A 56472-nucleotide genomic window follows, 5' to 3' on the forward strand; every position below is an offset into this window, starting at 1 on the left:
CCCGCCCGGTGCCGCCCCGCGTCGCACCCGCCGGCGGGCACCGGGCGGCCCCGCACCGTTCGGCACCCGCTGCGGCGCCGAGCCTGGACGCCATGACCCTGGTCAAAGGCGTCATCACCGACCAGCTGAGCGACCCGGTGAAACTTCTGGGACTGCTGGCCACGGTAGCGTTCATCGCATACCAAATCGGTCGGCGCGCGTCCGGCCGCTAGAGCGAAGGGAGACCACGATGCGTGAAGTACTGGATACTCTGTTCAGCGGCTGGGAGAACGGTGCTACCGCCGGTCTGGCCACGGTTGTGCGCACCTTCCAGTCCGCGCCGCGCCCGGCCGGTGCCTCCATGCTGGTCAGCGCGGACGGCACCGTGGCCGGCTCGGTCTCGGGCGGGTGCGTCGAAGGCGCCGTCTACGAACTGGCCACCCAGGTGGCCGAAGACGGCGTGCCGCAGCTCGTGCGCTACGGCATCAGCGACGACGACGCGTACGCGGTGGGGCTCACCTGCGGCGGAATCCTCGATGTCTTCGTTGAACCCGTCTCGCGCGACACCTTCAGCCTGCTCGAAGGGGTGCACGACGACGTGGCTGCCGGGCGTCCGGTCGGCGTCGCGACGGTGATCGAGCATCCGGACGCCGCCTGGATCGGCCGACACCTCGTGGTGCGGCCGGACGGGTTCGAGGGTGACCTCGGCTCTGATCGTGCGAACCACGCGATCGGCGATGACACCCAGGGACTGCTCGCCGCCGGTCGCAACACGACGCTGACCTACGGCCCGGATGGCGAGCGACGCGGCGAGGGCATGCAGGTGTTTTTCGCGAGCTACGCGCCCCGGCCCCGCCTGCTCGTGTTCGGGGCGATCGACTTCGCCACCGCCCTGGCCCGCCTCGGCACCTTTCTCGGCTACCGGGTCACGGTCTGCGACGCCCGCGGGGTCTTTGCCACCCATGCCCGGTTTCCCGGCGTCGACGAAGTCATCGTCAGCTGGCCAGACCGCTACCTGCGGGAGCAGATCGTCGGCGGCCTCATCGACCCCCGCACCGTCATCTGTGTGCTCACCCACGACCCTAAATTCGATGTTCCCCTTCTCGAAGCGGCCCTGCACGGCCCACCGGTGGCGTACATCGGTGCGATGGGATCGCGGCGCACGCACCTCGACCGCCTGGAACGCCTGCGCCAGGTCGGCGTGACCGACACCGAGCTCGCCCGGCTGCGCAGCCCGATCGGGCTCGACCTCGGCTCGCGCACGCCCGAAGAGACGGCCGTCTCGATCGCTGCCGAGATCATCTCGCTGCAGTGGGGCGGAAGCGGCGAGCCTCTGCACACCCTCGTCGACGCCATCCACCACGACGACCTCGTCGATCCGTACCCGCCGTCCGGCCACCGATTGATTGACGTATGAGCATTCTCGACTCCGTCACCTCGGTGCTGTTCGTACACGCGCACCCCGACGACGAGACCATCAGCACCGGCGGGCTGATCGCGTATCTGGCGAGCCGCAGCATCCGTATCAGCCTGGTCACCGCCACGCGCGGTGAGCGCGGTGAAGTCGTTGCCGGGTCGCTCTCGATGCTTGCCGGCACCCCCGCCCTGGCGGAAGAGCGCGAGCGCGAACTCGAACGCGCCGCCTTCACCCTCGGCATCAACGACGGCTTCTGGCTCGGCGACAAACCGGCCCGCGCGCCCGGGCTGCCCGCACGCCGCTACCGTGACTCCGGCATGGAGTGGATACGTCCCGGGCTGGCCGGCCCGGCCGCCGGTTCAGAAGCGGATGCCCTCGCTCGCGCACCGCTCTCCGAGATCACCACTGACCTCGTCGCCATTCTCCGACACGTGCGACCGAGCCTCGTCATCAGCTACGACGCCACGGGCGGCTACGGCCATCCCGATCACGTGCGCGTGCACGACGCCGCCCTCCGCGCCAGCCGCAGCCTCGCGATCCCCTACGCCGAGATCATCGACACCCCCACAGCGGATGCTGAATGGTTCGACCTCGAGACCCAACACGACACCGTCGCGGCGGCTCTGCGCTGCCACGCGAGCCAGCTCACGGTCGACGGCGACTTCATCGTGCACTCCGGGGGTCAGCGCGACCCCATCCGCACCGCGATCGGCCTGCGCCTGCGCTGACCCACCAGGCCCTGAACGCTGCACCTGCGGAGATTTCCGCGAAATCGGCCTGGAAGTGCCGAAATCCACAGCTCTGGACAGAAATTTCCGCAGTTCTGAACGCCACCACCGCTACCAAGACTGTCCCGGCAAGATCAGGGTGCCTAAATAGTGCGCTGAAAATACTGAGGCCGCCCAATTAGGCGGCCTCAGTAGAGCGCGGAAGCTCAACAGCGTGTGACAGAACCTATGGTGGAGATGCGGGGAATTGAACCCCGGTCCACTGCTGTGGTCATATGCCTTCTACGGGTGTATCCAGTGAAATCGCTTTCTCGGCCCCGGAATTTGCCACTGGCATCTACTCCGACAGGCCCAGCCTTCGTTTAAGTCCCTCTACGCCCCGTGGCTCAATGTAGAAGCAAGCTCTCTAAATGGCGTCAGGATCCGGGTAGAGAGCATTCCCGGTCTGGCGGACTTCGTTAGTGCTTTCGCTTAGGCAGCGAGAGCGAAGTCAGTGCGGTTTGATTTGGCACTTATTGTTTTGCAGAGATCGTTTACGAGATAACCCTGCATCCTCGACCCGCTTCTCACAATTGCGCAAACAATGTCGAAACCGATCATCCCCATACACATCGCACGCCTTAAAGCGCAGAGCGACGGGTTCGTGTCACACGCTGTTGAGTTACCAATCTGCACCAGTTTCGGTGCAGCCCCCTATCTTACAACAGAAGGCCTGGGGCGCCTAGTCGCCCAAGTGGCGCTGCGCCGACATGGCGCGATCCGATTCGCGCTTGTCGGTGCGTTCGCGCAACGTCTGGCGCTTGTCGTACTCCTTCTTGCCCTTGGCCACGGCGATCTCCACCTTGGCCCGACCGTCCGCGAAGTAAATTCGCAGCGGAATGAGCGTGTAACCGCCCTCCTTGGTCTTGTGGCTGATCTTCACGATCTCTTTCTTGTGCAGAAGGAGTTTGCGCTTACGACGCGGCGGGTGATTGGTCCACGATCCGCCGGAGTACTCCGGAATGTGCACCGCATCCAGCCAGGCCTCGCCGCCCTCGATGAAGGCGTAGCCGTCGACGAGGGTCGCTCGCCCGGCGCGCAGGGACTTCACCTCGGTGCCGCTCAAGACCATCCCGGCCTCGTAAGTGTCACTGATGAGGTAGTCATGTCGGGCCTTGCGGTTGGTCGCCACGACCTTTTCGCCACGTTCCCTGGGCATGCACCTCACCTCAATTCTTTTCATTCAAACGGATGCCGCCGGCCGATCCGGCAGACAGCCCACCAGTCTAGCGGCATCCGCTTAAACGTTAGACCTTGAGGTAGCGGGTGATCGCGAAGTTCGCCGAGAAGGCGGCCAGCACCGCACCGACCACGAGCAGGATCGGCACCACGACGAGCGCATCATCCATGCCGACCAGGGCGAAGCCGGTGAGCCTCGCGCCGAGATAGCCCTGCACGAAGAAGTATACGAGCGCCACGATCGCACCTCCCGCCAGCAGCGAGCCAAGCAGGGCAGCGAACACGCCCTCCAGAATGAACGGTGTCTGAATGAAGCGGTTGCTGGCACCGACCAGCCGCATGATGCCGAGTTCTCGCCGCCTGGAGAACGCCGACAAACGGATGGTCGTAGCAATCAGCAGCGCCGCCGCAATCAGCATCAAACCGGCGATTCCGATGGCCGTATAGCTGGCCACGTTGAGCACTGAGAAGATCTGGTCAAGGTATTTACGCTGGTCAGCGACATTTTCAACACCAGCGACCCCCGATAGGCTCTCCACCAGCACCGCTGACTGCGACGGATCCTTCAGGTTCACCCAGAAGGTCTGGTTGAGCTGGTCGGCCGTGACATAGTCGGCGACCGGGTTGCCGGCGAACTGCTTCTTGAAGTTCTCGAACGCCTGCTCGTGCGTCTCGAAATAGTAGTTGTCGATGAACGGCGCCAGTGTCGGCGACTTCAGCTGAGCCTCGACCGCGGCGATCTGCTCCGGCGACGCGTCGCCGCCGGTGCAGGTTTCGCCGGGCGAGATGTCGGAGCACATGTAGATGCCGACCTGAGCTTTGTCGTACCAGAAGTTCTTCATCTGGCCGATCTGCATCTGCATGAGAATGGCCGCACCGACGAAAGTGAGCGAGATAAAGGTGACGAGCACGACGGAGACGACCATCGAGGCGTTGCGCCGCAGCCCGTTCGCAGCCTCGGACAGCACCAGACCGAGCCTCATCGGGTCGGCCCCACGTTCTGCTCGCCCGTTTGGTCGGGTTTCTCCCCCGGCGCCCGCAGGCCGAGTTTCTCGGCGAGGGTGAGCTGCTCTGGGGCATCGTTTGGGGCAACCGGAAGCACCGGGCGCGTCATCGGCGGAACCTCGTCGTCAACGGCGGGCACCGGGGCCACGCGGGTCGCGGCGACCGGCTCGGGCTCCGCGGTCGACGCCGCCGCGACGGCAGCTGCCGCAGCCTGGTGGAGCGACACGCTGGTCTCCGGAACCGGGGCAGACGGATGCGTCAACGCTGGTTCGGGTGCAGCAGCCGGCCGGGCGTAGACCGACGCGACGGGCGCGGGGGCGCTGGTGGGGGCATCCGCTATGGCTGCGGGAAGTACGACGGGAATAGAAGCGGTGGCGTAGCCGCCCTGGCGTTCGTCACGCACGATCTCGCCGTTCACGAGTTCGATCACGCGGCGCTGCATCTTGTCGACGATGCCGGCCTCGTGGGTGGCCATGATCACGGTAGTGCCGCCCGCGTTGATGCTCGCGAGCAGCGACATGATCTCGGCGCTCGTGGTGGGGTCGAGGTTTCCGGTGGGCTCGTCGGCCAGCAGAATCTGCGGCTTGTTCACGATGGCGCGGGCGATGGCCACGCGCTGCTGCTCACCACCGGAGAGTTCGTGCGGCAGGCGCTGGGCCTTTTCGGCCAGCCCGACCATTTTGAGGGTGTCGGGCACGGCTTCCTGAATGAAGCCGCGGCTCTTGCCGATCACCTGCAGGCTGAACGCGACGTTGTCGAACACCGTCTTGTTCGGCAGCAGGCGAAAGTCCTGAAAGACCACGCCCATGTTGCGGCGAAAGTAGGGCACCTTGCGGTTCGAGATCGACCGTAGGTCCTGGCCGAGCACGTGAATGCTGCCGCTGGTGGGCTTTTCCTCCTTGAGCACGAGCCGCAGGCAGCTCGATTTGCCCGATCCGGAGGCGCCGACCAGAAAGACGAATTCGCCTCGCAAAATCTCGACGTCGATCGAGTTCAGTGCCGGCCGAGTGGTGCCGGGGTACTTCTTGGTTATGTGATCAAAACGGATCATAGCTCTTAGAGCCTAGGCATCCGTTGGCGTTTTCCCTACAGCGACATACCCGAGGGGCCGAAGCCTCAGCATCCGTTTAGTCTTCGGGAGCTTTCTTGCGCCAGCGGATGCCGGCCGAGATGAATCCGTCGAGGTCACCGTCGAAGACGTTGCTGGGGTTGTTCACCTCGTACTCGGTGCGCAGGTCCTTGACCATTTGGTAGGGCGCGAGCACGTAGCTGCGCATCTGGTCGCCCCAGCTCGCGGTGATGTTGCCGGCCAGCTCTTTCTTGGTCGCTGCCTCTTTCTCGCGCTCGAGCACCAGCAGGCGCGACTGCAGCACGCGCATGGCGGCGGCGCGGTTCTGAATCTGGCTCTTCTCGTTCTGGCAGCTCACCACGGTGCCGGTGGGCAGGTGGGTGATGCGCACGGCAGAGTCCGTCGTGTTGACCGACTGGCCGCCGGGACCGCTCGAGCGGAAGACATCCACGCGAATGTCACCGTCGGGCACCTCGATCGACTCGGTCTGCTCGATCAACGGCACCACCTCGACCGCGGCGAACGAGGTCTGCCGTTTGCCGGCCGAGTTGAACGGGCTCATCCGCACGAGGCGGTGGGTGCCGGCCTCGACGCTGAGCGTGCCGAAGGCATAGGCCGCGTCGACCTCGAAGGTCGCGCTCTTAATGCCGGCCTCTTCGGCGTAACTGATGTCGAGCACAGTGGTGCGGTAGTCATGCTGTTCGGCGTAGCGCAGGTACATACGCAGCAGCATCTCGGCGAAGTCGGCGGCATCCACTCCCCCGGCGCCGGCGCGAATGGTGATGACGGCGTTGCGCTCGTCGAACTCACCGTTGAGCAGGGTCTGCACCTCGAGCTCGCCGAGCAGTTTCTGCAGGCTCGCGAGCTCGACGGTGGCCTCATCGGCCAGTTCCTGATCGCCCTGGCCGTCGTTGGCCATCTCGACGAGAGTCTCGAGGTCGTCGAGCCTGGTCGTGATGCTCTCGATGCGCGCCAGTTGCGCCTGCCGGTGGCTGAGGTCGCTGGTCACCTTCTGGGCGTGGTCGGTGTCGTCCCACAAATCGGGCATGCCAGCCTCGCCGCTGAGGTCGTCGATGTCCGCGCGCAGTCGATCAATGTCGATCACCGAGCGGATGTCGCCGAACGTGGTCCGCAGCGCGGCGATCTGTACTGAGAAATCCAAGTCAATCATGTTCCGTTCAGCCTACCGGGCGAAGTTTGCGGCGGGGCCGGGTCGCCGGGAGTAGCATCGAAACCGATGAGCAACGCCGACCGCCCCTTCAGCCTGCGCTCGGTCGCCCTGGTGGCGTTTCTGCCGACCCTGCTCTTTTCGATCGGTGAGGGCTCGATCATCCCCTTGATTCCGGTGGTGGCGAGCAATCTCGGGGCGTCTCTCGCCATCGCCGGCGTCATCGCGGCGATGGTCATGCTCGGCGAACTCGTCGGTGACATTCCCAGCGGATGGATCGTCTCGCGTATCGGCGAGCGCAACGCGATGATCGGGGCATCCGCTCTGACCATCGGTGCCGTGATCGTCTGCATTGTGGCTCCCAACCCGCTCGTGCTGGGTCTCGGTATTTTTTTGGTTGGACTGGCCACGGCGATCTTCGCCCTGGCCCGGCACGCCTTCATGACCAACTATGTGCCGTTGGTCTATCGAGCGCGGGCGCTCTCGACCCTGGGCGGTGTATTTCGGGCTGGCTGGTTCGTAGGCCCCTTTCTCTCGGCCGGACTCATTCACCTCACCGGTGGCACCCAGGCCGTGTTCTGGGTGTTCATCGTCTGTTGCGTCGGCGCGTCGGTCATGCTGTTGCTGTTGCCGGACCCGTCGAAAACCTTCGCCACTCCGTCCGCTGATGAGACTGTATTCGACGCCACCGACACAAGCACGGGCGCCATCAGCAGCACCGGAACGGCGCGACCGGCCGTGCCGGTGCAGGGATTATTCCAGACCATTTGGAGTCACCGTGAAGTACTGTTGCGGCTCGGCACCGGCGCCGGTCTGATCGGGGCGATGCGAGCCAGCCGCACGGTGATGCTGCCGCTCTGGGCGGTCAGCATCGGCATCAGCGCCCCCGACACCGCGCTGATCATCGGCATCGCCGGCGCAATCGACTTCGCCCTGTTCTATGTCAGCGGCCAGATCATGGACCGGTTCGGCCGCATCTGGAGCGCCCTGCCCTCGATGATCGGGCTCGGCGCGGGCCACCTGGCGCTCGCGTTCACCCACGACCTGCCGAGCAACGTGGAGTGGTTCATCGGCGTGGCCATGTTCCTGTCGCTGGCCAACGGGATCGGCAGCGGCCTGCTCATGACGCTCGGCGCCGACCTGGCGCCGCGCCCGAATCCGGCACCGTTCCTCGGCGCGTGGCGGTTCACCGCCGACTTCGGCAGCGCCGCGGCACCGCTGGCCGTGGCTGGGATCACCGCCCTCGTGTCCCTGTCGGTGGCCAGCGGGGTCATGGGAGCTATCGGCCTCTGTGGCGCCGTTCTGCTGCGCCGCTACATTCCCCGATACGCGCCGCACCGCCCTGGCCGCCTGCTCTAGCCAACCTGCCATACCCCACTCCACCTACTCAGGCAGCATAACTCCTGCAATTTGCGCGCCGGCCAGAAGACTCTCGGGAGATTACAGGCATCCGCAAATCAGGCCCACGATTTGCAGGAGTTATGCTGCCCAGGCCGCGTTACCAGGAGTGTCTCGACTCAAGTACGACTCGCCGTGGCCAGCCGGGCGGAATGTTCCCGGCGGCCGGCGCGTTACGGCAGGCATGCCCCTCATCGGAGAATACGAACCAAGCACCTCCCAGTGGGTGCGCGACCAGGTCGACCAGATAGAGAAGTCCGGCGGCACCGAGGGCACGACCCTGCGCGGCATGCCCGTCATCGTGCTGACGACCGTCGGCGTGAAGAGCGGCAAGCTGCGCAAGGCGCCGCTTATGCGCGTTGAGCACGACGGCCAGTATGCCGCTGTCGCCTCGCTCGGCGGTAGCCCCACGAACCCGGTCTGGTACGCGAACGTTGTGGCGCACCCCGAGGTCGAGCTGCAGGACGGCCCGCAGAAGTGGGACATGCGCGCCCGCGAGGTCACCGGCGACGAGAAGGCCGTCTGGTGGGAGCGCGCCGTGGCGGCATTCCCCGACTACGCGGCTTACCAGGTCAAGACCGACCGCGAGATTCCCGTCTTCGTACTCGAACCCACCGCCTGAGGGTGGCGAAGGCCAGCACCCACAGAGTGCCCAGCACCCGCAAGGCGTCCATCGACCGCATCACCCTGCCTGACCTGACCGACGACGACGGTTCGCAGCTGCGCTCCGGCGACGGTCGGGAGGCCGAACGCTACACGGACGTCGACCTCGATGGCCGCGACCTGACCGGCATCTCCTTCGGGGAGTGCGAATTCGGCAAGGTGCCTTTGCACGAGGCCAAACTGCGCGGGGCATCCTTCGCGGAGTGCCTCATGACCGACCTGCACGCACCGGTGTTCAGCGCGCCGCGCTCCAGTTGGCGGGACGTGCGCATCGAGCACGCCCGGCTTGGCTCGGTCGCGGCCTACGAGGCGACACTCCGGTCGGTGCACATTGACGGCTCGAAGCTCGATTTCGTGAACCTGCGCAACGCCACGCTCACCGATGTACTCCTGAGCAACTGCATCATCGAGGAGTTTGACCTCGGTAGTGCCACCGTGCAGCGCCTGGAACTGCAGAATTGCCGCATCGGCACGCTCGATGTCGGCGGTGCCAAGCTCAAAGATGTCGACCTGCGTTCCAGTGATTTCTCGGCCGTGCACGGCCTCGAAGGACTGTGCGGCGCCACCCTCGATGACGCCCAGCTGAGCCTGTTGGCGCCGCTGCTCGCCGCCCACCTGGGCCTGCGCATCGAATAGCACGGCCGGACACCAGTGCCCGATAGGCCCCCGCAGCTGAGACCGGCTCAGGGAATGGCGGTCGCGGTCAGCTCGAGGTCGGACGTCGGCCGGTCGCGCTGGGTCGCGATGGCCGCGCCGGCCGCCACACACACGACCACGATGGCAATCTGCTGCAGCAGGGTGAAGGTCTCACCGAGCACGAGCGCGCCGAAACCGGCCGCGATGACCGGGCCGAAGCTGGTGATGATCGCGTACAGGCGGGGGCTGATCCGACGCAAAATGTAGGTGTCGAGGGTGTACGGAAAGGCCGAGGAGACTACGCCCACGAGCAGCAGCAGCCCGACGATACCCCAGGTGAAGGCCGACAGATCCAGGGTGAACAGGGCGATGGGCACCACGATCACGAGGCTGACCAGGCTGGCGATCGAGATACCCTCGAGGCCGGCGAATTCGGTCGCCACCTTGCGGGTCAGCAGAATATAGCAGAACCATGAGGCCGCCGCGGTGAGCGCGAGCACGATGCCGAGCGGGTCGAGCGTGCCGTCCGACCAGGTCAAGAGGAACACTCCCCCGGCGGCGGCCGCAGCACACACGAAGTCCAGGATGCGGCGGCTGGTGACCAGGGCCAGGGCGAAGGGTCCAAGAAATTCGATCGTCGCCGCGATGCCGAGTCCCAGCATGTTGACGGCCTGGTAGAAGGTGAGGTTCATCACGGCCAGCACGACGCCGAGGGCCAGCGCTGGCCAGATTCGGGCCCAGGTCAGATTTCTCAGCCGGGGCCGGGCGAGCGGCAGCACGACGATGACCATGACGATCTGGCGGGCCGCGACGACGATGGGCGAACCGACGACCGGAATGAGCAGTCCGGCCAGTGAGGAGCCGAAATTGATGCTGACCTCGGTGGCGAGCTGAGCTCCCGCACCGCTCAGTTTGTCCCGCCTGGTACGCACATTGCTCCTGTCGGCGCCGTCGAGGCACCTCCCGACAGTACCGCTCGCGGCATCCGCTCTGAAATGCGGGCGCAAACTTGGGTCTACAGTTGCAGCGGGATGAACTGGTATTCGCTGGTCAGGTGCTCGTGCTGGCAATCACCGCAGTACAGCACGCCCGACACCCGCATCGCGTCAACGCGCGAGGAACACTGGATCACTTTGGGACCGCAGCACGGTGAAATCACCATGAAACCGCCCGACTCGGCCGGATCATGACCACTCAATCCGCGGTCGTGGTGCACTCCCTCACAGGGGAGAAGGGACTCGAAGTCGAGCTGCTCCACAATCTGAGCGTCCAGTAGTGCATCCATGATTTCACAGCCGATCTTGGTGTTGCTCAGCCGCCATCCTGGGCCACGTCATCCGGCGGCGACCAGCCCGGATGAACGACGACCCGAGATCGCCGGCACTACCAACCGGGACCGGGGTCGGCACGAGTGTCGACTTCCTGCAAAAACGCGAAGCCCCCTACGAGGTAGGAGGCTTCCATTGTCGACTACGTTTCTGTGCATCGTACGCTTCTATTCTGAAATTACCAGTGCGACTTTTCGCGACCTCACGGGCAGAACTAGTGAAAGACCGCTCGGGAGACCACCGTCACCTCCAACGGCACGCCGTCGGGCACGACGAGGGTGAGTACCGGTGGGCGCCACCAGGATCGCAGCGTCACCGACGCGCTCTGCCCGTCAGCGGATACCGCGCTCGTCACGGCCAGCGCCTCGAACGAGTCGTGCGGAACGAGCCGCAGGTACTCATCGACCGCCGCGGAAACGTCGTCCGAGCGCAGCGATGGCCGCGGCCCGAGCACCCCGACCTGAACCGCATCGAGGGTGAACGCCTCGGACCCGGCGAGCGCCGCACCGTCGGCGAGGCCGAGCAGCCGTTTGTGTTCGAGATAGAGCGACGTCGCTGACAGGGCCACGAGTACGAGGCAAAGCGCCAGAAAGCCGTAGAAAATAATGAGCAGCAGGGTGGAGCCGTCCTCGTTCGACGCGGGCGGCAGACGTCTTCTCATCCGAGGCTGCCAAACCGGGACACGAGCTGCGACGACTCCGCAGTCATGGGCACACTCGCACTCTGGTTCAGGGCGAGCAGATCCGGCACAAGCGGCAGCGCGATGCCGATGCGCACGGTGACCGTCACGAGCCCCCGTGGAGTCAGGCAGTGACTCGAACCGCCAGCGCACTCGATCTGCACCTCGGCGTCCCCGACCGAAAGGCCGTAGTCCTCGAGCGCGAACGCGACGGCTCGGCGGGCACGCACCGTGGCCGTGGCCTCGTCCGGGGACTGTACGTAGACCCTGGCTGCCTGCCGGGCGGCGCCCTCCACGGCGAGAGCACCACCCTGCAGGGCTGACAGTGCGAGCACCAGGTAGACCAGGGGAACCAGCAGAATCATCCCGGCCGTGATGAACTCCAGTGAGGCAGAGCCAGCCTCAGAGCGGCTATTCCAACGATTCGACCGCAGCATGAGCGACCACCTCCAATCCGCGCGGAGCACCGAGCAGCCCCATGAGCGGCAGCGGTGCGATCACCCGCACTTCGACACTGGGAAACCCGGCGCTCACTCCGAACTGGGCCACGACATCGGTGGCATAGCTCGCGCCAATGGCCGTCGTGATCAGATCGCGCGTGCGCTCTGCCCCCGCAGACAGACTGCTGTCGGCGAGGGTCGCGTAGCGGGCACCCTCGGCGGCAGCGTCGAGCACGGTGTTGCGAATGTGCAGCGCGAGGGCCAGCTGCATGACCATGAGCGTCAGAAAGGTCAGCAGCGACACCACCATGACAAATTCGGCCACGGCGGAACCAGCCTCGTCCCGCAGCCGCTGAGGGCCGGGCCAGGCGAGGTGTCGCATCCGGTTACCGAGTTTGTCCACGCCGACCGGTCAGAAACTACTGACGCGATCCATGGCCTGCTGGAACACCCCGCTGAGGGCGGGGCCGGCGAGTCCCCAGATTATGAGTACCAATCCGGCCGTCATTAACGTGATCAGCACCCAGCCGGGCACGTCACCCGTTTCATCGCGAAGCAGACCCTGGAGGCGAAGCATGATTCGGTTCATAGCATTCTCTTTTCTGGTGGGAGGGAGGTACGGGCGGTGCGTTCAGAACCCGGCCTGCAGAACAACCAGCCCGGGAAAAACTGCGAACAGAACGGTCATCGGCAAAATCAGAAAGACCAGTGGCACGAGCATCGCGACTTCTTTCTTGCCGGCCAGCTCGAGCAGTGTGCGTTTGGTTTGGTCGCGGGAGTCCTGCGCCTGCGCTCGCAACACCTCGGCCAGCGGCGACCCACGGTCGAGTGCACCGGTGACCTGGTCGACAAACCGGGTCACCTCCGGCAACTGGATGCTGCGCGACAGTGACTGCAGCGCCGCCCCGATCGGCACCCCGATGTGCACGTCGGCGACGACCCCGGCGAATTCTCGCGACAGCTCCCCCGAGCTCGTACGCGACACCCGGCGGATCGAGTCCAGGATGCCTTCCCCTGCCGACAGGGACAGGGTGAGGAATTCCAGAATGGTCGGCAGTTCGCTGCGCATGCGCGCCAAGCGTGCGGTCGCTGCGCGCTGGAGCAGCCAATCCCGCAGCATCGCCCCGCCGATCGCTGCAACGAACGGTACAACCAGACGGGCGGGCAGCAAAAGTTCGGGCAGGGCAACGATGGTGACCACCGTTCCAACAGCGAACGCGAACAACGCCCAGACCAATTGCACGGAGCGAAACTCCAGGACAGTTTTCGCCGAGCCGGACTGGTGCAGACGCCGGGCAACGGTGTCGCTGCCGCCGAGAAGACTCGACAGCCCCCGAGTGAGCGCGCCGAACAGTGGGGCGAACAGGCTGCCGAGCACGGGAAGCGGGTTCACCGTTCGCCGGGCCACAATGTGGCGCGCTTCCGGGGAAATATCGAGGATGTAGGGCACCACGCGGTCAATCAGTCGGGGCCGGGTCAGCCGCGGCGTCAGGCTAACGAGCGACCACAACCCCACACCGAGGCCGGTACCGCACAGTACGGCCCAGCCCAGTGCAGACGAACTCAGGGCAGACGAACTCAGGGCGGCGCTCATCGACGACACCCGCCTACGAAAACCATCGGCGTTCCTCCGGCAGACGGCCGAGGGCGATCATCACTCGGTAGGCGATGACAGACAGGGCCAGGCCGCTCGCGATCACCACAATGCCAGCCGGCGAGTTGTAGGCGATGGCGGCTTCGGGGCGGGAGGCGAGCAGAACCAGAATGATCCACGGAGCTGCGACGCCGAGGCGGGCCGCATTGACCACCCACGACTGGCGGGCTTCCACCTCGAGCCGCACCGCGGCATCCTGCCTGAGCCAGGCGGCAAGGCTGCGCAGCACGAGGGTGAGGTCGCTTCCGCCGACCTCTCGCGCCATCCGCAGGGTTTCCAGAATGCGATCGGCGACCGGGTCGGCGAGGGAACGTTTGAGCTCGTCAACGCAGTACGTGAAATTGCCGGTGGCGCGGTATTCACGCTCGAACTGCGCGAACGCGGTGCGCGTCGCCGGCGGTCCGGCCTGGGCGAGGCTGCTCACGCTGTCGGGCAACGCCAGCCCGGAGCGCAGAGCCGACACCAGATGGTCGACGACGTCGGGCCACACCGTGCGGTTGGCGCGACGCCTGGCCGCCGCCCGCCACGACACGATCAGCCACGGCAGCAGCAGCCCGACCAGCCCGGCGACCGCGCTGAGCGCGAGAACAGCGAAGATTCCGTGCACCAGGGCAGCGGATGCCACCCCCGCGATCGCAGACAGCGCCAGGAACGCCGGCACCGGCACCGACCGCAGGCCGCCCTGAACCAGGCGCACCCGCATCCGCTCCCCCACTCCGGCACGTTTGGGCGTGGATCCGGCCGGCCATAGGAACGGGGCGAGAACGAGCACGAGACCGCTACCCAGCAGGCACCCCAGTACGAGAGTCATGCGGCCCCCTGCCGCAACACCGACGCCGGGTCGACGCCGGCCGCACGAAACTTGGCGAGCTTCGTGGGGTGCGAACCGGTGGGCTCGAGGTGCCCGTGCGGCGAGAGGAACAGCGGGCTCGCCTCGATCGTCGACCCCGCCAGCTGGCCGCTCGGGGCGATGATCTCGGTGACCCGCCTTCGGCCGTGCCGGTCGATTTCGCAGTGCACCACGATATCAATGCAGCCTGCCACGGTCGGGAGCACGAACGAGGAGTCGATGTTGCGGCCGGCCAGCAGCGGCAGGGTCGAGAGCTTCGCGAGCGCATCCCTGGCACTGTTGGCATGAATCGAACACATCCCGGGCAGACCACTGTTGAGGGCGATGAGCAGGTCGAGACTCTCAGCCTCGCGCACCTCGCCGACGACGAGCCGGTCGGGGCGCATCCGCAGCGACTCCTTGATCAGGCGCCGCAGGGTGATCTCCCCGGTGCCCTCCAGGCTCGGCTGGCGGCACTGCATGGCGACGACGTCCCGCGCCGACAGATCGAGTTCGAAGGTTTCCTCGACGGTCACGATGCGTTCGCCTGGCCGGGTCGAGGAGAGCAGAGCGTTCAGCATCGTGGTTTTGCCGGTCTGCGTGGCACCGGACACCAGAATGTTCTGCCCGCCGAGCACGCAGATCCGCAGAAAATCAGCGGCCTGCTGGGTGAGCGCACCCAGCCCGACCAATTGGTTGAGGTCGCGGATGCGCCGGGTGAACTTGCGAATATTCACGGCCCAGTATTTGCGCGTTATGTCGGGGATCACCACGTGAAGACGGGAACCGTCGGGCAGGGAGGCGTCGACGAAGGGCGACGAGAGGTCGACGCGGCGGCCGGAGGCCTGCAGCATCCGCTCGACCAGGTCGCGCGCGTCCTGCTCGGTGAGCAACAAAGTCGTGAGCTCTGGCACGCCGTCGCGCGCCACGAATACTCGGGCAGGACCATTGATCCAAATTTCTTCGATCTCCGGATCGTCGAGAAACGGCTGCAGCACGCCGAAGCCGGTGAGCGCTGCCACAACCTCGCGGGCGGCCTGGTGCTCGTCAGCGATCATTGGGGCGAGCCCGCCTAGCGCCCGCTCACTGTAGCGGCGCAGTTCGTCGCGCACATACTGCTCCACCAGGGTGTTGTTCGCTGCCAGGTCGACGCCTTCACGGCGCACCCGCATTCGCACTTGCTCTGTGATGATACGAACGGCTTCGGTCATCCCCGAATGATGGCCTGTTTTAAGAATTCTCGGGCAAGTTATGCACAGGGCTTGTTTTTCTGTTCCCTGAACAGCAAAAATAATCGCAACGGATGTCGGGCATCCGTTGCGATCATCCGTCAGGGCCAGCCTGGCCGGTGCAGTATGTCGACTCAGCGTCAGCGGGCCGACCAGCCGCCGTCCATCGTGTAGCTCGAACCGGTGACCATGGCGGCGTCGTCGGAGGCGAGCCAGGCCACGAGCGAGCCGACCTCGGCCGGTTCCACCAGCCGCTTGATCGCGCTCTCGGTGAGCATGATCTTGCTGAGCACCTCGGCCTCCGGAATACCGTGCACGAGTGCCTGGTCGGTGATCTGCTTTTCGACCAGGGGCGTGCGTACATAGCCCGGAGCCACACAGTTGCTCGTAACCCCGTGGGCGCCGCCCTCGAGCGCGGTCACCTTGGACAGGCCCTCGAGCCCGTGCTTGGCCGCTACGTAGGCGCTCTTGAACGGCGAGGCGCGAATGCCGTGCACCGACGACACGTTGATGATGCGTCCGAAATTGGCCGCGTACATCTGCGGCAGCACTGCCCGAATCAGCAGGAACGGCGCCTCCAACATGAGGGTCAGAATATTGTGAAAATCGGCCGGCGCAAAAGACTGGATCGGATTGATCCGTTGGATTCCGGCGTTGTTGACCAGAATGTCGACGCCGTTCAGTGCCGTGGCCAGGGCCTCGTCGCTGAGGGCCTCGGTGTCCATCAGGTTGACGGTCCAGATCGACCCGCCCACCTCCTCGGCCAGTGCCGTAGCACTAGCCGTGTCGATGTCGGCGACGACGACGTGCGCGCCGCGGGCGGCGAGCGCCCGCACGACGGCGGCGCCGATGCCGCTCGCACCGCCCGTGACCAGGGCGCGACGCCCCGCGAGGGGCTGTTCGGCGGTGGGAATAGCGCTGACGCTGACGGCGTCGGTGAGATCAGTCATGATGTTCCTTAGATTGCACGATCGCTGCACGGGGCGGGTCGGCGAGAGGCGGGGCACCAACGGCGCCCCGCCTCTCGGACCGGGGTTACACAAGCCGGGTCAGTTGCCGGTACTCACGGGCTCGAGCCCGTGCTTGCGGGCGTCCACGGCGTCGACCTCGCGCAGCGACACTCCCTTGGTCTCCTTGAGAGTGACTACGGCGACCACCGTGATCGCGCAGGCGACCATGATGTAGATGGCAACCGGAACCCAGGTGTTGTACTGCTGCAGAAGGGCGGCCGCGATGATCGGCGCCATGGAGCCGGCCAGAATCGACGTGACCTGGTAGCCGAGCGACACCCCCGAATAACGCATGCGGGTCGGGAACATCTCAGCCATGATGGCGGGCTGGCCCGCGTACATCAGGGCGTGGAAGCACAAGCCCACCGTGACGGCGAGGATGATGAGCACGGGGTTCAGCGTGTCGAACATCGGGAAGGCGAAGAACGCCCAGGTGGCACCGAGCACAGCACCGGCCAGGTAGACGGGCTTGCGGCCGATGCGGTCGGAAAGCCGGCCGACCTGCGGAATCACGATGAAGTGCACGACGTGCGCGATGAGCAGGGCGATCAGCAACTGCCCCGTGTCGTATTCGTGCACGGTCTTCAGGTAGACGATCGTGAAACTCACGATGATGTAATACAGGATATTCTCGGCGAACCGCAGCCCCATGGCTCCGAGGATACCCTTCGGGTACTTGCGCACGACCTCGAGCACGCCGTAGTTGATGGCCTTCTCGGCTTCAACCTGCGCGCGGGCCTCGAGAAAGATCGGGGCTTCGCTGACATGGGTGCGAATGTAGTAACCGATCACGACGATGATCGCAGAGAGCCAGAAGGCCACACGCCAGCCCCAGCTGAGGAACTGCTCGGGCGGAAGGATCCACGTCATAGTGAGCAGCACGAGCGTGGCGAGCAGGTTGCCCAACGGAACGGCGGCCTGCGGCCAGCTCGACCAGAAACCGCGGGACTGGTTCGGGCTGTGCTCGGCGACCAGGAGAACGGCGCCGCCCCACTCACCACCGACGGCGAAGCCCTGGATGAAGCGGAGGGCCACGAGCAGCGCCGGAGCCCAGTAGCCGATGGTGTCGAAGCCGGGCAGACAGCCCATCAGGAAGGTGGCGGCACCGACCATGATGATCGTCACCTGCAGGGTGTGCTTGCGTCCGAGCTTGTCCCCGATCTGACCGAAGACGATGCCACCAAGCGGGCGGGCGATGAATCCGACAGCATAGGTGAGGAACGCGGCGATGATGCCGTCAAGCTCACTGCCGGCGTTAGGAAAAAAGACCGTGCCGAAAACCAGGCTGGCGGCAGTCGCGTAGAGGAAGAACTCGTACCATTCCACGACCGTGCCGACCATGGAAGCGGCGACAATCTTCTTGAGGCCGGATTTCTCGGTTTCGCTGCCAGCGGTGCGCGTGGCCTTGCCGGAACCGGCAGCCCCAACGCGTTGATTGACACTCATTGTCTGTCTCCTTTGTGTCGTCAATGACACGTACTTGGCGTGAGGTGTGCGGGAAGGATTCGGTCGTCTACAACAGAAGCACGACTTGACTGAGTATTCACGCACGACGGCCGGGCAACAAGAGCCAAAACGACAGAACGCGTGTGCATAATTGCAGATATGACCTTTCCAGCGATAGGTACCGCTCCCAATCCCGACGATCTGCTCATCTTTCTGGCCGTCGCCCGCACCGGCCGGTTCACCACCGCGGCGGAGGGCCTGGGTCTGAACCACACCACCGTGTCGCGGCGCATCGCGGCCCTCGAAAAGGCCCTCGACGGTCGTCTGCTGGCGCGCGCCGTCGGCGGCTGGGAGCTGACCGAGCTCGGAGAACGCGCACGCACCGCGGCCGAGGGAGTGGAATCCGCCGTCACCCTGCTGCGTGGCTCCGACAGTGAAGCCCAACAGATCTCCGGCGTGGTGCGCATGTCGGCGACGGACGGCTTCAGCGCTTACATCGCGGCTCCGGCCGTGGCAACCCTGCAGCGACGGCATCCGCTGTTGCGGGTAGAAATCGTCACCGTCACCCGCCGCGCCCTGCAGCACCGTTCGGGGCTGGACATCGAGATCGTCGTCGGTGAACCCCAGGTGCACCGGGCCGAGTCCATTCTGCTCGGCTACTACAACCTCGGAATGTACGCCTCACGCCAGTACCTGAAGACCCACGGCACACCGACCACCATCGCCGAGCTGACCGAGCATCCGCTGGTCTATTTTGTGGATTCGATGCTTCAGGTCGACGACCTCGACGCCCCCCGGCGGCTCGTCCCGCAGATGCGGGAGTCGCTCAGCTCCACCAACGTGTTCGTGCACGTCGAGGGAACCAGGGCCGGCGCCGGAATCGGATTCCTACCCTGCTTCATGGCCGATCAGCACAGTGATCTAGTGCGCCTGCTGCCGGAAGATTTTCAGGAACGACTGCCGTACTGGATGGTCCTCCGCACCGAGTCACTGCGGCTGCCGGCGGTGGCGGCGCTCGTCGCTGCGCTCCGCGCCCAGATGGAGTCCTATGCGGCAGCGCTGCTCGGCAACGACCCCACCATCTAGACTAGGAACACACCCGCGGGAGTGGTGGAATTGGCAGACACGCAGGATTTAGGTTCCTGTGCTTTCGAGCGTGGGGGTTCAAGTCCCCTCTCCCGCACATGGTCCCTATTTCAGCACTCGACAGCACGTTGAACGACGTACTCTCACATACGGGCGCCGTTCTTTTCTACCTGCTCATTTGGGGTCTGGTCTTCGCCGGAACAGCACTTTTTCTGGGCGTGTTCATTCCGTTCATCACCGGTGACTCGCTGTTGTTCGGTTCCGGCCTCGTGGCCGCTTCCACGGGCAACATCAACATCGTGATCCTGGTCATCGGCACCGGCATCGCGGCGTTCCTCGGCGACCAGGTCGGGTTTCTGCTCGGTCGTCACTACGGGCGCGGCTACCTCGAACGTCACGGCGGTCGACGCACCCAGGCCGCGATCATCAAAACCGAATCCTTCTACCGCAAGTTCGGCTGGTGGTCCGTGGTCATCGCCCGATTCATGCCGTGGGCTCGGGTCTTCGTTCCGGTGGTCGCCGGCGTCGGCCGCATGAATTACTACAAATTTCTCACCAGCAATCTGCTCGGAGCGCTATCCTGGGGCGTCGGGCTCACCCTCACCGGCTATTACGCGGCGACGATCCCCGGCGTCAAGAGTGCGGCGTACATTATCGCTGGCGTGCTCATCACGGCGTCGATCGTGGTCGGGTTTCGCACCTGGCGCATCGACCGCGCCCAGCGTAAAGCGGATGCCACGGCCAGAGACCTCGAAAGCAGCCCCCCAGTCGGCTGACCTACCCCCTGTTTCAGGGGGTGGCGGCCCGGCATTTTCTCACCATGAGGCGATACCCTGTGTCTCGGCATCCGCCGTCGTTACCCGAACGTCTGCCCCCCGCCGACTGGAGTTCCCCGCGTGATTCACACCGCACTGATTCCCTGGCTCGACCCGACGCACATCATCGAGTCGGCCGGCCCCTGGGCCCTGCTCGTCGTCTGCGCGATCGTCTTTGCCGAGACCGGCCTCCTGGTCGGGTTTCTGCTGCCGGGCGACACCCTGCTGGTCATCACCGGACTGCTCGCCTTTCCCGCCGCCGGCGTCATCCGGATCGACATCTGGTGGGTGGCGCTGGCAATCGGCTTCGCGGCCTTCCTCGGCGGTGAGGTGGGCTATCTGATCGGGCATAAATTCGGTCCCCGCGTCTTTGAACGCAAGGAATCCGGCCTGTTCAGCATCAAGAACGTAGACCGCACGAACGCATTCTTCGTGCGATTCGGCGGCGTCGCCGTCATCGTCGCCCGGTTCGTTCCGATCGTGCGCACTTTCGCACCGGTCGCCGCCGGCGTCGGCCACATGGACTACCGTAAATACACCCTATACAACTTGATCGGCGCACTGCTCTGGGGGGCCGGCCTCACCTTCGGCGGATACTTCCTGGGCTACATTCCACCGGTGGCCGAATTCGTCACGAAGTACATCGACCTGATCCTGCTCGGCGCAGTGGTCGTCACCCTCATCCCCACGGTGTACCACTACGTGCAGTCCGTCGTGAAGGCCCGCCGGCTGCGCGGCCAGCCCACGAGCGAGACCGGCAGCCACCTGCTCGACCCCGAGACGTTCAAGACCAACCACAACGGGCGCCACGAGGGCTGATCGGCTCAGGGCTCCAGCAAATTCAACGGTGCTGGTGGTCTTCGTGCTCGGCGTGCTCGGTTGGTTCCAGCTGAAACGTCGAGTGTGCGACGTCGAAGTGTGTGCTGAGGCATCCGGACAGCTCATCGAGCAGAGCGTCAGTGCCGCGTGCGAGCACCGTCGCCTCCACGACAATGTGTGCGGTGAACACATGGGCTCCGCTGGTGATGGCCCAGACATGCACATCGTGCACGGCGACCACACCGGCAGTGCCGAGGAGATGGCGTCGAATCTCGCAAATATCGGTGTCGGCCGGCGTCGATTGGCTGAACACGCGCACCACGTCACGAAGCAGCACAAAGGCGCGCGGCACGATCATGGCGGCGATGACCAGCGAGGCGACGGCATCCGCCCCGGTAAAACCGGTCAGGAGGATGACGATGGCCGCGACGATCACGGCGACCGACCCGAGCGCGTCCCCGAGTACCTCGAGGTAGGCGCCGCGCATGTTGATCGACCCAGCGGCCGCCGGGCGCAGCAGTATTATTCCGGCGATGTTCGCCGCCAGCCCGATGATGGCGACGATGAGCATGGGAGTGGGCAGCACCGCGCTCTCGCTCGGACTAATGAGACGCGCGATCGCGGCGACCGAAACGGCGCCGGCCACGCCGAGCAGAATCAGACCGTTGATCAGCGCGCCGAACACCTCGGCCCGTTGAAAGCCAAAGGTGGCCCGGTCGGTCGCCGGACGTGCCGCGACCACGGTAGCGGTCAGAGCGACGATGAGCCCGAACAGGTCGGAGAGCATGTGGCCAGCATCGGCCAGCAGCGCGAGCGATCCGGTCAGAGCGGCACCGATCACTTCGAGCAGCAGCACGGACGCCACGATGCCGATGGCGAGGGTCAGTCGCCGCCTGTTCGAGCCGGTGCCGTGCGCGTGATCGTGGCCCATGGCTCAAGATTAGGGCGGGGAGGGGCCGGTCGCCAGCCGCTGGGCTAGTTGGGAATGAATGCCGTTCTCAGCACGCTAGGCCTGACCGAGCACCTCGCGCAGCACCGGTACGAGACCCTCCAACGCGATCGCCCGATGACTGACCTGGTTCTTCACGTGGGCCGACAACTCGGCGGCCGAAATGGCGTAGCCCTCGGGCAGAAAGATCGGGTCGTAGCCGAACCCGTTGGCGCCGGCCGGTTCGAACAGAAGCTGCCCCGGCCATTCGCCGGTCACGGCCCGCTCGGTACCGTCGGGCAGGGCGAGGGCGGCCACACAGGTGAAGTGGGCGTCGCGGTGTTCCTCGGAAACGTCACTAAGCTGCCAGAGCAGCAGGCGCAGGTTCTCGCCGGCGTCCTTGGCTGGCCCCGACCAACGCGCCGAGAAGATTCCGGGTGCGCCGCCGAGAATGTCGACGCAGATGCCCGAGTCGTCAGCGATCGCCGGCAGTCCGGTGTGCGCTGCGGCGGCACGAGCCTTGATCAGGGCGTTTTCGGTGAAGCTGATGCCGTCCTCGACCGGTTCGGGGCCGTCATAGGCGAGCACCTCCACACCGGGAAGTTGCGGGGCCAGAATGCGCCGAAGTTCCTCGACCTTATGGGCGTTGTGGGTGGCCAGAACGATCTGCACGATCAGCTCGCCAGCGCGCTGGTCTGGAATTCGGTCAAGGTGACGGCGCCCTTCAGTGCGAGGTCGAGCAGAGTGTCGAGCTCGCTGCGGTCGAACGGCGCAGCCTCGGCGGTACCCTGCACCTCGACGAACTTGCCGCGCCCGGTGACGACGACGTTCATGTCGGTGTCGGCGCGCACGTCTTCGGTGTAAGCGAGGTCGAGCATGGGCACCCCGCCGATGATGCCGACGGACACGGCCGAGACACTGTCGATGAGCGGCTGCGCCTTCTGCGAGATGAACTTCTTGGTGCGTCCCCACTCGAGGGCGTCGGCGAGGGCTACGTAGGCGCCGGTAATGGCTGCGGTGCGGGTCCCGCCATCGGCCTGAAGAACGTCGCAGTCGAGCACGAGGGTGTTCTCGCCGAGCGCCTTCATGTCAACGACGGCGCGCAGGCTGCGGCCGATCAGGCGGCTGATCTCGTGGGTGCGACCGCCGATCTTGCCCTTGACCGATTCGCGGTCCATGCGGCTGTTGGTCGAACGCGGCAGCATCGAGTACTCAGCGGTGACCCAGCCCTTGCCCTTGCCGCTCATCCAGCGCGGAACGCCATTGGTGAACGACGCGGTGCAGAGCACCTTGGTGCGGCCGTAGGAGATCAAGGCCGATCCTTCGGCCTGGTCGCTCCAGCCACGCTCGATCGTGATCGGGCGCAGTTCGTCGTTGCTGCGCCCGTCGGCGCGCAGGGTTTCGGTCACGGTGTACTCCTAATGTTTCGGGTGTAGTGGGGACTGTGGGGGCAGGCCACTGGCTGCTGCCAGGTCGGCGAGGTTGAGCGTGCCGGTCTCGATCAGGTCGACCCGGCTGACCTCCGGCCCGATCAGGCGATGGGCGAGGGCCAGAAAGTCCTCGGCGCTGTCGCCGGTGGCCTCGTACCGGTAGCTGGGCGGACTGGTGCGTGAACGTTCCAGGCCTTGGCTCACGAGCACCCGATAGACGTCATTGGCCGTTTCGGTGTCGCTTGAGACGAGGGTGACGCCCTCCCCCATCACGTAGGAGATGGCGCCGCGCAGAAAGGGATAGTGGGTGCAGCCGAGCACGAGGGTGTCGACCTGCGCTGCGCGGAGCGGCGCGAGGTATTCCTCGGCGACGGCGAGTACCTCGTCACCGGTCGTGACTCCGGCCTCGACGAACTCGACGAAGCGCGGGCAGGCCTGGCTAAACAGGGTGATCTGGGGCGCGGCGGCAAAGGCATCGTTGTAGGCGCGCGAGTTGACGGTGCCGAGGGTGCCGATGACCCCCACGCGCTGGTTGCGAGTGGTGGCGACGGCGCGGCGCACAGCGGGCTGAATAACCTCGATCACGGGCACGCTGTAACGTTCGCGGGCATCCCGCAGCATCGCTGCTGACGCGGTGTTGCAGGCGATCACGAGCAGTTTCACGTCGTGCGCCACGAGATCGTCGAGCACATCGAGGGCGAATCCCCGCACGTCGGCGATCTTCTTCGGCCCGTACGGCGAGTGGGCCGTGTCACCGATATACAGAATGGATTCGTTGGGTAACTGGTCCTTGATCGCCCGGGCGACGGTCAGGCCGCCCACTCCGGAATCGAAAATACCAATCGGTGCATCCGTCACGGTGATCAAGCCTAGCCCGACCAAGCGGATAAGCTGTGCCGGGTGACCCCGTCCCCCGCGTTCCTCGCTCCAGCACACCGTGGCCCAGCCGGCCTCACACCAGCACTGCGCACCGATCGGTACGAGCTCACGATGGTGGATGCCGCCATCCAGAGCGGCACCGCCGATCGTGCCTGCATGTTCGAGGCCTTCGCCCGCCGCCTGCCAGCCGGTCGCCGCTACGGCATCGTTGCCGGCACCGGTCGCCTGCTCGAGCTGATTCGTCAGTTTCGCTTCGACACCGACGAGCTGACCTGGCTCGCCGAGAACTCGGTCGTACGCACTCCCACCCTCGACTATCTGGCCGATTATTCCTTCAGCGGTAATGTCTGGGGCTACCAAGAGGGTGAAGCCTATTTTCCCGGATCGCCCCTCCTACTGGTGGAGAGCACCTTCGCCGAGGGCGTCATTCTGGAGACCCTCATTCTCAGTGTGCTCAACTACGACATCTCCGTTGCCAGCGCCGCCGCGCGCATGGTCTCGGTGAGCCTGGGCCGCCCGATCGCCGAGATGGGATCCCGGCGCACCAACGAGCACTCGGCGGTCGCCGCCGCCCGCGCCGCTTTCATCGCCGGCTTCGCATCGACCAGCAATCTGGAGGCCGGCCGCCAGTGGGGTCTGCCGACCATGGGTACCGCGGCCCACTCGTTCATTTTGCTGCACGACAGCGAGGAGGAAGCGTTCCAGGCGCAAGTGGATGCCTTTGGTTCCGCCACGACACTTCTCGTTGACACCTACGATGTACCGGCCGGCATCGCCCTGGCGGTCAAGATCGCGGGGCCGGACCTCGGCTCGATTCGCATCGACTCTGGCGATCTGCCCACCGTCGTTGCCGCAGCACGCGCGCAGCTCGACGCACTCGGCGCGGTCAACACGAAGATCACGGTCACCAGCGACCTCGACGAATTCGCCATCGCGGCCCTGTCCGCCAGTCCGGTGGACGCCTTCGGCGTCGGTACCTCCGTCGTCACCGGGTCGGGCGAACCGGCCGCCGGCCTGGTCTACAAGCTGGTCGCGCACAAGGGCCACGGCGACGACTGGATCTCCGTCGCGAAAACGTCGACCGCGAAGCTCTCCATCGGCGGCCGCAAGAATGCACTCCGCCGAGTGGATGCCGTCGGTACCGCCCAGGAAGAAATCGTGCTGCTCGGCGACGGCCCCGGTAGCCCGTCCGACTCCGGCAGCGGCCTGGAGCGGGCGCTGCTGGTTCCGCTGATCCAGGACGGCCGTGTCGACGAACGGTACCTGGGAGCAGCCGGAACGCTGCGCGCACGCGCACACAACGCATCCGTTATGCAGGAACTGCCAATCGAGGCTTTTCGATTGGGGCGCGGCGAAGCCGTTATTCCCACCTCATACCGCTAGCCGCGGAGCTACTTGGCCTTCATCTTCTCGTAGATGGCCTTGCAGGTCGGGCACACCGGAAACTTCTCCGGGTCACGGCCCGGTAGCCATTTCTTGCCGCACAGGGCTTTGACCGGCTTGCCCGAAATGGCAGATTCGAGAATCTTGTCTTTCGGGACGTAGTGCGAGAACCGTTCGTGATCGCCGGGCTCGATCTGCTCCTGGTTCAGGAGTTCTTCGAGCTCACGGTCGAGCGTGGACGTTCCGCCGCCGGGCTGGCCGGGTTCTGCAATGCTCGCACGAATTTCAGTCATGAGAACAGTCTAAGCAGTCGGCCGGTCAGGCGCGCTGGGCGGAGGCGAGCATCTCCGGACCGCGCCGGTCGAAGGCGCGAGATCCGACCCAGATTCCCACGACCACGGCGAGGAGGCCGAGGCCAAGGCCCGCGCCGAGCGCGCGCAGATGCCAGGCCGGATCCTCGAAGATTCCGAGGTAGGCGAAGATGAGCGCGGGCAGCGCCACCACGATCGATCCGGTGAAGGTCAGCGACTGCACCAGCGCCGAAGCGGTTTCTGAGGCCTGCGGCTGGGCGAACGGGCTGTCACCGGGTTTGGTCACCGGGTACGGAAAGCGGGTGGACGTATAGCTGGAGAAACCCAAACCAGCCAAGAGGATGCACGTGCTCACCCCCAGCATTGACGGCAACACCGACCAGTCTCCGTAGAACGAAATACTGATGGCCGAGCCAATACCGATGAGCAGGATGCCCATGACGAGCGCGGGAACGAGCCGGCCGATACGGTCGGCCAGGCCGCGCGTTCCGGAAGCCACGTGCAGCCAGATGGCCGTGCTGTCGTAGGCAACGTCGTTGTGCATGGTCCAGCCGAGAAAAATGCACATGAGCGGCACTGGCACGAGAGCGAGGTAGTGCAGCGGCACGCCGACGATACTCAGCGGCAGGATCGCGATGATCGGAACGATCGGAATCATGATCAGCGACACCCAATACCGCGAGTCGCGCGCCCAATAGGTGAAGGTGCGTGCGGCGATCGCGCCAACGGAACTGTGCGGCAACCGGTCGAACCAGCCCAGCCCTGAGTACTTTTTCGCCGCGGCCTCACGGCCAGGCGAGACCAGCATGCGGGCGACGACGAGCTGCCAAATGAGCCACAGGGTGTAGGCAGAAACCGCAGCGATGAGCAGCTTGAGAATGGCAGCGCCCCAGGCGCCTGTGGAGGCATCCCCTGGAGCAGCCCACGCTGCGCCGAGCGGCGTCCAGCCCAAAATCGTGGCGAGGGTGGCCAGCAGGCCACGGCCATGGCGACCCCAGTCCGTGCTGAGCAGCACCACAACGAGTGGAGAAATCACGACCAGCAGGACGACACCGATCATGCCGGTAAACTCCCGCGAGCGTCTGGTCGACAGGAGGAAGGCTGCCAGGGATGCGCTCACCCGCGACAGCAGAATGCAGGTCGCGAGGATCAGCGCGGCGGATACCAGAGCGAGCAGGGTCTGTCCGATGCCGCGCGACCAGGTGAAAACGGTGCCGAGCAGCACGATCGAAAGGGTGAGCGCCGGAACGCCGATCAGCGCCGAGCCGGCTAGACCGAGCGACAATGAACGGTTGGAAATTCCGAGGAACGCAAACTTGCGTGGGTCCATGCTGTCGTCGATGCCGACCACGATCGGGATGACCAGAAAGCCCAGCGCCACGGCCGATCCGGCCACAATAAGCGAATCACGAATGAGTGCGGGGTCTCCGACGAACCGCAGGGCGATCAGCGCAACGAAAATTGTGATGGCGACGCCGAGGCCGTAGAGCAGTCCGACGACGAGGCCTACGACCTGCCAAGGACTACGACGGAACAGGTTGGCGAGCAGCCGGAGTTTCAGTCCGAAAAATTGTGCAACCATTCCATGCCCTCCGCGACCTTGCGCCCGCCGGCGAGTTCGACGAACCGATCTTCCAGCGTCTTCTCTCCACGCACCTCGTCGACGGTTCCCGCCGCCAGGACACGGCCCTGCACGATGATGGCAACGTGATCACAGACGCGCTGGATCAGGTCCATGCCATGGCTGGACAGCACGACGGTTCCGCCGGCGGCGACGTACTTCTGCAAAATCTCGGTGACGTTGACCGCGGAAACCGGGTCGACCGACTCGAACGGCTCGTCGAGCACGAGCACACGCGGGGAATGAATCATGGCGCAGGCGAGGGCGATCTTCTTGGTCATTCCGGCGGAGTAGTCGGCGACCAGACGGTTAAGGGCGTCCTCGAGGCCGAACGCTGCTGCCAGGTCGGCCGAGCGGGCGCGCACGGTGTCGTTGTCGAGGCCGCGCAGGGTGCCCGCGTAATAGAGGAGTTGTGCGCCGGTGAGGCGGTCAAAGAGGCGAAGTCGGTCGGGCAGAACGCCCATCACGCGCTTGGCCTCATTGGGCCGGGCCCAGACGTCGATACCGTGGACCAGGACTTTTCCGGCGGTGGGCCGCAGCAGCCCGGTGATCATCGATAGGGTCGTGGTCTTTCCGGCCCCGTTCGGCCCGACGATGCCATAGAACGAACCGGCTCGAACGCTGAGGTCGAGATCGGAGACCGCGACGTTGTGACCGTACCTCTTCACGAGTCCGACGGCTTCAATGACGATCGGGGCTTGCACGATCGAAGTCGCATCGGCGGCCGGCTTCACGGTCGGCTTCACGTCTCGGGGGCTAACGGACTTCACGGCTGGCTGTGCGGCCGTGCTGAGAGTGTCCGTGGTGGGCGTTGTCTGGACGGCCGGATCGCTGGTCGGTTCCGGCAGCGGTGCCACCGGCGTAGCAAGCGACGCTTCCGCTTCGATCGTGACGAGCGCATCGCGGGTCGCGTAGGGCCGCGTGGTTTCGTCGGTGGAATTCTCGGCGAGCGTCTGTTGATTCGGCCTGACCGACCCGGCAACGGCAGGGGATTTCGGCGTCGTCGGTTTCTTCGGCGTCGTCGACGTGCTCACGGTCGGCTTGCGCACCGCTGGTTTACGCACCGCGGGTTTGCGCGCTGCTGGTTGACGCACGCCGGCAGCCGGCCGGACAGTAGCCGCCTTGGTCACCGCAGGCTTGGCAGCAGGCTTCACCGCTGCCGGTTTGTCGGCAGTCGGCTTGGCAACAGCAGGCCTGGCAGCAGCTGGCCTGGTAGTCGCCGTCGTGCGCACGGCTGGCTCACGCACCGCCGGTTTGCGCACGGCTGGTTTGCGCACGGCTGGTTTGCGCACGGCTGGTTTGCGCATGGCTGGCTTGCTGGCCAACGGCTTAGCGGCGAGCGGCGCCGTCGACTCGGCTGCGCGGTTCGCGACAGACTCGTCGTCACGTTCGGGGTGGGGCGGCACAAAAGTCACTCCGCTAACCTACCAAGGACCGCTGCCCCGGGGGCGCGGAAGACGTCGCAGCCACCGTTTCAACCTGTGAGCACGCTCCACGCCGGGTCACGAAATGGACACGTGCTGAGCAGATTCTTCCTATGGAACGACCCAACAGGTTATGGTGAGATTGACATAACGGTGTGTCTTTACGTGAACATGTGGGTGAATCCTAAGCAAACTCTTCGCAACTGAGTGGGTTTTGCGGCGTAGCCCCAACCATTCTTGAGGAGATAATCGTGACGACGCAGGCAAAAGTGCGCGCAGTCAAGACGCAAGTTGTCATTCTGGCGGCCGGCATGGGCAGCCGCCTTGGGCGTTCGCTGCCCAAGCCGCTCACCGAACTGAACGACGGCCGCACGATCATGCAGCAGCAGTTCGACAACATCAACCACGCCTTCGGCAACGCTGCCAAGGTCACGATCGTCGTCGGGTACAAACTCGAGCACATCATCGAAGCATTCCCGCAGGCTTCCTTCGTCTACAACGAAGAGTACGATCAGACCAACACGTCGAAGAGCCTGCTACGCGCCCTGCAAGCGTCGAAGCCCGGCGGAGTGCTCTGGATGAACGGCGACGTCGTCTTTGACCCGGCCATTCTCGACCGCGCGGCCGCCATGATGGCCCGCGACCAGTCTTTCGTCACCGTCAACACCGACAAAGTGTCCGATGAAGAGGTCAAGTACACCACGAGTGCCGAAGGCTACATCAAGGAACTCTCCAAGACCGTCAAGGGCGGCCTCGGCGAAGCCGTCGGCATCAACTACGTGTCGAGCGCCGACAAGGCCACCCTCATCCGCCAGCTAAGCAAGGTGGCCGACCAGGATTACTTCGAACGCGGCATCGAGCTGGCCATCGAGCAGAACCGAATGCTGGTGGAGCCGGTGAACATCTCCGATTTCTACGCCGTCGAGGTGGACTTCGCTGAAGACCTTGAGCGCGCCAACTTGTTCGTCTAACCGGCACACCACACGACAAAACCCTCACGCTTCGGCGTGGGGGTTTTGTCGTTCTGGAAAGGTTTAACCGTTGCCATCGTGCCCACACTTCGCGGGTACAAGACGCCCCGAGTGAAGCCGGTGCTGATCGCGACGGGACCCATGCACGTGCGGTCGTGTTATGCCGACGTCGGCATAAGTCGTGGGACATTGCCGATCTGCGCACTCCGTGGCGGGGGAAGCCTTCAAGGCCCACTCGATCTTCGACATCTGGTCTCGCAAGATCGTCGGCTTCCGGGTCGAGAAGCGCGAGAGCAACCATCTAGCGGTGGACATGTTCGAGACCGCGTGGCGAGAGGCCGACCTCAAGCGTGAGCTCACACTACACGCCCACCACCAGAAGAACCCGGAATGATTCCGCACACAACCGAAAACACCCGCGCGAGCTGGCGTCGTCGGGATCAATTTGCCCGAGAAAATCGCCAGAAATCAACCCAAGTGACTCCAAACAGCTTGACGTTGATACTGGAAACAGCCGTTCGGGGCATGACCCTCAACTTGGCTGTCGGCCCCGCGAAGGGTCTGTCTTTGCTTTCGGCTTGCCCGGCGGATGCCGGATTCGCTCCACGCAAGGCAGAGAATGAAGGTGTCGAAGTGGGTCGACAGAACGATCGAACAAAAATGTGAGCGCGCCGCTGGCGTAGATTTGAACTAGGAGACTTTCAGAGGATGGACCGACGTGGCGAAGGATAGCTTGACCGACGACCGCAACACTCTAGAGGTCGAGACCGTGGTGTTGGTCGCCGAGGACGGAACGCCCATCGGTACGGCCGACAAAGCGCTCGTGCATGACCTCGATACTCCCCTGCACCTTGCTTTTTCCTGCCATGTATTCGATGAGCACGGGCGCATTTTGGTCACCAGACGGGCGCTGATAAAAAAGGCCTGGCCCGGCGTGTGGACAAACTCCTTCTGCGGTCACCCGGCACCCGGTGAAACCCTGGCGGATGCTGCCCTACGCCGGGCGGGCCATGAACTCGGCATCGGGCTGACCGAACTCACCCTGGTCTTGCCCGATTTTCGGTACCGTGCAGTCGACGCGTCGGGAATCGTGGAAAACGAAATATGCCCGGTTTTCACGGCAGTCACGTACTCGACGGTTGAGCCCCGTGCCGACGAGGTCATGGAATGGCGGTGGGTGACTCGCGACGACCTTGTGATGGCGGTGCGCACCACCCCGTGGGCGTTCAGCCCCTGGCTGACCCTGCAACTTCCCCTGCTCTTTCCGCACGACTAGTTCGGCCCGATCGAACTCGGTTGTTTCACCCGCGAGCGTCAGCCCGGGACGAAAATGGCCACGTGAACGCTGCATCGGCATCCGGAGTTGCCCGCAATGTTGTGGTCAGTGCGCCGCTGCACGCTTTGGCTCGAGATCATTTTGGTGACCATCGACATCGGCCTGGCCGCCCACTGTTTTGCGCGAGTCGGGCGCGCCCGACTCTAAGCGGTGTCAACAGCAGCTCGCGGCTACGCCGCCCATCATTCTGCCAGAGCCTGGCCTCGTTTCTCAGGGAGTCCGAAGGTGCCGAGCGCGGCAACCACGAAGAACCCCGCGAAAACTGCAAAAAGCAGCCCCGTCCCGCCGGCCTCGCGCAGTAGGGGCACGGCCAGTGGTGCAAGGATGGCGGCAATGCGGCCATTGCCGGCCGCCCACCCCGCGCCAGTAGCCCGAATGCGAGTGGGATAAACCTCCGGTGTCACCGCGTAAAGTGCTCCCCACGCTCCGAGGTTGAAGAACGAGAGCAACATGCCCGCTGCGATCACTTGGCTGCTATCCGTTGCGATGCCAAACAGGGCAGCCGAACTGGCGGAGCCGATCAGGAAGACAGCGAGGGTGCTACGTCGGCCCCACCGTTCGATCAGATACGCCGATGCGGCATAGCCCGGAAGCTGCGCCACGGTGATGATCAACGTATACGCGAAGGAACGCACCAGCGAGAAGCCGGAGGCGACCAGCACGGTAGGCAACCAGATGAAAGCACCGTAATAGGAGAAGTTCACGCAGAACCAGACCAACCACAGGGCGGCCGTGCGGCCACGCAGGCTCGGCGACCACAGCGCGGCCAAGCCCCCTGTGGAATCTTTTCGTTCGACTCCGCCCTGAACGGCCGGGTCCGATTCTGGGGGTGGAACCGTTACTTTGGCCGAGAGTTCGAATCGGCGAACGGTCGACTCTGCCTTTACAAACCGCCCACGCGACTCGAGAAAACGAACCGACTCCGGAAGTCGCAGGCGCACGAACACGGCGTAGAGTGCCGGGGCCGCACCGACAGCCAAGGCCCAGCGCCATCCGTTCTCTGATGACGGCACCACGAGAAATCCGATCACGGCCGCTATGGTCCAGCCAATCGCCCAGAACGATTCCAGCAGCACGATGATGCGACCGCGAATCCGTGGCGGCGCGAACTCGCTAACGAGGGTCGAGGCGACCGGAAGCTCGGCTCCCAGGCCGAGCCCCACGAGGAATCGCCAGGCGATCAGCACGGCCACCGATCCGGAAAGAGCGGATGCTCCCGTCGCCACGCCGTAAACGAGGAGGGTCAGCGCAAATACCTGGCGGCGTCCGATGCGGTCGGCCAATAGTCCACCGAGAACGGCGCCCACTGCCATGCCGACGAAACCGGCGGACGCGATCCAGGATAATTCCATGCCGGTCGTGTTCCATTGCACCGCTAATTGGGCCAGCACGAAGGAGATGAGCCCCACATCCATGGCATCCAACGCCCAGCCCAGGCCGGAGCCGACCAGAAGACGTCGATGTTCCCGCGTAAACGGCAGGGCATCCAATCGGGCGGTACGCGTCAATCGTGCCGGGACGTTCACGGGCACTGCTCGATTGACATTTGCGGGAACTTCGGCCACACGGTTTCCACTTCACTTGGACCAGAACAATCAACCAATATTTTACGCGCGTGATTACCGTGGCACCGAGCCCCGGCGCGGCAGCCGAGAAACGGTTACTGTGGCTGCGGCGCCCGCGTCTGGCGGGACGATCACGACTTGCCTGGCCGGAATATCGCAGCCGGCCGTTCGCACCAAAAGTTCGGCCGTTGGATCGGTGCCGCGTTTGATGACCGCGAGCGCGACCGTACCTAATTCAAAATGCCGGGCGACCGAAGTCACCCGCCCGACGATCTGGTCCGCACCGTCTTTGTTCGGTGCCACAACTTCGTCGCCGCGCGAGGGCCGCACACTGTGTTTATCAACACTGTGCGCATCTTCCGGGTAGAGCATCACGAGTCGGCGCGGGGGATGCCCGATGTTGTGCACCTTGGCCACCGTCTGCTGGCCGCGATAACCGCCCTTGTTCAGGTGCACGGCTGTGCGCAACCAATCAAGTTCATGGGGAATCGTCTTTTCATCAACCTCCGAGGAAAAATGCGGCCGCCAGGCTGCTATGCGCAAGGCCTCGAGGGCGTCCAGTCCAGCGACAGGAATATCGGAGGCGACGATCCCCGCCAGGGCGCTTCGCGGCACCAATACCTCGCTGTAGGTCCAGCCCGCCGCCGGATGCCTGGTCGCCTTCGCGTACTGAAATCCACCCGGGCCAACGCTCATCCACCGGTCCCGCCAGACCACGGGAAGCCCATGAGGGGCCGTCACCGGAAGCGTCGGCTGGCCGAGGGTGCCGATGGTCGCGAATTCGATGGAACGATCCAGCAGTTCTACCCGCAGCGCGAATTGCATGCTGCCCAACCATGTGAGCAGCCCTGCTACTTCGTTTCGCTCCAGCAGCAGCCACAGATCGGTTCCGTCATCAAACAGGCGCACCGCATAGTCGATCCGCCCGGTCATATTGAGTAGAAGGGTCTCCGAGGATTCGCCCGGCGCCAAACCGGCGACACTCTGGCTGGTCAATGAATTTATCCAGCTGAGGCGATCTGGACCGCTGATGGTAATCACGGCCCGGTGTGAGAGGTCCACGATCGCGGTTCCTGCAGCCAGTGCGCGCTGCTCGGCGAGCGGGTCCCCATAGTGGGCGGCCACTCCGGCATCGACCGCCTGGTCGGCACCGACCGCGCCGGGCCGGTTCAGAAATTCGTTGAACACGACCGGCGCGTTCCCGACGGAGATCTGCGGAGCGAGCATTCCCTGCGTTGAATTCATCTGTCTCCATTGGGCGCCATCAACTGCCCGATATTGTCGTGCCTGGTTAGTACATTCCGAGTTGGAGCCGAGCGGCTTCCGACATCCTGTCCTGGCCCCACGGTGGGTCCCAAACCAGTTCGATATCGATCTCGCCGACGCCCGGAACCGCCTGAATTGCGGTGCGGGCATCCTCTTTGAGCACATCGCCCATGCCGCAGCCCGGAGCGGTCATTGACATGTTGACTTCGACCCGGTGGGTGCCATCGGGCAGCGGCTCCGCCTGGCACAGATAGATCAGACCCAGATCGACAACATTGATCGGAATTTCCGGGTCGAACACGTTCTTGAGCGCATCGAGCACCTGGTCCAGGTCAAACGGACCGTCATTCATATTCACGGTTTCGGCGACCGGTCGGCTCAGACCGAGCGCGGCCGAGTCTTCGGCACTGATCCGAACGAGGTAGCCCATTGCGGTTTGGACGGTGACGCTCGCACCGAGGGTTTGCGTTATGACAACCTGCTCGCCGGCCTGAAGCAGCATCGGCTGCCCGCCCGGAATCACCGTCGCCTGGCAGCTGTGTTCGAGTTCGACGATCTTGTATTGGCCTGAGTCCATCGGCTACTTCTCCGTCCCGACGACACGGCTGCCGTCCGCGCGGTCGTCACCTTCCAGCGCATTGCGCAACGCCTGCCAAGCCAGGGAGGCGCACTTGACCCGGGTCGGGTACTCCCATACGCCAGAGAGCACCGCGAGCTTGCCCACCTCGGCCAATGCCGCTTCCCCCTCGGATTCGCTGGTGAGCATGGTGTGCACGCGAGCGAACAGCGTCAGGGCTTCCTCCTCGGCCAGACCCTTGACGGCCATGGTCATCATGGAAGCGGATGCCTGGGAAATGGTGCATCCGCTCCCCGTGAAGGCAACGTCGGTGATGACGCCGTCGGTGAGTTGAATGGCGAGAGTCAACTGATCGCCGCATAGCGGGTTAACGGCCTCGATCGAGCACGTCGCACGGTCGATTGTGCGAAAATTCCGTGGCCGGCGGCCATGGTCGATGATCATTTCCTGGTAAAGACCCGCGATTCCCGCACTGACCGAAGCGATCCCTGGGCCGGCCGTCATGGAGCGACCACAGTGGCGTCACTCCCGAACCGGGTGGCGACCACGCGTTCCAACTGGGCGCGCAGTGGATCCAACTCGATCCGATCCACCATTTCGTGTACAAACGCGTAGATGAGCAGGCCCCTGGCCGCTTCCAGCGGGATGGCACGCGTCTGAAGGTACAGCAGAGCCTCCTCATCCATTTGGCCCACCGCAGCACCGTGCGTGCACTTCACATCATCGGTATAGATTTCCAGCCGGGGCCTGGTGTCGACTTCGGCGCGGTCGGAGAGCAGTAAGTTCTTGTTCTTCTGGTTCGCATCGGTACCGTCAGCGCCATGACGAACCATAATGTGGCCGTTGAACACACCGTGTGCCCGGCCGTCCAACACTCCCTTATACAGCTGGTGGCTGGTGCAGTCTGTCGCGGCGTGATCGACGAAGATCGTGTTGTCGTGGAGTTGATCGCCCTGGGGCAGGTAGACGCCGTCGAGGCTGACCTCGGCGCCGACGCCATCCAGTTGAACTCGCACCTCGTGCCGGGCGATGCTGGCGCCGAGCATGATGGAACGGGAAGAGAATCGGCTGCCCCGCCCTTGCCGCACGGACAGCAGCGCCACATGGAAAGCACTCGTCGGCTCGTTTTGCACCTTGTAGTGCTCAATGTGGGCGTCTTCGGCGAGGAGGAGTTCGGTGACGGCGTTGGTGCAATACACGTCGGAATCGACCCCGGCGTAGGTCTCGACGATCGTGGCACGAGAGTGCGAATCGGCGATTATCACCGAACGTGGACTGGATATCAGCGGGACTCCACCGGTGTCGGAGAAGTAGACCAGCTGAATCGGCTCGTCCACGATGGTGCCGCTGGGAAGATGAATGAATGCGCCATCCTCGGCCAGAGCGTCATTGAATGCTGCGAAGGCGTGACGCACTCCCGGTGCATGCGCGAAAAAGGGTTCGAGGCGGTCAGGCCCGGCTGCCAGCACCGCGGCCAGGGTCGTGACGACCGCACCGGCCGGCACCCCGGTCACTCGCGAGAATTCGGACGAGAAATGGCCGTTGACGAAGACCAACCGTGGACCACCGAGATCGACCGCAGCCTCGTCGATCATTTCTGCCGTCACCCGGCTGCCAGATGCCACCGTGGCGGCATCGAACGGTACGGCGAGGATCGGGGCCAACCCGGTGTATTTCCAGTCCTCATCCTTGTGGGTCGGGAAGCCGTGCTCACCCACCCACTGGAGGGCGGCTACCCGCGCCTCGGCGAGCCAGGCGGGATCACGCGCGCCGAGCCGAGGTTCGAAGCCAGCGAGCACTCCGCTGGCCGCGCTCAGAACGGTCATCGCGATATCCCGGCCGTGCTCAATCGACCTGCGTCAGCTTCCTGGGTACCGGTGTAGCCGTGCGCTTCGAGCTCGACGGCCAGGTCCTTGCCCCCGGAACGCACGATCCGGCCGGCGGTCATCACGTGCACCTGGTCGGGCACGATGTAGTCCAGAAGGCGCTGGTGGTGCGTGATGACGAGCATGCTGCGGCCTTCGCTCCGGAGGGCGTTCACCCCGCTGGCGACCACCCTTAGAGCGTCGATGTCCAAACCGGAGTCGGTCTCATCCAAAATCGCGAGTTTGGGTTCCAGGATCGCCATTTGCAGGATCTCGTTGCGTTTCTTTTCACCGCCGGAAAATCCCTCGTTGACCGAGCGATTCATGAAGGTCTGGTCCATCTCAACGAGCTTCATCTTCTCCTGAGCCAGCGCCAGAAAGTCCACCGGATCCAGTTCTTCTTCTCCACGCTGGCGGCGCAGGGAGTTCAAGGCGGTGCGCATGAAGTACATGTTTCCGACGCCGGGAATCTCGACCGGATGTTGGAAGGCCAGGAATACACCGGCAGCAGCGCGCTCTTCCGGTGACAAGGTCAGCAGGTCCTGACCCTCATACGTGACGCTGCCAGAGACCTGGTACCCCTCGCGGCCGATCAATACACTGGCCAAGGTGCTTTTTCCCGAACCGTTCGGGCCCATGATCGCGTGCACCTCACCCGGTTTCAGTTGCAGATTCACCCCTCGCAATATTTCTTTGTCCTCGATACTGGCGTGCAGTTCTTCGATTTTCAGCATTAGCCAACGCTTCCTTCCAGGCTTACGGTTAACAGTTTTTGCGCCTCAACGGCGAACTCCATGGGCAGCATCTTGAATACTTCACGGCAGAAACCGTTCACAATCATCGACACCGCCTCTTCTTCCGGGATACCCCTCTGCCGGCAATACAGGAGTTGTTCCTCGCCGATTTTGGAGGTCGATGCCTCGTGCTCAACCTGCCCGGTCTGGTTCTTCACCTCGATGTACGGAAGCGTGTGTGCACCGCTGTCCTTGCCGATCAACAGCGAATCGCACTGGGTGAAGTTGCGGGCTCCGACGGCCGAATGTCGCATGTCCACCAGACCGCGGTAGGTGTTCTGCCCGTGACCGGCTGAAATAGCCTTCGAGATAATGGTGCTCTTGGTGTTCTTGCCGATGTGCACCATCTTGCTGCCGGTATCCGCTTGCTGACGTCTGGCCGTCAATGCCACCGAGTAGAACTCGCCGACCGAGTTGTTACCTTTAAGAACCACGCCGGGGTACTTCCAGGTGATCGAGGAGCCGGTTTCCACCTGGGTCCAGGAAATCTTTGCGTTGTGGCCGGAAGCCATACCCCGTTTGGTGACGAAGTTGTACACGCCGCCGTTGCCGTCGGCATCTCCGGGATACCAGTTCTGCACCGTCGAGTACTTGATCTGGGCATCGTCCAGTGCCACCAGCTCAACCACGGCGGCGTGCAGCTGGTTCGTGTCACGAACGGGTGCCGTGCAGCCCTCGAGGTAGCTGACATAAGCGCCCTCTTCGGCGATGATCAGGGTTCGCTCGAACTGGCCGGTGTCGGCGGCGTTGATGCGGAAGTAGGTGGACAGCTCCATCGGGCAGCGCACGCCCTTAGGGATGTAACAGAACGAACCGTCGGTGAACACCGCAGCGTTCAGGCAGGCGAAGAAGTTGTCGTTGTACGGAACCACGGAGCCGAGGTACTTACGCACCAGATCCGGATGCTCCTGAACGGCTTCCGAGAAGGAGCAGAAGATCACTCCAACCTCGGCCAACTTGTCTTTGAACGTCGTGGCAACCGAGACCGAATCGACGATCGCGTCGACCGCCACGCCGCTGAGACGCTCCTGCTCACCGAGCGAAATGCCGAGCTTGTCGAACATCTCCCGCAGCTCCGGGTCGACCTCGTCCATGCTCTCCACGCGTTTTTTCGGCTTGGGAGCGGCGTAGTAAATGATGTCCTGGTAGTCGACCGGCCCATAGGTGACGTGCTGCCAGGTCGGTGCCGTGAGCGTGGTCCAGTGCCGGTAGGCACGGAGCCGCCATTCCAACAGCCAATCCGGCTCATTTTTCTTGCTCGAAATCAGTCGGATGATGTCTTCGTTCAGCCCGCGGGGTGCGACGTCAGTTTCGAGATCGGTCACAAATCCATACTGGTATTCCTGGTTCGCTAATTCGCGGACCTCGTCAGAGATACCAGTCGAGGTTGTGGGTGCACTCATTTCGTCTCCATGTCAGTTGTTGTTGGCTGCGAGCAGCCCGATCGTTTCGGTCAGCGACGCTGTGAGGGAAGTGCCGCGATCAGCGGGTGATCCTTGGCGTATGGGCCGACCTTGGCCGCTCCACCCGGGGAGCCGATGTCGTCGAAGAACTCAACGTTGGCCTTGTAGTAGTCGGCCCACTGCTCCGGCACGTCATCTTCGTAGAAGATCGCCTCGACCGGGCAGACTGGTTCACAGGCTCCGCAGTCGATGCACTCATCGGGGTGGATGTAGAGCGCCCGGTCACCCTCATAAATGCAATCGACGGGGCATTCATCAATACATGCCCTGTCCTTGACGTCCACGCAGGGCAAGGCGATGACGTAGGTCACAGCACCTCCACCCCGAACACCGCGGGGACCTGGTCGAGAGCGTTGAGCAACACGGTGATCTCGGCGACCGTGTTGTAGGCCGCGAAGGTCACTCGCGTGGTCGCGGCCACGTCCAGACGCTGGTGCAATGGCCAGGCGCAGTGGTGGCCGACTCGCACCGCGACTCCGGCATCGTCGAGGATTTGGCCAACGTCGTGCGCGTGCACGCCGTCGACCACGAAAGACACCACACCGGTACGCTCCGCACCGTCGGCCGGTCCGACGACACGGATCCAGGGGCGTTGGGCCAGGCCGGCCAGCAGGACTTCGGTGAGGGCCTGCTCATGGGCGCTCACCCGCGGCATCCCCAACCGGGTCAGGTAATCACAGGCCGCAGCCAGGCCAACGGCCTGCGCGGCCACCGGGACACCCGCCTCGAAACGTTGCGGCGGCGCGGCGTAGGTTGAGCCTTCCATGTGCACGGTGTGGATCATCGAGCCTCCGGTGAGGAAGGGGGGCATGGCTTCCAGGAGGCGAGAGCGGCCCCAGAGCACACCGACCCCGAGGGGGCCGAACATTTTGTGGCCACTGAAGGCAAGAAAGTCCACGTCAAGATCGACGACGTCGATCCCCAGGTGCGGCACCGACTGGCTGGCGTCGAGCACGGTCAGAGCCCCGACCTTCCGGGCCCGAGCCACAATGGCCGAAACCGGATTGATGGTACCCAAAACATTGGACACGTGCGTGAAGGCGACCACCTTGGTACGGTCGCTGATGGCCGTCTCCAGATCGTTCAGGTTTAAGCGACCGTCATCGGTGACACCGATCCACCGCAGGGTAGCGCCGCTGCGCCGGGCAAGTTCCTGCCAGGGAATGAGATTGGCATGATGCTCCATCTCGGTGATCACGATCTCGTCGCCCACGCCGAGCTTGAACCGCGCCGCGACATCCGCTTCGACGCCGTCCATGGCCCCGGTAGCGGCCGCGTTGCTGAACGAATACGCCACGAGATTCAGGGCTTCGGTAGCGTTCTTGGTGAACACCACCTCGTTAGTTTGTGCGCCGATGAACCGTGCAACGGTCGCGCGCGCCGATTCAAATGCTTCGGTGGCTTCCTCGGCCAGCTGATGAGCACCACGGTGAACCGCGGAGTTGTGTTGCTCATAGAAGGTGCGTTCGGCATCGAGTACCTGGTGCGGTTTGTGTGACGTGGCCCCGGAGTCGAGGTACACCAATGGTTTTCCGCCACGCACGAGACGCGAGAGAATCGGAAAATCGCTACGGATGGCGGCCGACTCCTCGATGCTGAATGCCGCGTTCGCGCCGACGTCAGAATTGATGGCCTCGGGGCGGGTGATCGGATGCACTCCCGTGATTAGTCCTGCACTGGTACTCATGCATTTGTCCCGTCGTTACAATTGTTCGTGTCCGAGCTGGTAGTCGTGGCCAGAGCGTCAAGGGGGATGAACGTCGCGCAGCTGTGTGCGCCCCCAGCCAGAGTCGTGCGTCGTTGAACCGGAACTCCGAGCAGCCGGGAGAATGCCTCGGTCTCAGCGTCGCAGAACTCCGGAAACTCGGCCGCGACATGCAGAACGGGGCAGTGCCCCTGACACAGCTGCACACCATTCGCTGGCAGGTCAGCTCTGACCGGCCGGATCGTCGCCGCGAAACCTTCATCGCTCAGTACCGACGCCAGTGCCTCTGCACGGGCGCGGACATCTCCGCCGGTCGAGGGCAGTTGTGCGGCGTAGCCTCGCTCGAGTTGTGCGCTGCGTTCACGGGCGAACTCGCCAACGGCATCCGCTCCGGCGCGTTCGGCGAGAAAGCGTAACGCCGAGGTCGCCACATCGGCGTAGTCAGCCCCCAGACCGGCATGACCGGACGCGGAGAGGACATAGGCGCGGGCCGGCCGGCCGCGGCCACCTGACGTAGCGGGCACGTGTTCTTCGACGGCCCCTTCCTCGGCGAGCTGGTCGAGGTGGCGGCGAACGGCGGCGGGCGTCAGTCCCAAGCGCGCGGCCAGATCGGCTGCGGTCAGTGGGCCATCCTCGGCGAGCATCTGCCGCACGCGGTCCCAGGTGCGTTCCTCCAGACCATTCGCTCCAGGGTTCGACCCGTCTGTGCCAGCGGTTCCACGGCGGTGAGCTATTAACATGACATAAGCATGTCCTAATTCAGCTCGGCTGGCAAGTCAACGCGCTGGTCCACCGTCTGGCAGCAACTAGAGTCGAGCAGGCGGTGGGGTCGTTACCCTCGAGTCAAAGGAGAACGCGTGCTTTTTCGCCAACTGGAATATTTTGTCGCTGTCGCACGGGAACGACACTTCGCGCACGCGGCTGCGGCCTGTCACGTTTCCCAGCCCGCCCTTTCCGCGGGAATCAGCAAGCTGGAGCAGGAACTCAATGTCTCACTGATCAACCGTGGTCATGCTTTTGAGGGGTTGACGCTGGAGGGCGAACTCGTGGTGATGCGGGCCAAACGGATTGTGGCGGAGCGTGACACGCTCAAGGCGGAGGTTCACGCTCTCAAATCCGGCGTGACCGGCGTACTGCGTCTTGGCGTCGTGCCCAGCGCATCGACAACGGTCGCGCTACCGGTTGCGGCGTTCTGTGCCGCGCATCCGCTGGGTGCGACACCTGCCAAACCGGCGTCACAGAAAGAGGCCACATGGCCAAGATTCTTCTCGTCCTCTACCCAGATTCCGTCACCGGGTACCCGCCGCAGTGCGCACGCGACAGCATCCCTGTACTTGATGACTACCCAGAACGGGAGCTCGCGAGCGCTGACATCGTGATTTCCCAACCATTCTAGCCGGCCTATTTGACCGCAGAAAGGATCGCGAAGGCGCCAAAATTGAAGCTCGCGATCACGGCCGGCATCGGTTCGGATCACGTTGATCTCGACGCAACAATCAGCCACGGCATCACCGTGGTCGAAGAGACCCATAGCAACAGCATCAGTGTCGCCGAGCATGCTGTTATGCAAGTCCTCGCTCTCGTTCGCAACTACCTCCCCTCGCACGAAGGGGGCGTCAATGGTGGCTGGAACATAGCCGACAGCGTCGAGCGCCTATGACATCGAGGGAATGAACGTCGGTGTCATCGCGGCCGGCCGCATCGGTCGTGCCGTTCTGCGCCGACTCGCACCCTTTGATGTTCACCTGCACTACACCGACAAGAACAGGCTGTCCCCCGAAATCGAGCGCGAACTTGGGCTGACCGTCCACCCCGATGCGGCCTCGCTCGTGCGGGCCGTCGACGTGGTATCGATCCATGCACCGCTGCATCCACAGACGCATCACCTCTTCGACGACGCCCTGATCTCATCAATGAAACGAGGCTCGTACATCGTGAACACGGCCCGAGCCGAGATCACTGACCGCGACGCGATCGTTCGCGCGTTGAAGTCCGCGCAAATCGCCGGATATGCCGGCGACGTCTGGTATCCGTAGCCGCCAGCGGCCGACCACCCCTGGCGCACGATGTCGCACAACGGCATGACCCGCCACGTGTTTGGGTCGACTCTGTCCGCTCGGACAGCGAGAGCACCGATGTAGTACTGGGGAACGCCGCGGTGACTGCGGTGGGATTCCAATCCGCGGGTTTGGAACTGCTGCCCGGGTCAGAGCGTGGTCAGCACCTGCTCACGCACCTGTTTGCGCAGGATCTTGCCGAGCAGGCGCGCGGGGTTGCATCCACCGGTGATAGTGAGTGCTTTAGCGCGGTCGACGATCGTGGGGAAGCCGTCCTTGTCGACGGTCGCGACGTCCCCGGTCACGACGCCAGCCGCCCGGGAACAGCGTGGTTCTCTCCCAGGTCGTGGCACGCGTTCCAACCAGTGCCGCGGTCGCAAACACGTGCCGCGAGCGCCGGGTCACCGCAGAAACGCCGGTTTTACCCGTGGGCGGCGAGCAGCTCGCGGGTGAACGGATGCTGCGGCGCCGCAAAGACATCGACCGCCGGCCCCTGCTCCACAACAACGCCCTCCTTCATCACGAGGATCTCGTGGCTCAGTGCCCGAACCACGGCGATGTCGTGCGAGATGAACACCATGGCGAGTCCGGTGGATTCCTGGAGAGAGGCCAGCAGCGCGAGCACCTGGGATTGAACCTGCGCGTCGAGCGCCGAGACCGGCTCGTCGCACACCAGGATGCTCGGCCGCCGTGCGAGCGCCCTGGCGATCGCCACGCGCTGCCGCTGCCCGCCGGAGAGCTCGTGCGCGCGCCGGCCAAGCAGCCCTGTCGCCAACGCCACCTGCGCGAGCAATTCCACCGCCCGAGCCGTGCGCCACCGGCGCGGAATCCCGTCGAGAGCGATAGCCTCCGACAGAATCTGCAGCACCGTCGCCCGCGGGTCGAAGGCGCTCAGCGAGTCCTGGTGAATGATCTGGAGACATCCCCGCCGGGCCCGGCGCTGGGATTCCGGCAGGCCGCTCCAGGGCTCGCCGTGCAGCAGCACCGAACCGTGGTCGGGCGACTGCGTGCCCAGCAGCATCCGTGCCACGGTGCTCTTTCCCGAGCCTGATTCGCCCACGATGCCCACGGTGTGGCCGGCTCGCAGTTCGAACGAGACCCCGTCGACGGCCGTCAGCGTTCCGTATGCCTTGGCGAGGTCGTGTGCGGCGAGCACCACGGGGCCCGGCTTCGGCGCCGTGGCCGTGCCCAGCGCGGCAGCGGCCAGCAACTGACGAGTATACGGATGCTGCGGCGCGGCAAACAGGGCGTCCGCGGCCTGCACTTCCACGAATCGGCCGTCCTTCATGACCGCCACCTGGTCGGCCAGCTGGCAGATGATCGACAGGTCATGGCTGATCAGCAACAGGGTGAGGCCAGATTCCTTCAGCTCACGCAGCAGTCGCACGACCTGCGCCTGCACCGTCGCGTCGAGAGCTGTCGTGGGTTCGTCGGCGATCAGCAGCGACGGCGATGCCGCCAGTGCCGCGGCGATAAGCGCGCGCTGGCGCAGCCCGCCGGAGAGCTCGTGCGGGTACTGCCGGGCACGCCGGGCCGGATCGGGCATGGCCACCTGCCGGAGCAGCTGCAGCACGCGGCGAGAACGGTCGACACGGCCGAGCTGCGGTTCGTGCACCTCGAGCGGTTCGGCCACCTCGGCGCCCACTCGGCGCAGCGGGTCGAGAGAGACCAGAGCGTCCTGGCTCACGAGCCCGACCCGCGCCCCGCGGAGGCCCCGCCAGCCTTGAGGGGAGAGGGCGCGGGCGTCGACGCCGGCCACCGTCAGTTCGTCAGCGGTGACCCCGGTGCCGGCGAGCCCGATCAGGCTACGCGCGGTCAGGGTCTTACCGGCACCGGACTCCCCCACGATGCCGAGGCACTGCCCAGCCTCGATGCGAAACGACACCCCATCGACCACGGCGGCCCCGCCCGGCACGACGACGCGCAGGTTGCGCACACTCACGACGCTCATCGTTGCCGCCCCGCCGCGCTGGCCTGCAGGTGCCGTCCGAGAACGCTCGTCGAGACCACGGTCGCGGTGATCACGAGTCCAGGGAACACAGCGATCCACCAGGCTGTAGCAAGAAAGTTGCGTCCCTCGGAGAGAATGAGCCCCCACTCCGGTATGGGCGGCTTCGGTCCGAGGCCGAGAAAACTGAGGCCGGCGGCGGCCGTGATGGCTGTGCCGATTCCCATCGTGGCCATCACGAGCAACGGCCCGAGCGTGTTCGGCACCACGTGCCGCAGCACGGTGACCGCCGGCGACACCCCGAGTGTGCGGACGGCCTCCACGTAGCCGGCCCGCTTCACCACCAGGGTCTGTACCCGGGCGACGCGGGCATACGACGGAATCACCGCGATGGCGACCGCGATCAGCAGACTCGACTCCCCCGGCCCGATGATCGCTATCACGATCAGCGCTAGCAGAAATTCCGGAAACGCCATCACGATCTCGATCGCCCGGCTCAATACACCGTCGCCGACCGGGCGCATCAGCCCGGCCAGAGAGCCGATCACCAGGCCCGCCAGGAGGGCAATCAGGGTAGCCCCGAAGCCGATCGCCAGCGAGTAGCGCGAGCCATAGATGACACGTGCGAACACGTCGCGGCCGGCCTGGTCGGTTCCAAACGGATGCCCAGGGCCGGGCGCCAGCAGCGCAGCATCGATGTCCGTGCGCACGGCATCAGCCCCGGTGAACAACCGAGGAAACAATGCGGACAGCAAGAGGAGCAGTAGGAAGCCGGCGGCCACCCAGAGGGCCGGTGTGGGCATCCGGGTCACGCGTCGGGTGCGGGCGGTTCGGGAGCGCGCGGCGGCGAGAATGCTCACGCGTAGGCCTGCTCGGTCGCCAGGCGCGGGTCGAGACGGTCGGCCACGAAGTCGACCAGCAGGTTGACCAACGAGAACGACACTGCGGCGAGCACAATAATGCCCAGCACCACAGGCACATCCCGATTGACGTTGGCGTTCAGGGCCACGCGTCCGAGTCCGGGACGGGCGAAGACGGTCTCTACCAGCACCGAACCGCCGAGCAAGGAACCGACGATGTAACCCGTGAGGGTGACGCTGTTCGCTGCGGCGTGGCGCAGGGTATGCCGCAGCACGAGGCGGGTCTGGCTCGCTCCACGGGCGCGCACGGTGTCGACGAAGGGCAGAGCGGCCGCGTCGTCGAGGCCCTGGCGCAACACCTGGCTGAGAATGCCGGCCACCGGAATGGCGAGGGTCACGGCGGGCAGCACGAGCGCGCCGAACCCGGCGGTGGCGACCACGGGGAACCAACCCAGTCCGAAGCCGAAAACACCAATCAGCACCAGGCCGATCCAAAACGTGGGCGAGGACACCGCCACGAGCTCGAGCAGGCCAGCCACCGGGCCGGTGCGCCTGCCGCGGCCGAGCAGCGCCGACCCGAACGCGAGCAGCACGGCGAACGAGATGGCGAGGCCCATCAGTTGCATCGTCGGCGCGAGTTGCTGGCCGATCACCGCGGCGACGGGTTGCTGCATGCGATACGACGTGCCGAGGTCACCCTGCAGCAGGCGGCCGAGGTAGTGGAAATACTGCAGGAGAAGCGGGTCGACGAGGCCCCAGTCTGCTCGGATCTGGTCGCGCACTCGCTGCGACACATTGCCGAGCCCCACGAGCACGTTCACCGGGTCGCCGGGGATCAACCGCAGCGAGAAGAAGCCCACGGTGGCGGCGCCCCACACCACGAGGATCATGCCGCCGATCCGGCCGGCCAGGCGGGCGCCCGGTCGGCCGGATCGACGCGCACGGCCCTCGCGGTGCGCGGTCACGGCGCGGTCGTGAGGGACGCCTCGTAGAAGAGCGGCTGCCCGTACAGATCGAAGCTCAGGTTCTCGATGGTCTTGATGTAGGCGGTGATGGCGGTGGGTACCGTGATCGGCACCATGACCACATGGGTCGCGTTCCACTGCTGCAGCTGCTGGTAGAGCGCTTCGCGTTCGGTCGGATCGCTCGTGGCGATGGCGTCGTCGAGCAGCTGGTCGACGACCGGGTCGGCCGTAGACGAGCCGTTCTTATAGCCGCCGCTGTGCAGGTGGGCGCGCAGGACGTCGGCGTCGACGCTGGGGAAACTCCAGTCGGACAGGTCATAGTCGCGTGCGTCGAAGGCCTCGTAGTATTGGGCGATCTCACGGTTGTCGCGCACGATTTCGAACCCGATGTCGCGCAGGTCAGACTGCACCACGTCGCCGAGGCTTGCGTTGGCGTCGGAGACCGGGGTGTAGGCGAGCCACTGGGCGCTCAGTCGGGCTCCACCTTTGGTGCGGTAGCCCTCGGAGTCGCGCTCGGTCCAGCCGGACGCATCAAGCAGCGCATTGGCCTGGTCTGGGTCGAACGCCCAGCTGTCTTCGAGGCTCGGGTCGTAGGAGTTGGGCGTGGCCGGGGAGAGGATGCTCCAGGCGCGCTCCGCTTGTCCCTGGTAGATGGTCTCGACGGCCGGACCGATGTCGACCCCGAGCGCGAAGGCACGGCGCACGTTCTCGTCGGCGAAGACGCCGTGCGCCTCGTTCAGGAACAGGGTGTACGGCAGGCCAGGCATCGTCACGTTCTGGATGGAGAAGTCGTCGCCGATCTGGCTGACTGTGTTCGTAGTGATGTCGCTGGCGATCTGCGCCTGGCCGCTCGTGAGGGCGCCCGTGCGCACCGAGGATTCGGGAAGGATGCGGAACTCGAGCGTGTCGATGGCGGGCGCGCCCTGATGGGAGCTGCCGTCCGGCGCCCAGTCGTAGTTTTCATTTGCGGTGAAGACGATGCTCTGGTCTGGCGTATATTCGCTCAGCACGTAAGGTCCGGTTCCCACCGAAATGCCCGGTCCACCGGCCGAAAGCTGCGCCGCGTTGTCCCGCAGAGTGGCCGGCGAGTAGAAGCCAAGCTTGGCGGTGCTCACCGCCTGCAGGAATGGCGCGTACGGCTGGCTGAAGTTCACCCGAACGGTGAATTCGTCGATGACCTCGGTGCCAGCGTAGAAGCCGCCGGTTTCGGCGTACCCGATCAGACTGGCAGCATCCGCTGACGCCGTCTCTGGGGCGACGACGTGCTCGAAATTAGCCTTGACGGCCTCGGCGTTGAAGGGTTCGCCGTCGTGGAACGTGACATCGCCCCGCAGATCGAACGTGTAGTGCAGGCCGTCGTCCGAGATCTGCCAGGACGTGGCGAGCCATGGCACGAACGAGCCGTCGGCTTTCTCATAGACGAGGGAGTCGAAGGAGTTGCGCATCACCAGGGCGGTGGCCTGGAACGCCGACGAGTGGATGTCCATCTTGCCGCCGCTGAGCGTGCCGCCGTTGATGGCGTAGGTCAGCGTGTTCGCGTTGGCGGGGGCATTCGGGGAGGTGGCAGCGCATCCGGAAACCAGAGCGATGGCGGCAATGACGGCGGCGGCGGCGCGAAGTCGGGATGTTGAATGTGCGCGAGTGCGCATAGGTGGGGTCTCTTCTCAGATACTGGTCGAACGGTGACGCATGTTGACTCCGCCTAGCGGTGGGCTATTAACATGACGTAAGCATGTCCTAATTTAACAGCGACAGCAAATGACCGTCACCAACTATCTACCGAATCTCGGTCAGGTAGGTGGTGTAACCGGCCCCGCGCAAGGCGGCACGGATCGGTTCGGCGCCAGCGGACCCAGCCACGGCGATCATCGCGCCGCCTCCGCCTCCGCCGGTCAGCTTGGCACCGAGGGCACCGGCCCGGCGGGCGATGGCGACCATCTGCTCGAGCTCGGGACTCGAGACTTGCAGGGCATTGAGCAGGCCCTGGTTGATGTTCATCAGCTCGCCCAGTTCGACAGTGTCGCCCCGGCGCAGGGCGGCGGCCCCCTCCCCGACCAGGGAGTCGATCTGATCGAAGATCGCATCGTAACGCGCGGGGCGCTGCTGCCACGCCGCGCGCACGGCGGCCACGGTGTGCGAGGTCAGGGCGTGCATACCGGTGAGACCGATCACGATCGGAATCGGATTCGGTGTGACGATGTCGCGGATTTCGTGACCACTCGGAGCATCCGTTTTTTGAAAAAGAATCGGCCGGCCGAACGTGGCAACGGTGTTGTCGATGCCGGACGGTGTGCCGTGCACGATCTTTTCGCACTCAAATGCCAGACTCGACACTTGCTCGTCGCTGAGCCGAATGGAGAAGCACTCAGCGGTCGCCCGGATGAGAGCGACGGCGAACGCGGCCGACGCCCCTAGACCGCTCGCTCGCGGCAGCTCAGAAAACACGTCGACCCGCACGCCGGATTGCGGCAAACCCAGACGTGCGGCGATCAACGTGGCGACCCGGTGTGAGACGTCGACGCTGATCGGTTCCTGCACCGAACCATCCGCGTCCCAGTCGGTGATGATCGGCGCCTGCCCAGGCGTACCGCGCCCGACCTCGGCGCGCACCGTGAGGCCGATGGGCGCGGCGATGGCCCGCCGACCGTACACCACGGAGTGTTCCCCGAGCAGGATGATCTTGCCGTAACCGACGTGCCCGGCCGCACCCTGCGGTGCACGCGTGGGGGGCATGGCTGTTACTACGGCGGCGGGGGCGCTGGCGGCCAGCGGCGGGGCTTCAAGGTCTGCCAGAATTTGCCGCGCCTTCCACACCTTGATCTCGCCGCCGACGACGAGCTGCTCCACAACCTCATCGAAGCGCGCCGGGCTGGTGCCGGCGGCCACCGCGACCGCCCGGGCGTGCAAGCGCATGTGCCCGTGTTGGATTCCCGTGGTGGAGAGCGCTTTGAGCGCGGCCAGGTTTTGGGCCAGCCCCGTCGCCGCCATGACCTCGGTCAGTTCGCGCGCCGACCCGATTCTCAGGATGCTGTGGGCGATTCGCACGGCCGGGTTTGATTCCACCTGCCCGCCGACCGTGCCCACCTTGAGCGGCATCGTCAGCTCGCCGACCAGGTCACCAGCCGAGTTCGCCCGCCAGGTCGACAACGGCGCGTAGTGCTCACCGCGAGCGGCATAGGCGTGGGCGGCCGCTTCGATGGCTCGCCAGTCGTTGCCGGTCGCGATCGCGACGGCGTCGATGCCGTTCATGATGCCCTTGTTGTGGGTGGTAGCCCGGTAGGGATCCAGCTCGGCGAATTCGGCAGCCAGAATGATGCCGTCACGAACGCGGTCACCGGAGTACTCCCCGGTGGCCAGCGCTGCCTGCGGGATGACCGCGCGGGCACGCACGAGGGCACGATCAGTCAGGTTCGAGAGAATGCGCAGGAACACCCGCCCCGTGCTGATTCGCTCGACCAGGGGCGCAATGCTCTCGCACATTGAGTTGACGAGATTCGCCCCCATCGCATCGCGGGTGTCGACCAGCAGGTGCACGACCAGCAGCTCACCGTTCTGCGCCGTCGCTCCCCGCAAATACACCTCGACACCGCGCGCGCCGCCGCCGCGGGCGACCATCTTCGCGTGGCCGCTGTTGGCGAGCCGCAGAATTTGTTCCGTCTGCGCGAGCAGAGCTAGACGCGCCAACGCCGGGTCGGCGACGTCAACGACCTGCACCTGGCCGATTAGAAGCGGCTCATCGGCCGTGCTGGTAAAACCGCCGTTTTGGCGCACCAGAAGCGCGGTGGAACTGACCGCCGCCACGATGGACGGTTCCTCCACCACCATGGGAATCAGGTAGTCGCGACCGTTGATCTGAAAATTGAGCCCGAGCCCCATCGGCAGGGAAAACACGCCGATCACGTTTTCGGTCAGTCGGTCAGCAGTTTCGGCGTCGAGCAGCCCGGTACCCGGCTGCAACATGGCATAGTCGGCATCGTTCAACGTGCCGCGTTTGTGCAACAAATCCAGTCGTTTCTGCACCGACAGCTGATAGAACTTCGCGATGCGGGAGCCGGTCATAACCGGGCCCCTGGCGCGCCGAATTCCAACGGCACAACGGATGCCCCGGCGTCGGCCAGCGCACTTTCGAGGCGTTCGGCGGGCGCGCCGCTCGCGCTGAAGGCGAGCCCGACGTCGCCGCCGCCGGCGCCGGAGGTCTTGAACACGCCGCCAGCACGCTCGGCCACCGCGCGTAGCTCAAGGTGGCGCTCGGTCACGATGCCGGCCTGGGCGTGGGCGTCGAGCAGGGCCAGCGCCGTGAAGTAGTCATCGACCAGGCGCAGAAAACCGTCGCGGTCGGCGAGCGCTGAGTGCGCCGAGTGGGCGAGGCGGATCAGGCGCGCCAGGTCCTGGTCGTGCTGCGCCGGATTCTGCACGGCAAAATCGTTGACCCGACCGACCAGATCGGTCGTCGCCGAGCCAGCACCGGTAATCACGGCCACAAGGCTGAGGTCGCTGGGCCACTGCATCTGCACGGGCGGAGTCTCGACGGTGTAGGAGAGCAGACCGCCGTACACGCTCGCGGCGACATCCCCGCCGCTGCCCGTGCCGTGTTGCGCGGCCCGATGGGCCGAATGAGCCAGAGTGAACAGCGCCTCCCGATCGAGGTGAAGCCCGGAGGCCTCTGCCAGGGCCGCAGTGAGCGCGCTGGCCACCGCGGCGCTTGATCCGAGCCCCAATTTATGGCCATCGCGCACGAATGACGAGCTGTCCATGCTGATCTCGAACGGGCCAGAGCCGGCTGTACACGCCCGCACCGCCACACGCACCGCGTCGAACAGGCGCAGGGTCGAACGGGTATGCGCGTCGAGGGTGGCGGGAAGGCGACCTTCCTCATCGAGGTCGAGATGCTGGATGCCCACGCTGGGGGCGTGCAGCCGCCACGACCCGGCAGGTATGACGGTAACGGTCACCCGACGATCGACGGCTGCCAGCAGCGCCGGCGCCCCGTGCAAGACGGCATACTCCCCAAGCAGAAACAATTTTCCGGGTGCCGACGACGAAAAGGATGCCACGTCAGTCCAACCGGTAGGCGCTCGGGCCGAGAGCACTCGGGCGTACCTCGTGCACTCCGGCAACGTTCGACAGCGCCTCCTGAACCAGGGGCACATCCCCGGGTAGGCAGAGCACCTTCAGCTGCGGCCCGGCGTCGATGGTGAAGTAGGCCGGCACGCCGGACGCGCGCAGATCCCGAACGGCGTGCATCGCCGCGACCGTCGCGGCGTTCCAATAGATCAGCGCCGGCCGGGTGGTCAGCATCAGGGCGTGCAGCTTGAGGCAGTTGTACTCGGAGAGTTCGCCCAGCCGCACGAAGTCGCGGGCGGCGATCGCGGCCCGCATATCAGCGAGATCACCGGGGGCCGTCGCCAGCCAGGCCGGATAGAACGGTGAACTGGCAGCGCTAGCCCCCATTCCGACGGTGGAGGTGATCGTTTTCGCACCCAGCTCGGTAATGACGACAACCACGGCGAGCGGCCAGTCCGCGCCGGTCAGCAGCTGCACGGCGTAGGAATCCGAGCCGTCAGCGGCGCTGCCGGCATGCATCTGGGCGTAGCCCCCGAAGATGGAACGGGCGGCCGAACCGGAGCCGTGCCTGGCCAGAATCGACAGTTGCCGGTCGGTGAGCGTGAGCCCGGCAGCGCCACTGGCAGCGACGGCGAGAGCGGCGAAACCGGATGCCGACGAGGCCAGCCCGGCTCCGGTCGGAAAATTGTTCGCGGACTCCACGACGGCGAACAGGTGCGTTCCTCGGGCCTGACGCACGAGATCGAGAACGGGGGCGACCTTGGTGGCCTCCTGCCGGCATCCGCTCAGCCAGAATTCATCGGCAGCGAGACCCGAACGAAAGGTCACCCGGGTATCAGTGAAGAGGGCTTCGAGGGTGACGGAAATCGATCCGACCGCTGGGGTATTGAGAACGACATCGTTCTTGCCCCAATATTTGACCAGCGCGATATTGCTATGTGCGCGGGCGCGCGCCGTAGCGCCGGCCTCGAGGGTCTGTGACACAGGGCTGCTCCGATCGGTTCTGCCTCTATTTTAGCCGGGAGCCCCGACGGCATCCGGCCGAACCAGCCCGCGCCGGACTACTCGCAGCTTCGCCGACTAAAATGACGGTGTGTTCACGACCCGGTGCGGTCAAGCAAGCACCTGAAAAGTTAAGTAGACTCAGTTGGCTCCTGGAATAAGTGGTTTTTCCCTCTATCTCCCGCCGTATCGCGTGCAGCTCGAAGCGTGGTGTGCCTGGAATGACCAGCCGTGGGAGAAATTCCGCTCGGTGGTCGGCCGCAGTTTTCGCATGCGCGCCCCCGCGCAGAGCGTGTACACCTTTGCCGCCAATGCGGTGTGGCGCCTGATTCGGGACTACGACATCGACCCGTCCCAGGTCGGGCTGCTCGCGCTCGGCACCGAGTCGAGCACCGACAATTCTGCCGGCGCGGTCATCGTCAAGGGCATGGTCAATGAGGCCCTGGCCGCGGCCGGCCTGCCTCAGTTGGCTCGGGACTGCGAAGTGCCCGAATTCAAACAGGCCTGCCTGGGCGGCGTCTACGGCGTGAAAGCTGCGCTGCGCTATCTGGCAACGGATGGCCGCGGTCGCCAGGCCATCGTGGTGTGCGCCGATATTGCGGAGTACGCGCGCGGCGGCAGCGGAGAGCCCACGCAGGGTGCCGGCGCGGTCGCGATGCTGCTGGAGAGCGACGCGCGCCTGCTCGAAGTGGACCTCGCCGCAGCCGGCAGCGACTCCGACTACCGCGTGGCCGATTTTCGCAAGCCGTTTGCCCGTTTTCGCAATCAGCCGGCGCGCGATGACGGACAGGTGCAGGATCTGCCCATGTTCAACGGACACTATTCCACCAGCTGCTACATCGATGCCACCCACCACGCCATGACGGCCATGCTGGAGAAACGCCCCGGCCGAAGCCTCGACTATTTTCACGACATCGACGCGGTTTTCATGCACCGCCCGTACCACCAGATGCCAACGACCGGGTGGGTCATGGCCTTCCTGTTCGCTCTGGCTCATGATGACGACGGCCATGACCAGTTGCGCGCACTCGCTGCCGACGCCCGTGTCGATGCCGATCTGCTCCTCGAGGAGCTGCTCGCGCCATCACCGTTTCACGGGAACGGCGCCGATCTCGCCGAAAACACCGGCGACGTTTTTCCCCTGGCCCGCAAGGTGCGCAACCAGCTGCGCAAAACCCCGCTCTGGGACACGCTCGTCGAGGACAAGCTCAGGCTGGGCTCCGAAGCCATGCGCGACCTCGGTAATCTTTACACCGCTGCTCTTCCGGCCTGGCTCGCCGCTGGCCTGCAGCAGGCCCTGACCGATCGCATCGAGCTGACCGATCAGAACTGGTTGGCCCTCGGCTACGGCAGTGGCGACGCTGCGGAGGCGCTGCCACTGCGCGTTGTCGCCGGCTGGCAAGAAGCGGCCAGGCGAATCAATTTTGAGTCAGCCTTGGTTGGCGCGATCGATCTGAACGAAGCGCAATACATCGATGTGCACGAGGGACGCCGCATCGAAAATATCGCCCCGCCCGCCCGCGATGAGTTCGTGATCGATCACGTCGGCACGTCGAATGGGCCGGACTTCTTCGATGAGGGCGTCGAGTACTACCGCTACGTCGTCGGCAGCGCCGAATGAACCAAACGGGGCAGACCTGCGCCGACCGCGTTCTGCCTCTCGCTCCTACTCGGTCGTGCCGATCGCGGGCTCGCCCTGCGCGTGCCGGGCACGCAGCCACGGAATGAGGCCGCCGACCAGGAGCATCTCAATCTGGCGGGTCGAAAGCTCGTGCCGCACGGAATAAGTCTCATCGCGGGTGGTGTTGCGAACGATAATCTCGGTGCCGTTGGTGAGAGCCTCGCGAATACCGTCGAGCACCAGCACGTCGCCCTGGCCAATGCGGTCGTGATCGGCGGCATCCGTGAATTGCAGCGCGAGCGCGCCGAAGTTCGCCAGATTCTGCCAGTGGATACGCGCAAACGAAACCGCCAGCACAACCCGCAGCCCGAGGAATCGCGGGGTGATCGCTGCGTGCTCGCGAGAAGACCCTTGCCCGTAGTTCGCCCCAGCGACGATCATGTGACCGGTCGTGTCCCGGGTGAGTGCGGCGCGGGTTGGGTAGGTAGGGTCGACCTGATCAAAGGTGAATTCGGCGAGCTTGGGAACGTTGCTGCGAAACGGCAAGACACGCGCACCGGCCGGAAGAATCTCATCCGTTGAAATATCATCGCCGACAATCAGGGCAACGGGAGCCTCGATGCGTTCGGCGAGCGGACCGAAGACGGGCAGCGACGAAATGTTTTCGCCCTTGACGAGCGCGACGGTGAGCGATTCCGCAGCGGGCAGCGGCGCCTCCAGCATAGTCAGGTTGACGCTGGAGAACTCCGGCAGGGTGATCGACGGATAGTCCATGTTAAACAGGTCAGCGAGATCTCTCGGGTCGGTGATTTTTCCGGTCAGCGCGGCTGCAGCCCCGGTCTCTGGGGAGCAGAGGTAAACCGAGTCTTCTTGCGTGCCCGAGCGGCCTGGGAAGTTGCGCGGCATGGTGCGCAGGCTGATGCTGCCGTTGGCCGGGGCCTGTCCCATTCCGATGCACCCCATGCAGCCAGACTGGTGCAACCGCGCACCGGCCCCGATGAGATCGAGGGTGGCGCCCATCTTGGTCAAGTCCTGCAAAATCTGGCGGGAGCTTGGGTTGACGTCGAGCGACAGCCCGGGGAACGACTGCCGCCCCTTGGTGATCGCCGCGACGATCGCGAAGTCTCGCAGACCTGGGTTAGCGGATGACCCGATCACCACTTGCTCGACCGGTCGGCCAGCGACTTCGCTGACCGGAACGACGTTGCCCGGCGAACTGGGCAGGGCGATCAGGGGAACGATCGAGGCCAGGTCTATCTCCTCGGTCACGTCGTAGGTCGCATCAGCATCGGCGAGTAATTCCACGAAGTCGTCCTCGCGCGCCTCGGCGCGTAAGAATGTGCGCACCTGGTCATCGGCCGGGAACACTGTCGAGGTCGCGCCGAGTTCGGCACCCATGTTCGCGATCACGTGCCGATCCATGGCGGTCAGGGTGGCCAGCCCCGGTCCGTAATACTCGACGATGCGGTTGACGCCGCCCTTCACACCGTGGCGACGGAGCATTTCGAGAATGACGTCCTTGGCGCTCGTCCACGGCGGCAGCTGCCCGGTCAGGCGCACGCCCCAAATTTGGGGCATGCGAATGTAGAGCGGTTCGCCGGCGATGGCGAGCGCCACTTCGGTGCCGCCGACGCCGATGGCGAGCATGCCGAGCGAGCCGGCCGCCGGGGTGTGGCTGTCCGAACCGACCATGGTCTTGCCGGGGATGCCGAAGCGCTGCATGTGCGTCGGGTGCGATACCCCGTTACCGGCTTTGGAGAACCAGATGCCGAAGCGTTGGCAGGCGGATCGCAGAAAGTCGTGGTCTTCGGCATTTTTGCTGTCGGCCTGCAGCAGGTTGTGGTCCACGTATTGCACCGACACTTCCGTGCGGGCATAGTCGAGACCGAGTGCCTCCAGTTCGAGCATGACCAGGGTACCGGTCGCATCCTGGGTCAGGGTCTGGTCGATTCGCAGGCCGATTTCGGTGCCGGGAACCATCTCCCCCACTACCAAGTGCGAGGCGATCAGTTTCTGAGCGACGTTGTAGGCCATATTGACTCCCTTGCTCGTGTGCGGGTCCGGTGTCGACAATCACGCATCGACGTTGTGCGCAGAGTCTCAATCTACGCGAATGCGGGATTAACGACCAGCGTTTGAGGGCGTGTGAGCAAGAGACCAGTAAGGGCCGGCTGGCAAGGGACCAAGTCAGGCTCCCATACGATAGATCACGTGAGTAGTTATGCCCAGGTGCGCCCAGAACAGCGCACGCCGATCGCACGGTATCGGCATTCGCTGTGGTTGCTGACCGAGCGCGACCTGCGCGTGCGCTACTCCACCTCGGTGCTCGGCTACTTCTGGTCCATTCTCGATCCGCTCGTGATGGCCGGCATCTACTGGTTCGTCTTCACTCAGGTGTTTGACAAAAACGTCGGCACCGACCCGTACATCGTGTTCCTGCTGGCCGCCCTGCTGCCCTGGATGTGGTTCAACGGCGCCGTCTCGGACTGCACCCGCGCTTTTCTGCGCGAGGCAAAGCTCATCCGTTCCACCCGCATCCCCCGCACCATCTGGGTGAACCGCCTCGTACTCTCCAAAGGCATCGAGTTTCTCGCCTCGATTCCGGTGCTTGCCCTGTTTGCCATTCTGTACGGCGCCGAGCTGAACGCCGACGCGCTGTTCTTTCCCCTCGCCATTCTGATTCAGGCCGCCCTGACCGCGGGTGTCGGCCTGCTGGTCGCCCCGCTCGTGGTGTTCTTTCGCGACCTGGAGCGGGCCGTCAAACTCATTTTGCGTTTTCTGTTCTACGCCTCCCCCATCATCTACAGCACCACGGACCTGC

At 64.7% G+C, this 56472-nt stretch carries 58 protein-coding genes, 1 tRNA gene, 1 other RNA gene and 1 pseudogene (1 of these 61 only partly in view); 19 read left to right on the forward strand and 42 right to left on the reverse strand.

Translation table 11 applies throughout. The features are described from left to right. The 3 genes and pseudogenes from CXY78_RS21645 to CXY78_RS09685 all read left to right on the forward strand — a co-directional run. A pseudogene (locus tag CXY78_RS21645) lies at positions 1 to 212 on the forward strand (hypothetical protein); the annotation flags it as partial. A 17-nt stretch (positions 213 to 229) separates the two neighbouring features. After that, positions 230 to 1396, forward strand: coding sequence for an XdhC family protein (locus CXY78_RS09680; protein WP_104089220.1), 1167 nt, complete (start codon positions 230 to 232; stop codon positions 1394 to 1396). Continuing rightward, positions 1393 to 2124, forward strand: a complete 732-nt coding sequence (locus CXY78_RS09685; RefSeq protein ID WP_092341375.1) for a PIG-L family deacetylase — start codon at positions 1393 to 1395, stop codon at positions 2122 to 2124. The genes CXY78_RS09680 and CXY78_RS09685 overlap by 4 nt, the downstream gene beginning before the upstream one ends. A 229-nt stretch (positions 2125 to 2353) precedes the next feature. Here the strand turns inward: CXY78_RS09685 and ssrA are convergent. From ssrA to prfB, 5 genes are all read right to left on the reverse strand, one after another. Beyond that, positions 2354 to 2728, reverse strand: a transfer-messenger RNA (tmRNA) gene (gene ssrA / locus CXY78_RS09690). A 117-nt stretch (positions 2729 to 2845) separates the two neighbouring features. Continuing rightward, positions 2846 to 3322 (reverse strand): SsrA-binding protein SmpB, encoded by a 477-nt coding sequence (gene smpB / locus CXY78_RS09695; protein WP_092108491.1) that lies wholly within the window; start codon positions 3320 to 3322, stop codon positions 2846 to 2848. An 88-nt stretch (positions 3323 to 3410) separates the two neighbouring features. Further along, the gene (gene ftsX, locus CXY78_RS09700) at positions 3411 to 4325 is read right to left on the reverse strand and encodes a permease-like cell division protein FtsX (RefSeq protein ID WP_092341374.1); all 915 of its coding nucleotides are present in this window, start codon (positions 4323 to 4325) and stop codon (positions 3411 to 3413) included. Beyond that, entirely contained in the window at positions 4322 to 5398 is a 1077-nt protein-coding gene (ftsE, locus tag CXY78_RS09705; protein WP_092341373.1) for a cell division ATP-binding protein FtsE, read from the reverse strand. Before ftsE ends, ftsX begins: the two co-directional genes overlap by 4 nt. A gap of 76 nt (positions 5399 to 5474) precedes the next feature. Continuing rightward, a complete protein-coding gene (prfB, locus tag CXY78_RS09710; RefSeq protein ID WP_092341372.1) occupies positions 5475 to 6587 on the reverse strand; it encodes a peptide chain release factor 2 in 1113 nt (370 codons plus the stop codon). 66 nt (positions 6588 to 6653) lie between these two features. Between prfB and CXY78_RS09715 the strand changes: the two genes are divergently transcribed. From CXY78_RS09715 to CXY78_RS09725, 3 genes are all read left to right on the forward strand, one after another. Next, a complete protein-coding gene (locus CXY78_RS09715; protein WP_092341371.1) occupies positions 6654 to 7943 on the forward strand; it encodes an MFS transporter in 1290 nt (429 codons plus the stop codon). 223 nt (positions 7944 to 8166) lie between these two features. Next, entirely contained in the window at positions 8167 to 8604 is a 438-nt protein-coding gene (locus tag CXY78_RS09720) for a nitroreductase family deazaflavin-dependent oxidoreductase (RefSeq protein ID WP_092341370.1), read from the forward strand. Positions 8605 to 8630: 26 nt separating this feature from the next. Beyond that, positions 8631 to 9281 carry a pentapeptide repeat-containing protein gene (locus CXY78_RS09725; RefSeq protein WP_140425690.1) on the forward strand — a complete coding sequence of 217 codons (651 nt, stop codon included), beginning with the start codon at positions 8631 to 8633 and terminating at the stop codon, positions 9279 to 9281. 47 nt (positions 9282 to 9328) lie between these two features. Here the strand turns inward: CXY78_RS09725 and CXY78_RS09730 are convergent, their stop codons facing one another. The 11 genes from CXY78_RS09730 to CXY78_RS09775 form a co-directional block, all read right to left on the reverse strand. Continuing rightward, positions 9329 to 10213, reverse strand: a complete 885-nt coding sequence (locus tag CXY78_RS09730) for a DMT family transporter (RefSeq protein ID WP_092341368.1) — start codon at positions 10211 to 10213, stop codon at positions 9329 to 9331. A gap of 83 nt (positions 10214 to 10296) precedes the next feature. Continuing rightward, the gene (locus CXY78_RS09735; RefSeq protein WP_140425691.1) at positions 10297 to 10539 is read right to left on the reverse strand and encodes a hypothetical protein; all 243 of its coding nucleotides are present in this window, start codon (positions 10537 to 10539) and stop codon (positions 10297 to 10299) included. A gap of 284 nt (positions 10540 to 10823) precedes the next feature. Next, positions 10824 to 11270, reverse strand: a complete 447-nt coding sequence (locus tag CXY78_RS09740; RefSeq protein WP_092341366.1) for a pilus assembly protein TadG-related protein — start codon at positions 11268 to 11270, stop codon at positions 10824 to 10826. Further along, on the reverse strand, positions 11267 to 11725 hold the full coding sequence (locus tag CXY78_RS09745; RefSeq protein ID WP_104089223.1) for a hypothetical protein: 459 nt from the start codon (positions 11723 to 11725) through the stop codon (positions 11267 to 11269). The genes CXY78_RS09740 and CXY78_RS09745 overlap by 4 nt, the downstream gene beginning before the upstream one ends. Continuing rightward, a complete protein-coding gene (locus tag CXY78_RS09750) occupies positions 11700 to 12110 on the reverse strand; it encodes a TadE/TadG family type IV pilus assembly protein (protein ID WP_166789940.1) in 411 nt (136 codons plus the stop codon). Before CXY78_RS09750 ends, CXY78_RS09745 begins: the two co-directional genes overlap by 26 nt. Before the next feature lie 30 nt (positions 12111 to 12140). Continuing rightward, positions 12141 to 12317 (reverse strand): hypothetical protein, encoded by a 177-nt coding sequence (locus tag CXY78_RS21245; protein WP_166789937.1) that lies wholly within the window; start codon positions 12315 to 12317, stop codon positions 12141 to 12143. Between the two features lie 42 nt (positions 12318 to 12359). Next, positions 12360 to 13322 (reverse strand): type II secretion system F family protein, encoded by a 963-nt coding sequence (locus CXY78_RS09755; RefSeq protein ID WP_104089225.1) that lies wholly within the window; start codon positions 13320 to 13322, stop codon positions 12360 to 12362. A gap of 13 nt (positions 13323 to 13335) precedes the next feature. Further along, positions 13336 to 14193: a type II secretion system F family protein gene (locus tag CXY78_RS09760; RefSeq protein ID WP_092341468.1), complete on the reverse strand. Its 858-nt coding sequence runs from the start codon at positions 14191 to 14193 to the stop codon at positions 13336 to 13338. Next, entirely contained in the window at positions 14190 to 15422 is a 1233-nt protein-coding gene (locus tag CXY78_RS09765; RefSeq protein ID WP_104089226.1) for a CpaF family protein, read from the reverse strand. The genes CXY78_RS09760 and CXY78_RS09765 overlap by 4 nt, the downstream gene beginning before the upstream one ends. Before the next feature lie 158 nt (positions 15423 to 15580). Further along, positions 15581 to 16390 (reverse strand): 3-hydroxybutyrate dehydrogenase, encoded by an 810-nt coding sequence (locus CXY78_RS09770; protein WP_092341470.1) that lies wholly within the window; start codon positions 16388 to 16390, stop codon positions 15581 to 15583. A 99-nt stretch (positions 16391 to 16489) separates the two neighbouring features. Then, complete coding sequence (locus CXY78_RS09775; RefSeq protein ID WP_092341471.1) at positions 16490 to 17896, reverse strand: MFS transporter; 1407 nt, start codon at positions 17894 to 17896, stop codon at positions 16490 to 16492. 159 nt (positions 17897 to 18055) lie between these two features. Here CXY78_RS09775 and CXY78_RS09780 point away from each other — a divergent pair, with 159 nt between their 5' ends. From CXY78_RS09780 to CXY78_RS09795, 4 genes are all read left to right on the forward strand, one after another. Then, positions 18056 to 18982, forward strand: a complete 927-nt coding sequence (locus CXY78_RS09780) for a LysR family transcriptional regulator (RefSeq protein WP_092341472.1) — start codon at positions 18056 to 18058, stop codon at positions 18980 to 18982. Between the two features lie 15 nt (positions 18983 to 18997). Further along, positions 18998 to 19079, forward strand: a tRNA-Leu gene (locus CXY78_RS09785). A gap of 1 nt (position 19080) precedes the next feature. Continuing rightward, positions 19081 to 19758 carry a DedA family protein gene (locus CXY78_RS09790; RefSeq protein ID WP_104089228.1) on the forward strand — a complete coding sequence of 226 codons (678 nt, stop codon included), beginning with the start codon at positions 19081 to 19083 and terminating at the stop codon, positions 19756 to 19758. A gap of 123 nt (positions 19759 to 19881) precedes the next feature. Then, on the forward strand, positions 19882 to 20616 hold the full coding sequence (locus CXY78_RS09795; RefSeq protein WP_174774970.1) for a DedA family protein: 735 nt from the start codon (positions 19882 to 19884) through the stop codon (positions 20614 to 20616). Between the two features lie 22 nt (positions 20617 to 20638). On the opposite strand, the gene CXY78_RS09800 is transcribed toward CXY78_RS09795, so the two are convergent. From CXY78_RS09800 to murI, 4 genes are all read right to left on the reverse strand, one after another. Continuing rightward, positions 20639 to 21547 (reverse strand): cation diffusion facilitator family transporter, encoded by a 909-nt coding sequence (locus CXY78_RS09800; protein WP_104089229.1) that lies wholly within the window; start codon positions 21545 to 21547, stop codon positions 20639 to 20641. Positions 21548 to 21622: 75 nt separating this feature from the next. Then, positions 21623 to 22219, reverse strand: coding sequence for an RdgB/HAM1 family non-canonical purine NTP pyrophosphatase (gene rdgB / locus CXY78_RS09805; RefSeq protein ID WP_092341533.1), 597 nt, complete (start codon positions 22217 to 22219; stop codon positions 21623 to 21625). Beyond that, on the reverse strand, positions 22219 to 22953 hold the full coding sequence (rph, locus tag CXY78_RS09810; protein WP_092341476.1) for a ribonuclease PH: 735 nt from the start codon (positions 22951 to 22953) through the stop codon (positions 22219 to 22221). Before rph ends, rdgB begins: the two co-directional genes overlap by 1 nt. Before the next feature lie 9 nt (positions 22954 to 22962). Continuing rightward, a complete protein-coding gene (gene murI / locus CXY78_RS09815) occupies positions 22963 to 23832 on the reverse strand; it encodes a glutamate racemase (RefSeq protein ID WP_092341534.1) in 870 nt (289 codons plus the stop codon). 42 nt (positions 23833 to 23874) lie between these two features. On the opposite strand from murI, the gene CXY78_RS09820 reads away from it, so the two are divergent. Next, entirely contained in the window at positions 23875 to 25236 is a 1362-nt protein-coding gene (locus CXY78_RS09820) for a nicotinate phosphoribosyltransferase (protein ID WP_255410036.1), read from the forward strand. A gap of 8 nt (positions 25237 to 25244) precedes the next feature. On the opposite strand, the gene CXY78_RS09825 is transcribed toward CXY78_RS09820, so the two are convergent. The 3 genes from CXY78_RS09825 to CXY78_RS21650 are packed head-to-tail and all read right to left on the reverse strand — an operon-like array spanning position 25245 to position 28202. Next, positions 25245 to 25529, reverse strand: a complete 285-nt coding sequence (locus CXY78_RS09825) for a DUF3039 domain-containing protein (RefSeq protein ID WP_092341477.1) — start codon at positions 25527 to 25529, stop codon at positions 25245 to 25247. Positions 25530 to 25554: 25 nt separating this feature from the next. Beyond that, positions 25555 to 27129 carry a hypothetical protein gene (locus CXY78_RS09830; protein ID WP_104089231.1) on the reverse strand — a complete coding sequence of 525 codons (1575 nt, stop codon included), beginning with the start codon at positions 27127 to 27129 and terminating at the stop codon, positions 25555 to 25557. After that, on the reverse strand, positions 27105 to 28202 hold the full coding sequence (locus CXY78_RS21650) for an ABC transporter ATP-binding protein (RefSeq protein ID WP_369827298.1): 1098 nt from the start codon (positions 28200 to 28202) through the stop codon (positions 27105 to 27107). Before CXY78_RS21650 ends, CXY78_RS09830 begins: the two co-directional genes overlap by 25 nt. A gap of 641 nt (positions 28203 to 28843) precedes the next feature. Here CXY78_RS21650 and CXY78_RS09840 point away from each other — a divergent pair. The 3 genes from CXY78_RS09840 (at position 28844) to idi (ending at position 30839) form a co-directional block, all read left to right on the forward strand. Continuing rightward, positions 28844 to 29563 (forward strand): phosphocholine cytidylyltransferase family protein, encoded by a 720-nt coding sequence (locus CXY78_RS09840; RefSeq protein ID WP_255410035.1) that lies wholly within the window; start codon positions 28844 to 28846, stop codon positions 29561 to 29563. A gap of 208 nt (positions 29564 to 29771) precedes the next feature. Beyond that, positions 29772 to 29957 (forward strand): hypothetical protein, encoded by a 186-nt coding sequence (locus CXY78_RS09845; protein WP_092341479.1) that lies wholly within the window; start codon positions 29772 to 29774, stop codon positions 29955 to 29957. 324 nt (positions 29958 to 30281) lie between these two features. Continuing rightward, positions 30282 to 30839 carry an isopentenyl-diphosphate Delta-isomerase gene (gene idi / locus CXY78_RS09850; protein ID WP_233206146.1) on the forward strand — a complete coding sequence of 186 codons (558 nt, stop codon included), beginning with the start codon at positions 30282 to 30284 and terminating at the stop codon, positions 30837 to 30839. A gap of 242 nt (positions 30840 to 31081) precedes the next feature. On the opposite strand, the gene CXY78_RS09855 is transcribed toward idi, so the two are convergent. From CXY78_RS09855 to CXY78_RS09900, 10 genes are all read right to left on the reverse strand, one after another. Continuing rightward, positions 31082 to 32431, reverse strand: a complete 1350-nt coding sequence (locus tag CXY78_RS09855) for an MFS transporter (RefSeq protein ID WP_369827290.1) — start codon at positions 32429 to 32431, stop codon at positions 31082 to 31084. Positions 32432 to 32518: 87 nt separating this feature from the next. Next, on the reverse strand, positions 32519 to 33691 hold the full coding sequence (locus CXY78_RS09860) for a folate-binding protein YgfZ (RefSeq protein ID WP_092341481.1): 1173 nt from the start codon (positions 33689 to 33691) through the stop codon (positions 32519 to 32521). A 64-nt stretch (positions 33692 to 33755) separates the two neighbouring features. Further along, positions 33756 to 34307: a putative Fe-S cluster assembly protein SufT gene (sufT, locus tag CXY78_RS09865; protein ID WP_092341482.1), complete on the reverse strand. Its 552-nt coding sequence runs from the start codon at positions 34305 to 34307 to the stop codon at positions 33756 to 33758. A gap of 3 nt (positions 34308 to 34310) precedes the next feature. Next, on the reverse strand, positions 34311 to 34811 hold the full coding sequence (gene sufU / locus CXY78_RS09870) for a Fe-S cluster assembly sulfur transfer protein SufU (RefSeq protein WP_092341483.1): 501 nt from the start codon (positions 34809 to 34811) through the stop codon (positions 34311 to 34313). Beyond that, positions 34808 to 36133 carry a Fe-S cluster assembly protein SufD gene (sufD, locus tag CXY78_RS09875; RefSeq protein WP_198417773.1) on the reverse strand — a complete coding sequence of 442 codons (1326 nt, stop codon included), beginning with the start codon at positions 36131 to 36133 and terminating at the stop codon, positions 34808 to 34810. Before sufD ends, sufU begins: the two co-directional genes overlap by 4 nt. Then, the gene (sufC, locus tag CXY78_RS09880; protein ID WP_092341484.1) at positions 36130 to 36906 is read right to left on the reverse strand and encodes a Fe-S cluster assembly ATPase SufC; all 777 of its coding nucleotides are present in this window, start codon (positions 36904 to 36906) and stop codon (positions 36130 to 36132) included. The genes sufD and sufC overlap by 4 nt, the downstream gene beginning before the upstream one ends. Beyond that, positions 36906 to 38369, reverse strand: coding sequence for a Fe-S cluster assembly protein SufB (gene sufB / locus CXY78_RS09885; protein WP_104089234.1), 1464 nt, complete (start codon positions 38367 to 38369; stop codon positions 36906 to 36908). The genes sufC and sufB overlap by 1 nt, the downstream gene beginning before the upstream one ends. A 50-nt stretch (positions 38370 to 38419) precedes the next feature. Continuing rightward, on the reverse strand, positions 38420 to 38740 hold the full coding sequence (gene fdxA / locus CXY78_RS09890; protein ID WP_092341486.1) for a ferredoxin: 321 nt from the start codon (positions 38738 to 38740) through the stop codon (positions 38420 to 38422). After that, the gene (locus CXY78_RS09895) at positions 38737 to 40116 is read right to left on the reverse strand and encodes a SufS family cysteine desulfurase (RefSeq protein WP_104089236.1); all 1380 of its coding nucleotides are present in this window, start codon (positions 40114 to 40116) and stop codon (positions 38737 to 38739) included. Before CXY78_RS09895 ends, fdxA begins: the two co-directional genes overlap by 4 nt. Beyond that, entirely contained in the window at positions 40113 to 40874 is a 762-nt protein-coding gene (locus CXY78_RS09900; protein WP_104089238.1) for a metalloregulator ArsR/SmtB family transcription factor, read from the reverse strand. The genes CXY78_RS09895 and CXY78_RS09900 overlap by 4 nt, the downstream gene beginning before the upstream one ends. Positions 40875 to 40991: 117 nt before the next feature. On the opposite strand from CXY78_RS09900, the gene CXY78_RS09905 reads away from it, so the two are divergent. From CXY78_RS09905 to CXY78_RS21660, 3 genes are read left to right on the forward strand one after another with little or no spacing between them, the layout of a single operon-like run. Next, a complete protein-coding gene (locus tag CXY78_RS09905) occupies positions 40992 to 41513 on the forward strand; it encodes a LysR family transcriptional regulator (RefSeq protein ID WP_304466347.1) in 522 nt (173 codons plus the stop codon). A 59-nt stretch (positions 41514 to 41572) separates the two neighbouring features. After that, positions 41573 to 41794 carry a hypothetical protein gene (locus tag CXY78_RS21655; protein ID WP_233206147.1) on the forward strand — a complete coding sequence of 74 codons (222 nt, stop codon included), beginning with the start codon at positions 41573 to 41575 and terminating at the stop codon, positions 41792 to 41794. Between the two features lie 10 nt (positions 41795 to 41804). Further along, the gene (locus tag CXY78_RS21660; protein WP_233206148.1) at positions 41805 to 42170 is read left to right on the forward strand and encodes an NAD(P)-dependent oxidoreductase; all 366 of its coding nucleotides are present in this window, start codon (positions 41805 to 41807) and stop codon (positions 42168 to 42170) included. A 170-nt stretch (positions 42171 to 42340) separates the two neighbouring features. Here the strand turns inward: CXY78_RS21660 and CXY78_RS09915 are convergent, their stop codons facing one another. The 8 genes from CXY78_RS09915 to mvaD form a co-directional block, all read right to left on the reverse strand. After that, positions 42341 to 42496: a hypothetical protein gene (locus tag CXY78_RS09915; protein WP_199181925.1), complete on the reverse strand. Its 156-nt coding sequence runs from the start codon at positions 42494 to 42496 to the stop codon at positions 42341 to 42343. Positions 42497 to 42612: 116 nt separating this feature from the next. Next, a complete protein-coding gene (locus tag CXY78_RS09920; RefSeq protein ID WP_104089241.1) occupies positions 42613 to 44142 on the reverse strand; it encodes an ABC transporter ATP-binding protein in 1530 nt (509 codons plus the stop codon). After that, positions 44139 to 44999 (reverse strand): ABC transporter permease, encoded by an 861-nt coding sequence (locus CXY78_RS09925; RefSeq protein WP_233206149.1) that lies wholly within the window; start codon positions 44997 to 44999, stop codon positions 44139 to 44141. Before CXY78_RS09925 ends, CXY78_RS09920 begins: the two co-directional genes overlap by 4 nt. Then, entirely contained in the window at positions 44996 to 45964 is a 969-nt protein-coding gene (locus tag CXY78_RS09930) for an ABC transporter permease (RefSeq protein WP_233206150.1), read from the reverse strand. Before CXY78_RS09930 ends, CXY78_RS09925 begins: the two co-directional genes overlap by 4 nt. Next, positions 45961 to 47613 (reverse strand): ABC transporter substrate-binding protein, encoded by a 1653-nt coding sequence (locus CXY78_RS09935; RefSeq protein WP_104089242.1) that lies wholly within the window; start codon positions 47611 to 47613, stop codon positions 45961 to 45963. Before CXY78_RS09935 ends, CXY78_RS09930 begins: the two co-directional genes overlap by 4 nt. 127 nt (positions 47614 to 47740) lie before the next feature. Next, positions 47741 to 50023 carry a hydroxymethylglutaryl-CoA reductase, degradative gene (locus CXY78_RS09940; protein WP_104089244.1) on the reverse strand — a complete coding sequence of 761 codons (2283 nt, stop codon included), beginning with the start codon at positions 50021 to 50023 and terminating at the stop codon, positions 47741 to 47743. Next, entirely contained in the window at positions 50020 to 51018 is a 999-nt protein-coding gene (locus CXY78_RS09945; protein ID WP_158253309.1) for a mevalonate kinase, read from the reverse strand. Before CXY78_RS09945 ends, CXY78_RS09940 begins: the two co-directional genes overlap by 4 nt. 1 nt (position 51019) lies before the next feature. Beyond that, positions 51020 to 52012 (reverse strand): diphosphomevalonate decarboxylase, encoded by a 993-nt coding sequence (mvaD, locus tag CXY78_RS09950; RefSeq protein WP_104089246.1) that lies wholly within the window; start codon positions 52010 to 52012, stop codon positions 51020 to 51022. 163 nt (positions 52013 to 52175) lie between these two features. Between mvaD and CXY78_RS09955 the strand changes: the two genes are divergently transcribed. Then, complete coding sequence (locus CXY78_RS09955) at positions 52176 to 53651, forward strand: hydroxymethylglutaryl-CoA synthase family protein (protein WP_104089248.1); 1476 nt, start codon at positions 52176 to 52178, stop codon at positions 53649 to 53651. Between the two features lie 45 nt (positions 53652 to 53696). On the opposite strand, the gene CXY78_RS09960 is transcribed toward CXY78_RS09955, so the two are convergent. Then, the gene (locus CXY78_RS09960) at positions 53697 to 55685 is read right to left on the reverse strand and encodes an aconitate hydratase (protein ID WP_092341495.1); all 1989 of its coding nucleotides are present in this window, start codon (positions 55683 to 55685) and stop codon (positions 53697 to 53699) included. Between the two features lie 177 nt (positions 55686 to 55862). Between CXY78_RS09960 and CXY78_RS09965 the strand changes: the two genes are divergently transcribed. Further along, a protein-coding gene (locus CXY78_RS09965; RefSeq protein ID WP_233197408.1) for an ABC transporter permease crosses the window boundary here: on the forward strand, positions 55863 to 56472 show its 5' portion. Its footprint extends 191 nt past the window's final position; the window shows 610 of its 801 coding nt (coding positions 1-610); it begins with the start codon at positions 55863 to 55865; the stop codon falls past the right edge of the window.

Source organism: Cryobacterium sp. N19 (assembly GCF_002929595.1).
Taxonomy (GTDB): Bacteria; Actinomycetota; Actinomycetes; order Actinomycetales; family Microbacteriaceae; genus Cryobacterium; species Cryobacterium flavum.

What these genes read in the sequence shown, in the direction of transcription:
- CXY78_RS09680 (WP_104089220.1), top strand. Translation starts at nt 230, where the DNA reads ATGCGTGAAGTACTGGATACTCTGTTCAGCGGCTGGGAGAACGGTGCT.
- CXY78_RS09685 (WP_092341375.1), top strand. Translation starts at nt 1,393, where the DNA reads ATGAGCATTCTCGACTCCGTCACCTCGGTGCTGTTCGTACACGCGCAC.
- smpB (WP_092108491.1), bottom strand. Translation starts at nt 3,322, where the DNA reads ATGCCCAGGGAACGTGGCGAAAAGGTCGTGGCGACCAACCGCAAGGCC.
- ftsX (WP_092341374.1), bottom strand. Translation starts at nt 4,325, where the DNA reads ATGAGGCTCGGTCTGGTGCTGTCCGAGGCTGCGAACGGGCTGCGGCGC.
- ftsE (WP_092341373.1), bottom strand. Translation starts at nt 5,398, where the DNA reads ATGATCCGTTTTGATCACATAACCAAGAAGTACCCCGGCACCACTCGG.
- prfB (WP_092341372.1), bottom strand. Translation starts at nt 6,587, where the DNA reads ATGATTGACTTGGATTTCTCAGTACAGATCGCCGCGCTGCGGACCACG.
- CXY78_RS09715 (WP_092341371.1), top strand. Translation starts at nt 6,654, where the DNA reads ATGAGCAACGCCGACCGCCCCTTCAGCCTGCGCTCGGTCGCCCTGGTG.
- CXY78_RS09720 (WP_092341370.1), top strand. Translation starts at nt 8,167, where the DNA reads ATGCCCCTCATCGGAGAATACGAACCAAGCACCTCCCAGTGGGTGCGC.
- CXY78_RS09740 (WP_092341366.1), bottom strand. Translation starts at nt 11,270, where the DNA reads ATGAGAAGACGTCTGCCGCCCGCGTCGAACGAGGACGGCTCCACCCTG.
- CXY78_RS09745 (WP_104089223.1), bottom strand. Translation starts at nt 11,725, where the DNA reads ATGCTGCGGTCGAATCGTTGGAATAGCCGCTCTGAGGCTGGCTCTGCC.
- CXY78_RS09750 (WP_166789940.1), bottom strand. Translation starts at nt 12,110, where the DNA reads ATGCGACACCTCGCCTGGCCCGGCCCTCAGCGGCTGCGGGACGAGGCT.
- CXY78_RS21245 (WP_166789937.1), bottom strand. Translation starts at nt 12,317, where the DNA reads ATGAACCGAATCATGCTTCGCCTCCAGGGTCTGCTTCGCGATGAAACG.
- CXY78_RS09755 (WP_104089225.1), bottom strand. Translation starts at nt 13,322, where the DNA reads ATGAGCGCCGCCCTGAGTTCGTCTGCCCTGAGTTCGTCTGCACTGGGC.
- CXY78_RS09760 (WP_092341468.1), bottom strand. Translation starts at nt 14,193, where the DNA reads ATGACTCTCGTACTGGGGTGCCTGCTGGGTAGCGGTCTCGTGCTCGTT.
- CXY78_RS09765 (WP_104089226.1), bottom strand. Translation starts at nt 15,422, where the DNA reads ATGACCGAAGCCGTTCGTATCATCACAGAGCAAGTGCGAATGCGGGTG.
- CXY78_RS09770 (WP_092341470.1), bottom strand. Translation starts at nt 16,390, where the DNA reads ATGACTGATCTCACCGACGCCGTCAGCGTCAGCGCTATTCCCACCGCC.
- CXY78_RS09775 (WP_092341471.1), bottom strand. Translation starts at nt 17,896, where the DNA reads ATGAGTGTCAATCAACGCGTTGGGGCTGCCGGTTCCGGCAAGGCCACG.
- CXY78_RS09780 (WP_092341472.1), top strand. Translation starts at nt 18,056, where the DNA reads ATGACCTTTCCAGCGATAGGTACCGCTCCCAATCCCGACGATCTGCTC.
- CXY78_RS09790 (WP_104089228.1), top strand. Translation starts at nt 19,081, where the DNA reads ATGGTCCCTATTTCAGCACTCGACAGCACGTTGAACGACGTACTCTCA.
- CXY78_RS09800 (WP_104089229.1), bottom strand. Translation starts at nt 21,547, where the DNA reads ATGGGCCACGATCACGCGCACGGCACCGGCTCGAACAGGCGGCGACTG.
- CXY78_RS09825 (WP_092341477.1), bottom strand. Translation starts at nt 25,529, where the DNA reads ATGACTGAAATTCGTGCGAGCATTGCAGAACCCGGCCAGCCCGGCGGC.
- CXY78_RS09830 (WP_104089231.1), bottom strand. Translation starts at nt 27,129, where the DNA reads ATGGTTGCACAATTTTTCGGACTGAAACTCCGGCTGCTCGCCAACCTG.
- CXY78_RS09860 (WP_092341481.1), bottom strand. Translation starts at nt 33,691, where the DNA reads ATGCTCGCTCCGCAGATCTCCGTCGGGAACGCGCCGGTCGTGTTCAAC.
- sufT (WP_092341482.1), bottom strand. Translation starts at nt 34,307, where the DNA reads ATGGACTCAGGCCAATACAAGATCGTCGAACTCGAACACAGCTGCCAG.
- sufU (WP_092341483.1), bottom strand. Translation starts at nt 34,811, where the DNA reads ATGACGGCCGGCCCAGGGATCGCTTCGGTCAGTGCGGGAATCGCGGGT.
- sufD (WP_198417773.1), bottom strand. Translation starts at nt 36,133, where the DNA reads ATGACCGTTCTGAGCGCGGCCAGCGGAGTGCTCGCTGGCTTCGAACCT.
- sufC (WP_092341484.1), bottom strand. Translation starts at nt 36,906, where the DNA reads ATGCTGAAAATCGAAGAACTGCACGCCAGTATCGAGGACAAAGAAATA.
- sufB (WP_104089234.1), bottom strand. Translation starts at nt 38,369, where the DNA reads ATGAGTGCACCCACAACCTCGACTGGTATCTCTGACGAGGTCCGCGAA.
- CXY78_RS09895 (WP_104089236.1), bottom strand. Translation starts at nt 40,116, where the DNA reads ATGAGTACCAGTGCAGGACTAATCACGGGAGTGCATCCGATCACCCGC.
- CXY78_RS09900 (WP_104089238.1), bottom strand. Translation starts at nt 40,874, where the DNA reads ATGTTAATAGCTCACCGCCGTGGAACCGCTGGCACAGACGGGTCGAAC.
- CXY78_RS21660 (WP_233206148.1), top strand. Translation starts at nt 41,805, where the DNA reads ATGAACGTCGGTGTCATCGCGGCCGGCCGCATCGGTCGTGCCGTTCTG.
- CXY78_RS09920 (WP_104089241.1), bottom strand. Translation starts at nt 44,142, where the DNA reads ATGAGCGTCGTGAGTGTGCGCAACCTGCGCGTCGTCGTGCCGGGCGGG.
- CXY78_RS09935 (WP_104089242.1), bottom strand. Translation starts at nt 47,613, where the DNA reads ATGCGCACTCGCGCACATTCAACATCCCGACTTCGCGCCGCCGCCGCC.
- CXY78_RS09940 (WP_104089244.1), bottom strand. Translation starts at nt 50,023, where the DNA reads ATGACCGGCTCCCGCATCGCGAAGTTCTATCAGCTGTCGGTGCAGAAA.
- CXY78_RS09960 (WP_092341495.1), bottom strand. Translation starts at nt 55,685, where the DNA reads ATGGCCTACAACGTCGCTCAGAAACTGATCGCCTCGCACTTGGTAGTG.